Origin of the sequence: Nitrobacter sp. 62-23, assembly GCF_001897285.1 — a bacterium.
Classification (GTDB): domain Bacteria; phylum Pseudomonadota; class Alphaproteobacteria; order Rhizobiales; family Xanthobacteraceae; genus Nitrobacter.
Genome location: NZ_MKSM01000064.1, coordinates 72372 through 129811, shown reverse-complemented (window position 1 = coordinate 129811; position 57440 = coordinate 72372). Strand labels below are relative to the sequence as shown.

Sequence of the window (57440 nt, the reverse complement as noted above, 5' to 3'; positions counted from 1 at the left end):
CGCGGATCGTCGTTGCGATGTGCCCGTCTCCCATTTCGCGAATGATTTCAGCGTATATCGCACGTCGCGAACACAGCCATGAAACGCGATGATGATTTCCGCGTCCGCCCAGGTCGCATCCGCTCATCGAGGGCGCAGCGCGCCTTGCCCTTCGTCGCTCAGGCGCTCGCCGCCGCACAGAAGGCTGGTGGTTGCATCTCGCGCTCCGGCAAGATCACCTCTAGCCGTGGACCTCACTTCGCCCGCGGCCGTGTGGCCAGCATCCGCGCCAATCGCCTCATCACCAGCCGCACACGCTTCTGCACCGTCAAGGCGCTCGTGGTCCGCAACAAGGGTCAGCGCGGTCCGCTCTCCCGTCACCTCAACTACCTCCGCCGCGATGGCGTCACGCGCGATGGCGAGAAGGCGCGCATGTTCGGTTCCGGGACCGACGACGCGGACGCCAAGGAGTTCTCCGAGCGTTGCAAGGATGACCGTCACCACTTCCGCTTCATCGTGTCCCCCGAGGACGCGACCGACATGGAAGACCTGAAGCGGTTCACGCGCGAACTGATGACCCAAGCTGAAAAGGACCTCGGCACAAAACTCGAGTGGATCGCCGTCGATCACTGGAACACGGACAACCCCCACGTCCATGTCATCGTGCGCGGTCGCGCCGATGATGGCCGCGACCTCGTGATCGACCGCGACTACATCAAGAGCGGGATGCGTGATCGTGCGCAGGATCTCATTACGCAGGAACTCGGTCCGCGCTCCGATCTCGACATCAGCCGCGCGCTGGAGCGGCAGGTCGAGGTCGAGCGCTGGACGCAGCTCGACCGACAGCTTATCCGCGACGCCAACGAACATGGCGTGATTGACGTGGCGCCGTTACCGGACCGCCAGCCCGACGAATACCTGACGCAGAAGGTCGGACGATTGCGCCACCTGGAACACCTCGGCCTCGCCGAGACTATCGGCCCTGGCCAGTGGGTCATCACCAAAAAGGCGGAATCCAACCTGCGCGAACTTGGCCAGCGCAACGACATCATCAAGCGCATGCACCGCGCGCTCAACGAACAAGGCATCGCACGTGGCACGGCCGACTATGTCTTGGCAGGCGAGGCGCATGGCTCCCCGATCATCGGCCGGCTGGTCGAACGCGGCCTCGACAACGAACTGTGGGGAACGGCTTATGCCGTCGTGGACGGCATCGATGGCCGCACGCACCACATCAAGCTGCCGGACATCGACTCGGCCAGCGACAGTGCGCCGGGCTCGATCGTCGAATTGCGATCCTTCGAGGATGCACGCGGCGAGCGGCGCGTGGCGTTGGCGATACGCTCCGATCTGTCGATTGAAGCCCAGACCACGGCGAATGGTGCGACCTGGCTCGATCGCCAGCTCGTGGCCCGCGATCCCGTCGATCTCGGCGGCGGCTTCGGCCTGGAGGTGAAGCAGGCCATGGAGGCCCGCGCGGGGCACCTGATTCAAGAAGGGCTTGCACAGCGTGAGAACGAGCGCCTCGTGTTCAGCCGAAATCTCATCGGCACACTCCGGCAACGCGAGCTGGACGCCCTCGGCGACAAGCTCGCGGCCGAGACGGGCATGCCGTTCCAGAAATCTGCCGCCGGGGAGTTTGTCATCGGCATTTACAGCCGGCGCTTCGCGCTGGCGTCCGGCCGCTTCGCCATGATCGACGATGGCCTGGGCTTCAAGCTCGTGCCCTGGACCCCGTCGATCGACAAGCACATCGGGCAGCACATCTCGGGGGTGGCACGCGCCGACGGTGGCGTCGACTGGTCGTTCGGCCGCAAGCGGGGGCTGGGGTTATGACGCCCGGTGCGCAACGGGTCGCCGGGCTTGCCCTCCGCTGAGAGGAGTTATATATGACTATCGGTAGTCATATTAGGAATGCCGCCATGAAGGAAATCCAGCTCAAGGACGCCAAGGCGACTCTGTCGGCCGTGGTCGATCGCGCCGTGGCAGGTGAGCCGACCGTCATCACCCGGCACGGCCGTAAGGAAGCGGTGCTTGTGTCGTTCGAGGAATGGGAGCGCGTCTCCAAGGTGCCGAGCTTCGCCGACTTGCTGCTCGCGTTCCCCGGCGAGCCTGCTGACATTCCCGAGCGGCGCCGCAAGCCCGCGCGCGCGTTGAGCGATACCGGCCTCTGACTTGTATCTGCTCGACACCAACATCGTCTCGGCCGATGCCCCGGCCAAGCGGCAGGTCGGACCGGACGCCTTCGCCGCCTGGGTGCGCGAGCATGGCGATCAGCTCTACATCTCGACCGTGACCATCGCCGAGATCGAGGCCGGCATTGCCCGCGCCATTCGCATCGGCGCGACGACGAAGGCCGAGCGCCTCCGCAGGTGGCTCGCGGCTGTCGAGCACTTCTACGCCGGCCGTATCTTGGCGTTCGGCATTGAGGATGCTCGCCATGCCGGCGCCATCCTCGATCGTGCGCGGTCACATGATCCCGGCTTCGAAGACATCGCGATTGCCGCCACGGCGACCGCGCGCGGCTTCACCGTCCTGACCGCCAACGAGCGCCATTTCGCGCCGCTCGGCGTGCCGCACCTCAATCCCTTGGAGCAACTGCCGCCGGCCTAGGACGCTGCGCGCCGCCGAAATGACCTGTCAGATATGACGGGGTGCATGTCGGCGCGCTTTGCCCATCATCCTCCGAGCACTAATGGAGGATATGAAATGCCCGAAACTCTCACGACGGCATTCTACGCGATCTGGTTCGGTGACGACGATTACGAGTTCTTCGATACCGAGGGCGAGGCACGCGATGCGGCGGTGCAGATAAACCGCAAGCTACACGAGGGGTACGAAACCGGTGCCGAGGGCCCGGCGCACCCGATTCCGGGAGTAGAAATCGCACCGCTCGACCTCCGTCGCTTGCTCAAGCTGCTCAACGGCGGACCGCGATGCTCCGTGCGCTCGCGCCAAGTGCTCGGAATGATCGAGCCCGACGGAGAAGAGAGTTTTACGTCCGATCGGTCGAAGCGGCCGAAGTTGTTGCGTAGCAATTTCAAATACCGCAGCGCGCAAGTATTTTTTCGATCGCCTACGCTGCTCTACGATGACTGACACCTGCGCAGTTGAAACCTCCACATTCCTGGCTCTTCTTCGGAGGATTGAAACGCGCGGGGAGGTTTGCTCGCTGTGTCCGCCAGCCGCGTCATGTGGAAACAGATCGTCGTCGTGTTCGCGATCGTGCTGCTCGCGGTCTGGATCGCGACGCAGTGGATCGCGTGGCGGCTCGGCTTTCAGGCGCAGCTCGGCTCGCCCTGGTTTTCGCTGGCCGGATTGGCGGTCTATCCGCCGCCCGCCTTCTTCTGGTGGTGGTTCTTCTACGACGCCTACGCGCCGCACATCTTTCTGGAGGGCGCCGGGATTGCCGCTTCGGGCGGCCTCGTCGCGATCGCCGTCGCCATCCTCATGTCGATCTACCGGGCGCGCGAAGCCAAGGATGTGCGCACCTTCGGCTCAGCCCGTTGGGCCGATCCGCATGAGATCAAATCCGCGGGCCTTCTCGGTGACGATGGAGTTGTTCTTGGCCGCCTCGGCCGCAACTATCTGAGACACGACGGCGCGGAGCATGTGCTGTGCTTCGCGCCGACACGTTCCGGCAAAGGCGTCGGCTTGGTGGTGCCGACGCTACTCAGCTGGCCCGGCGCGTCGATTGTTCATGACATCAAGGGAGAGAACTGGGAGCTGACCGCGGGCTTTCGCGCGCGCTTCGGTCGCGTGCTGCTGTTCGATCCGACCAATGCGAACTCGGCCGCCTACAATCCGCTGCTCGAGGTGCGCAAAGGCGAGTGGGAAGTCCGCGACGTTCAGAACGTCGCCGAGGTGCTGGTCGATCCGGAAGGCTCGTTGGAGAAGCGCAATCATTGGGAGAAGACGTCCCATTCGCTGCTGGTCGGTGCGATCCTCCATGTCCTCTATGCCGAGACAGACAAAACGCTCGCCGGCGTCGCGGCCTTTCTGTCCGATCCAGGGCGGCCGATCGAATCGACCCTGTCCGCTATGATGACCACGCCGCATCTCGGCGAGAAGGGGCCGCACCCCGTCATCGCCAGCGCAGCACGCGAACTGCTCAACAAGTCGGACAATGAGCGCTCTGGCGTGCTTTCAACCGCCATGTCGTTCCTCGGTCTCTATCGCGATCCCGTCGTAGCAGCCGTCACGGCCCGTTGCGACTGGCGCATCGCCGACATTGTGGCGGGCGCGAAACCCACAACGCTCTATCTCGTCGTGCCGCCCTCCGACATCAGCAGGACGAAGCCGCTGGTGCGCCTCGTGCTCAACCAGATCGGCCGGCGGTTGACCGAGGATCTTCATGCGAAGGATCGGCAACACCGTCTGTTGTTGATGCTCGATGAATTTCCGGCGCTCGGCAGGCTCGACTTCTTTGAGTCAGCGCTCGCCTTCATGGCGGGCTACGGCATCAAGGCATTTTTGATTGCGCAGTCGCTGAACCAGATCGAGAAAGCCTACGGGCAGAACAATTCCATCCTCGATAACTGCCACGTCAGGGTCAGCTTCGCGACCAACGACGAAAGGACAGCGAAAAGAGTAAGTGATGCGCTTGGCACCGCCACTGAGATGCGCGCCATGCAGAACTATGCCGGCCATCGTCTCGCGCCCTGGCTCGGGCATCTGATGATCTCGCGCTCCGAGACGGCGCGGCCGCTGCTCACCGCAGGCGAGGTGATGCAGCTTCCGCCCGACGACGAGATCGTCATGGTCGCCGGCATTCCGCCTGTCCGCGCCAAGAAGGCGCGCTATTTCGAGGACGCACGGTTCAAGCAACGCCTGCTTGCTGTCCCGCAGAACCCGAAAGCCGGCATGGTGCCGAAGCCCGACGATTGGTCAGCGTTGAAGCCCGTCGCGGCGCTGGCGCCGGCGAGCAAGAACACCGTCGCGCCGCGAGCTGCGCCCGTGACGAATAGCGCGGCCAGGCCGGATGACGATTCCGCCAATTCCGGTCTTCGCCGCGAACCTGGGCTTGAGCGGCATAAGGATATTGCGCCGGATACGGTGAGGCCTTCTGCCAACGAGTTTGATCCCGATGCCGAGGAGCCCGAGCGTGAGGTTGTCGCGAACCGCGTGCTCACCCGCGACATGCGGCTGATGGCGCGGCGGATCGCGATGGACCCCGGCGACGGCATGGAGCTGTAAGTCGTGTCGCAGCCTCCCAAAGCCGGGCGGCCCGGCAAGAAGAGGCGGCTGTCCGTCTATCTCGATCCGGACATCTCACTGCGCCTCGACGACCACGCCGATCGCCGTGAGCAGTCGCGCTCCATGATTGCTGAGGCGGCTATCGTCTCCTTCCTGTCGCCCGACGCCGAAGAGCGTCGGGAAGCCGCGATCGTCAAGCGTCTCGATCGGATCGATCGCATCATTCAACGGCTTGAGCGCGACATCGGCATCACCAATGAGGCACTCGCCATCTTCATTCGCTCCTGGCTGACGTCGACCGCGTCCTTGCCGGAAACCGCCCAGGGCGCCGCCCGCGCAAAGGGTGGCGAGCGCTATGACAAATTCCTCGAAGCGCTCGGCCGGCGCCTCGCCAAGGGGCCACGCTTGCGACAAGAAGTGCCGGAAGATATTCGCGACGAGGCAGGAAAGCTCGGCTTATAGGCTGCAATCGATCTGCAGTTATCTTGTCCGGCGTTGCGGACTATTTCCGGTCCCTCGGTAAGCCGGATTGACGCCAGCATTTTCTCGACTTGCGGCCAGGCGCGTGACGCGCTGGCTGTCAGATGCAAGGGACAGCCCGAACAGTGCCGAGCCTCGTAGCCAGCCCGCGTTCAGGATGATGCTGAAGCAGGTTAAGGTCGGGGACGAGGTGCAGTCGAAGCCGAACGAACGGCCTCCAGCATCACCGTCGTCAAAATGCAGGAAGGAAAGTCGAGAAAGTTTTTCTTTCTTTACGGTGTCGTCCGTTTGCCTGGTGAAGCTGCTCGTGTCGGCCCACTAATCCAGCAGAGAAAAGAGAAAAAGGCTTGCGATGATGCTTCATGGAAAATCGGCGCTGATCACGGGCGGCTCGAGCGGGATCGGTCTCGCCAGCGCGCGCATGCTGCGCGACAACGGCGCGCGTATCGCCATCCTGGGCAGTTCCCAGAACAATCTCGACCACGCCTTGGCTGAGCTTGGCGGCGATGTGCTGGCGATCCAAGGTAATGTCGCGTCGCTCGATGATTTGACGCGGATGCGGGAAGTGCTGAAGAGCGAATTCGGAACGCTCGACATCCTGTTCGCCAATGCCGGCGTGGCGTTCGGCACACCGATCGCGACGACCGACGATGCCAGCTACGCCAGGATGATGGACGTCAATGTGAAAGGTGTCTTCTTTACGGTTCAGGCGATCCTGCCACTTATGCGCGAAGGCGGTTCCATCGTTCTCAACAGCTCATCGCTCAACCAGATGGGCGCGCCGGGTCGCACGATCCTGTCGGCGTCCAAGGCGGCCGTTCGGTCTTTTGCCCGAACCATGTCGGCCGAGCTACTCGACCGAAAGATCCGCGTCAATACGGTCAGCCCCGGCACGATCGAAACACCGATTCATCGCGGTAAGGATCAGAGCGAGGAGGAGTTCCGCAGCTACGTCGAGCGTGTCGGCAAGCAGGTGCCGCTCGGGCGCATGGGTCGGCCGGAAGAGATCGCGGCGGCAGTCCTGTTCCTCGCGAGCGACGCATCGAGCTACATGCTGGGCGCCGAGATCGTAGTCGACGGCGGCAGAGCGGAGTTGTGAGCCATGCTGCTCAACGATGATCTTTCCGGGCGTACCCTTGTTCACGCCGCGGCGCTGGCTTGGGCGCCGAGTCCGGCAAAGGGCGTCAAGCGGCGGATGCTGTTTCGCATTGGTGATGAGGTGGCGCGTGCCACCTCGATCGTGCGCTATGCGCCGGGCAGCCACTTCGCGCGCCACGGCCATCCCGGCGGCGAAGAGTTCCTCGTGCTGGAGGGGACGTTGCAGGACGAGACCGGCGACTTTCCGGTCGGCACCTATGTCCGCAATCCGCCGGGGACCGGACATGCCCCCGGCAGCGAGACCGGATGCACCATCTTCGTCAAGCTGTGGCAGTTCAGGGCCGACGATCGCGAGCGGGTCGTCCGCCTTCCCGGCAAAGGCGCAGTGGCCGGCCTGCGTCCAGGCGTGGCGTCGTCGATGATCTTGTTCGAGGGGGCCGGCGAGCGCGTGATGATGGAAGAATGGCAGCCCGGCGCGGACATCGAGCTGTCCAACCCGGAAGGGCTTGAGCTGTTGGTTCTGGTGGGTGGCTTTATGGATGGAGCCGAGCCGCTGAATCGCTGGAGCTGGTTACGCCTGCCGGCCGGCGAGTCGCTACGCGCGACGGTCGGGCCTGAAGGCGCGCGCGTCTGGTTCAAGTCCGCACCGCTGCTCCACGAGAGCGCGTGCGCTTTCGAGGACACCTCTCGATCTGAGCAGGCCAACAAATGAACGATGCGGAGAGCTTCATCAGCTCGGTCTTTCGGCCGCACCGCGCTGACGAAAGCATAACCGCCGGATGTATAGCCGCCCTTCCTTGGCGAAGAGGCGCTGACTTTTGCCTCTTTCACCCAGTGCGCTCCCATCTTCGGGCGGCCGGCATCTCTTTTGTAGCAATGGGAAAGTTATGCTCATGATGCAGGACTGGAATCCCCGTCGCGACGGGTTGACGGAGCGGGTCGGTGACTATGGCAAGCAACGCCCGGTGGTGCAGTCGATCCTGCTTTATCGAAGTAGGTTTCCGCTGTCGGTCGCACTCATCGGCTCCGGGTTTGCAGGTATGCTTATAGCGCTGCAGTCGCGGGTCAACGGCGGGTTGGGCAGGGAGCTCGGCAATGGATACGTGGCTGCTGCCCTCTCTTTCGGTGCCGGCCTCCTCGTGATGTGCGTCGCTATGCTGATGTCTCGGCAGGGCCGGAGCGGCCTCGCGACGCTGCGCACAGAGCTGACTGTACATCGTCTTCCCGTGTGGGCGCTCTTCGGTGGGGCGGCCGGAGCGTTCTTCGTGCTGGGGCAGGGGCTCATTGCGCCGCTCACCGGATTGGCGCTCTTCACGGTCGGCATCATCGCGGGCCAGGTCGTTGCGGGCCTGATCCTCGATAGTCTCGGACTGGGGCTAGGTGGACGGATCAACCCAACAGCTCTCCGACTAGTGGGAACAGCCCTTGTGGTCGTTGCGGTAGTCGTCTCAGTAAGCGCTGACGTCCAGGCGCTGCGTGCGATGTGGCTTGTGGCATTCCCCATTCTGGCCGGTGCGGGCCTCGCCTGGCAGTCGATGGTGAACGGTCTTCTGCGAGCCTCGGCCCGAAGCGTGATCGCCGCTACCTTTGTGAGTTTCGTCGTCGGCACCGCGGTGCTCGTGGTGGCTGCGTTCATCTCCGTCGCCGTATCCGGGTGGCCCGCCGAGTGGCCGAGTTCGCCCCTGTACTACATTGGAGGATTCGTCGGAACGGTATTCATCGCGATCGCGGCGACGCTTGTGCGGACGGTGGGCGTTCTGCTTCTGAGCATGTCGAACGTGGTGGGTCAGCTCGTCGCGGCAGTAGCCTTCGAAGCGGTCCTTCCGCTTCACGGAGGGCTAACGCCAGGTATGCTCGCCGGATCCTTGATCGCTCTGCTCGCGGTCGTGATTGCGGCGCTCCCGTCGCGTTTGCTGCGAGACGGAAATTCACGTCACCCTCACTGACCGCGAAGGTTGGGCCGGAGGACGCGCGCGTCTGGTTCAAGTCCGCGCCGCTGCTCCACGACGATGTGTGCGCCTCGAGAATGAACCCCAAGCCGGGAGGACGGATGATCGGAGTGGATATCTTCATCAAAGCTGCGCTGATCGGAGCCGGCGGCACTGTTGTCCTCGACCTGTGGGCGCTGATCATGGCGCGGGTGCTCAAGATGCCCGCGACCAACTGGCCGATGGTCGGCCGCTGGATCGGCAACATGCCGCGTGGCCAGTTCGTCCAGGAAAACATGGCCGCGGCCCGGCCGGTGAAGGGCGAGGCCACGATCGGCTGGATCGCTCACTACGCTATCGGCATTGGTTACGGCCTGCTCCTGCTCGCTATCTGGGGGCGGCCGTGGATCGTTCGGCCGACACTCCTGCCGCCGATGACCCTCGCCTGGGCGCTCCTCGTCGCGCCCTACTTCATAATGATGCCGGGCATGGGTTCAGGCATCGCCGGCTCCAAGACGCCCAAGCCCAATGTGGCGCGGCTCAAGAGCGTCGTGGGCCATTCGATTTTCGGGCTCGGCATGTATGCGACCGCCGTAGCGCTGGCGAGCGCCTGGCCGGAGTGACGACGCCTGCCGGGTCGGACTCACGGCGGCCTTAACCGACTCGAGGTTGCCAGTCTGTTACAGGCGTCGGCCGTCGATTTCGCCCTGATCGAGGCCTGCGGCCGCCTTGGCGGCCGCTCTTCACAACCGACGAGGCCGGAGCACAGTGCGACGATGGCTTTGATCTTGGTCCGTCCTGGTATTCGCCGCATATGCAGCCCACCATCGGTGAGCTGGTCAGGGAGCTAAGCCTTCCCGCGTTCGGCCAGAACAGCGAAGGCGACGTGGGATTCGAGCGCACATCGCGGCGAAGGGTCGTGTGCTATCAGGGGTCGGGCAGGAACAGCAGTCGACACGCCTGGTGGGCGGAACCGCCACGCTGGTGCGTGCGCTCGCACGCGATTTGCCGCCGGAGAAGATTTTGCTAGGCGTATGCGTGACCGCGGCGACCCTGGCGGAGAACTGGGTCGCGCTGACGATCGCGCGCACCGATCGAACGTCGAAACGCTCACCGCCGCCCAGGTCATTGCCGCACTGCGTCTCGATCGGGGTGGGCTTTCCATCTTCTCGCTTCCGCGCGAATGTTGAGCGGTGGAAATTGCACGGATGATCAAATTTCACCTCCTTTAGCGTTGTATCCGCGTAGATCAGGCTTACGAACGCGCGACGCGAATGCGTGCCTTTGGATATCTTGTAGACCGGGGGATCAGTGTAAGTCGGGATCGCGGCGGTGTCGATTTGACCTTTATGCATCTGGGAATCCGACCCGTATGGTGATGTCAAAACTTGCCATCACTATGCTGTTGGAACGCCGGATTTAGAAGTTTGGGGCTAAAAGTCTGATCTATCCGAAACAGCCAACCCGGTTTGGTCGGGATCGTCTGTACTGATTCTTAGCAGCCAATCGTGGAAGGCGTTCACCTCGTAGCGCCGCAACGATTTGGGTGCGGCAACAACATAATAGGCCCATTTCACCGGCCAACGATGTTCTGGTAACAGATGGATCAGACGTCCGCTTTCGATCTCCTGCGTAACGTAGCGCTTGCGAACGAGTGCAACACCTTGCGCTGCAACCACAGCGTGGATTACAGCGGCCGTGGAATTGATCTTGAGGCCGCGATCCGTGGGCGCATGGTTCAGGCCCAAGCGAGCCAGCCATTCCTGCCATGTCGGGAAGTCACCACCCGGATGCGGGGTAGCGTCATGGATCAGGGTCTGCGCGGCGATCCAGCCTGCTGTGACCTCGCTGTCGGTCGGCAGTAGCTGGTGGTGACAGACGGCGATGATTTCTTCGTCCATGAGGCGGGTGGCTTTCAAGCCTTTCCATGATCCTAGGCCACAGCGTATGCCGATGTCGGCTTCGCCTTGCGTAAGATCGATGACGCGATCCGATACGTCGAGTCGAACATCGATCGCTGGATAGGTGGTCGTGAAGTCATCGAGCCGGCACAAAAGCCAGTTGGCCACCAACGCCTGAGAAGCTGTGACCACCACAACCGACCGCGCCTTGCGTCCCTGCAGTTTCTTCAATCCGGATTCCAGTCGGTCGAGGCCCTGCGCGATGTCCTCCAACGCCTCTTGCGCCTCTTCCACCGGCGTCAGGCGCTCAGCGCCGGAGCGTGTCCGCCGGAACAGGGGATAGCCCACCCAGTCCTCCAGCGAGCGCACGAGCTGACCGACAGCGGCGGGTGTGACGTCGAGTTCGGACGCGGCGCCGACAAAGCTGCCGTGCCGGGCGGACGCCTCCAAAGCTTGAAGGGATTTCAACCGGGTCAGAAATCTCATGTCGCCAATATAGCTGGCGCGAGCCAGACGAGAAAGTTTTTCTTTCTTTACGGTGTCGTCCGTTTGCCTGGTGAAGTTGCTCGTGTCGGGCCACTAACTCGGGCCAAGAAAGAGAAAAAGGCTTGCAATTATGCTGTACGGAAAAACGGCGCTGATCACGGGCGGATCGAGCCCACAGCGGAAGATGTGGCACACATCGGCCGTAGCGGTGCGCGCAGAGGCAGATCCTCGAGGGCATGTTGCTAGTCGCTTTGATGCGAACCGGCGAGTTCCGCAAGGCGCTAGATCATCGCCGCCCTCAGCCCTTCACAACACGATACGTGTTTACGCTGTCAAATCGAGGCTTAAATGACAATTTCCCAAGTCATCGAGAAGGGATCGATGACACCGGTGCTTCGTTTCGAGCGCAGCAATGTCGTGAGACTCGCGATCGCGCAGGCACTGGGCGGTGCGAATTCCGCCGTCATATACGCCACCGGTGCGGTAGTGGGGGATATGCTGGCACCCGCCAAAGCGCTGGCAACGCTTCCGATCTCGATTTTTGTGGTCGGAATGGCCGCTTCCACATTGCCTGCCGGAGTGATCACCCAATGTTTTGGCCGGCGCACGACTTTCATGATCGGGACGGGATGCGGGGTCCTCGCCGGATTGGTCGGTTCCCTGGCGATCCTGTATGCCTCTTTCTGGTTGTTCTGTGCGTCAGCCTTTCTCGGAGGCATTTACGCTGCTGTTGTGTTGTCCTTTCGTTTCGCGGCCACCGATAGCGCCGCGCCGGAACGACGGCCGCGCGCGTTGTCGGCGGTGATGGCGGGCGGAGTCTTTGCGGGCGTGATCGGACCACAGGTCGTCACGTACACGATGGACCAGTGGCAACCCTATCTGTTCGTCGTCACCTACCTGGCACAGGCAGCGTTCGCCGCACTTTCGTTACTGGTGCTCATCGGTGTTCGACTGCCGATGCCGACCGCGGCGGATACCGAGGGAAGTCGTCCTCTCTCGGTTATTGCGCGGCAGCAGCGCTTTATCGGCGCGGTCGTCTGCGGTGTCGTGTCCTATCTACTGATGAACTTTCTTATGACGGCTGCGCCGCTTGCGATGAAGTTCTGCAATCTCTCGCAGGAATCCGCCAATCTTGGGATGCAATGGCACGTGATAGCCATGTATGCCCCGAGCTTCTGGACGGGTAGGCTGATCATCCGGTTCGGCGCGCCGAAGGTGGTGGCCACGGGCATGGTGCTCATTGCCGCGTCGGCGGCGATAGGTCTCCTCGGCATCGAAGTCGCGCACTTCTGGGCAACTCTGGTCCTTCTGGGTGCCGGTTGGAATTTCGGTTTCGTGGGCGCTTCTGCAATGGTGCTTGAATGCCACCGACCGGAAGAGAAGGCACGCGTCCAGTCGCTGAACGATTTTATCGTGTTCGGCGCGATGGCGTTCGGCTCGTTTGTATCGGGAGGACTTCTCTCGGAGTACGGCTGGAACACAATCTTGTGGATCTCGTTCCTGCCTCTCATCTTTGCTGTCGGGGCATTGGTGTTGGCGTTTCCTCGTCCCATCCACGCAGATGCGGCGAGCTGATGTGGAGAAACCAAAGCAACACTCGAAAGAATAAAAGAAGGATACCGGGCGTCGCTTGCTGGCTACTCCTGGAATGACTTCAAGCTCAGCGGTTCGAGGCATTCGCTGCGGAACGTCAAACTAGCCGCGTACTTCCTGACCGCGCTCCGTGGCGCTTTTCTTTAGCGTGATTGCCTGTAGTTCTCGTTGTGGCGACAACATCGGAGTTTCAGAATGCCCTCAGTAACCAGCCTACTCCACGAGCGCTTCGGTTCCGATACCGATAGTCCAGAGAGCGGGGAGTGTGTCCAATCCGTTCATCAACAGTTGGCGAGACGCGGTTCCGTCCGAAAGTTTCGGCCGGACGCAGTTCCGGATCGAACCTTGAGGCGGCTTTGCGCATTGGCGTTGTGTGCACCCACCAAGAGCGACCTCCAACAACGTGACATCGTTATTGTTGATGAACCCTCGTTGAGAGCCCAGATTTTAGGGCCCCTCGCTGAGGGACCTCTCGGTCAGAGGTGGCTCGTGGACGTACCGAACCTACTCATCTTCTGTGGCAACAATCGGCGACAACGTCGTATCCATGCGCTGCGCGACAGGCCGTTCGCAAACGACCATCTGGACGCTTTCTTCAATGCCGCTGTAGATGCAGGCATCGCACTGTCTGCATTCGTCATCGCAGCCGAGGCTGATGGTTTGGGAGTCTGTCCGATCAGCGCCATTCGAAACGAACCGATTGCGGTGTCCCGGCTATTGAGGCTACCCGACCACGTGTTTCCAGTGGCCGGTCTTGCGGTAGGGTACCCAGCCGAGGAACCGAAACGGAGCATGCGGCTTCCACTTTCAGTGACAGTGCACCGCAATGCGTATTCTGAAACCGGGCTGGATGAAGCTATCAGCGCATATGACTTGCGGCGTGAGATGGCGCAACCCTATTCGACACAACGCTCTTGGAAGGAGTTCGGAATGGCAAAAAGTTATGGCTGGTCCGAAGACAAGGCGCGGCAATATGCGCGCGCGGAACGCGCCGACTTTGGGCAATTTGTTCGCCAGATCGGCTTCAAGTTGGATTGATCGCATCCGACTTGAATGCCAGCCGCCTCGGGGGCTGAGTGCCGCTCGCTAGACTCGGCCACACTGCCAGAGACAGGGCAGCGCAGGCCCCCGAAGCTTCCGAAAACTGCCCTCTTGCTGATGAGAAGAGTTGTGGCGTTGCGGAGCTTTGCGGTGGAGAGGCGCAGCGGCTGAGGATAGCCCAAATTAAAGAGCCGCTATTCGAGATTTGATGTTCAGGCTTCAATCAATTGGCTGGGGTTGCCTATTCTTAAGGTTCTTGATGTGACTAGAAGTGAAGTTGCTATTGTGGGTGGCGGCCTGGCCGGTCTCTATGCTGCGCGTCTGTTACATAAGGCAGGTGTCAATTTTATTTTGTTGGAAGCCCGCGACCGACTTGGTGGCCGAATCCTCTCGGTCAATGCGTCGGGCCGATCCAGCGAAGATGGATTCGACCTCGGTCCATCCTGGTACTGGCCACAAATGCAGCCTGCGATGGGAGCGCTGGTCGAAGAGCTTGGGCTTCCGACCTTTAACCAGAACAGCGACGGAGACGTGGTTTTTGAGCGGATGTCCCGCGAAACCCCTCAGCGCTATCGGGGAACTGGCGCAGATCAGCAGTCTATACGTTTGGTCGGCGGCACGGCAGCCTTGGTGCGTGCGCTCGCGCTTGAGTTGCCATCCGAGAAGCTTTTGCTCGGCATGCGCGTGACGGCGATGACCCTGGTCAGCGGCGGTGTCGAACTGACGATCTCGCGTGCTAATGGAGCAACCAGAAAGTATGTAGCCCAAAGAGCGATCGCCGCGTTGCCGCCCCGGCTGCTTGAGGCAACTGTGGTATTCACACCGGGCCAAGAAGCGGCGACAGCGCAGCTCTGGCGCGAAACAGCCACATGGATGGCGCCCCACGCCAAGTTCTTTGCACTTTACGACCGTCCGTTCTGGCGCGATTCAGACCTGTCAGGCACGGCGCAGAGCATGGTGGGACCGATGGTCGAAATGCACGATGCGACCACCGCGTCCGGCAGCGCCGCGCTTTTTGGGTTCCTCGGGGTTGGAGCCGAACAGCGTGCGGCCCTTGGCGAAGAGGAACTGACGCGGGCTTGTCTCGCCCAGTTGGCTCGCATTTTTGGATCGGAGGCATCTGTGCCCCGCGCGACGCTGCTCAAGGATTGGGCTTCCGATCCTCTGACCGCGACGGCGGCGGATCGTGGTTCGGGCGGTCATCTCGTGCCCGGTGGCGCCGTTTGGGTGTCCCGGCCATGGCAAGAACGGCTTGCTTTGGCTGGCAGTGAGACCAGTCCGTCCGAGCCTGGCTATTTGGCCGGTGCCGTGGAGGCGGCGAAGCGAGCCGCCGCAGAAATTCTCTCGAAGCTGCAGGTCAATGACCAGCATGGATAAGCCATCTGCCGACGCGGTGATATGCATGTCTCGCCGGATCGACCATGTGGTGGTGGCCGTCCACGACCTTGATGCCGCAGGAGCCTTCTATCAAAGACTTGGCTTTCAGGTCGGTGGACGCAACCACCATCCCTGGGGTACCGAAAACCGGCTGATCCAGTTCAATAACGCGTTCATCGAATTGATAGCTGTCGGTTCCTTCCCAATCATAAGGCTAGGCGGTTCAGCTTCGGTGCATTCGTCCGCGACTATCTTCGTCGCCGCGAGGGTTTGGCGATGCTGGCGCTGGATAGCCAGAATGCGAAAGCCGACGCGGCGCTGTTTGCCCACGAAGGAATCGGACGATTCGAACCGTTCTTCTTCGAACGAAAAGCCCGGCGTCCTGATGGAAGTGAAACCCATGTTGCGTTCACGCTTGCCTTTGCCAGCAGCGATAATGCTCCGGAATGCGGCTTCTTTGTTTGTCAACAGCACCTCCCGGAACATTTCTGGAATCCGGAATTCCAATCCCATCATAATGGAGCGCTAAACATTGCTGCCGTCGGCATGACCGCTGGGTATCCCGAGATGTATCAAAAATTCCTCGCCGCCTTCTGCGGATCGAAAGCGGCGCGCGATCCAGATGCGAACTTATCGATTAAGTTATGCAGTGGACGACTGAAAATCCTCGCTGATGCCACCCGAGAGCCAGAGTTGCGGCTGAACTCCATCACGATCACCTTGCCGGACGTCAATTTGCAAGCTCAATTGCTGAACGACACAGGAGTCCATTTTCAGATTGCGAAGAACGCTCTGATTGTTCCGCGCGAAGAAGCCTTTGGACTTGATTTGCGGTTCGAGCACGATGTTGCTTTCCCTTGAGCTGATATGGCTCAGAATCTGTCTGTCAATGCGCGCGTACTTTACATTGAAATAACCAGGTGCTGGTGCTGCCAGCCGGATGCGTCGGAGCCAAGAAGCAGCATTAGGCTTGACGCAGAACTTCGGCCCGAAGGCCTTTGGTGTCGGTTCGATTCTTCAAAAGGAGTCGTGCGCCGATGCGCTCGAGCGCAAGCTGGGAGATCGTCAGACCCAGGCCACTGCCCACGGCACTCTTGAATTGGCCACGAAAGAAGCGGGTGCCAACTTGGGACAATTCATTCTCGGGAATGCCGGGGCCCTCATCCTCGACGACGATGTCGTTCGGTGACGAGCCCAGCCTCCAGCGCACGTTGCCGGAAGGCATATGTTGGATCGCATTCTCATGCAGATTGCGAATAGCCAATTCCAGGCATTCGCGATTGACCACCCACGTCAGCGTGGCCAGCCGTTCATCAACCGACACCGTGACGGCGTCAGGCCTTGCCGTGGCCGCTGCGATTTCGTCAATCAAGCCACCGATCGCTATGGTCTCGGAACCTTGATCTTCAACACCGGCGTCAAGTCGCGCGATTGCGAGCAATTGACGAACCAACCGTGACGTCCGATCGACTGAAACGAGAATCTGCCGAAGGGCACGCTTCATGACCAGTGGATCGTCGGCCGCGATCGCAACCTGGGCTTGAGCTTTGAGGCCTGCCAGAGGCGTGCGTAGTTCGTGTGCCGCAAATGCTGTCAGATCGCGTTCGTGACGCCGGGCCAGGTCCATTTTTGCAAACAATTGGTTGAGTGCGTCGGTAAGGGGCCGAACCTCGGAAGGCGTTGATGTCACATTGACGGGGCTCATATCGTCCACCTTCCGATGAGCGAGATCGTGCGTGATCCACGTCAACGGGCGAAACCCACGATTCAGGCTGAGCCAGATAAGGATGCCGAGCAGGGGGATAATGAGCAGGGCGGGCCAAAGCAGACCTTTAACCAGATCGCCAACCAGGCGTTCTCGAAATCCGAGCCGGTCTCCCACAAGAACGCGAACCCCCTTGCTTGCGTCCTCGACGGCATAGACGCGCCATGCCTCACCATTGATTTCGTGATCGGAAAATCCTGATTTGCGATCAGTCAGGACGCCCTCCGGAGCACCGCTGGACTTGGCGATCAATTGTCCATCGAGCGACCAGATCTGACAGGAGAGTTGCCGTTCGTAACCTGACAAAGGAATCGGATTGAATGTTTTCGGATTCGTGTCATCCACAGGCGAACGGTCAAGACCTTCCGCCAGTGATGCCACCATTCGGGCTGCTTCCTGCAATCGCGTATCGAGAACATGTTCTAATTCACGCTGACTGCTGATGTAGATCCATGAAACGGCCGCAAGCCAAATCAGGCCGGTCGCACTGATCAGAATGATGAACAGGCGGAGACGAAGTGACGTCATCAGACGGCCCTCATCCGATAACCGAGACCGCGGACGGTTTCGATGGCCTCGCGGCCGATCTTGTTGCGCAGGTGATGGATGTGCACTTCCACGGCATTGCTCTCGACATCGTCATCCCAGCCGTACAGCCTCTCCTCGAGGTCGCTCCTTGACCTGACCACTCTGGGACGTTCCATCAGTGCCGCGAGCACCGCAAATTCGCGCCGCGACAGTTGGACAAGCCTTCCATCGACCGTAACGGAGGCTTCAGTCGGATCGACGCGGATGGCGCCATGAACGAGAAAAGCATCAGCACGTCCCTCGCTGCGGCGAGTGATGGCCCGAAGACGCGCGGCGAGTTCATCCAGATCGAACGGTTTGACGAGGTAATCATCGGCCCCAGCGTCAAGGCCGGATACGCGGTCGGAGATTTCGTCGCGAGCGGTCAGGAGCAATACCGGAATCGTCTCCTTGCGTGCTCGCATTTCGGAAAGCACGTCGATACCACTGCCGTCGGGTAACATGATGTCGAGGACGATTGCGGCGAAGCGCGTTGTGCTTACCGCGGCAAGAGCGTCCGCGCAGGTCCCTACGCAGTCCACGCTCGCGCCGCCGAGCGCGAGACCGACGCGTACGGCGTCAGCAATGATCGGATCGTCCTCGACAACGAGAATTCGCATCGAAATGGTCTCCGGAGGCAAGGTCGACGCCTTGGCTTAAGGCTGCCTTAAGGTGGGAGAGACGGTTGGGAGGCGGGTTTGTTGGAAGATTCGCCGGATCATGCTCTCTCGATTGTTACCTGCCGCGCTGTTCGCTGTCTTGTCCTCGATCTCGCTCGGGGTGATCAACCCCGCCGTCGCCTCGGAGACGGGCCGACCGCCGTTCACGTTGAAGGCTGGGCGCGGGGACGATGGAAGCCTGCTTCTCACGTGGAACATCGGCGATGGTAATTACCTCTACCGTGACAAAATCAAGGTCGTCGCGTCGAACGTGGATATTCCGGTCTCGACCCCAAGGGGAAAGGTCAAGGACGACGTCAATTTCGGTTCAGTCGAAGTGTACCACCGGACGCTTCAGGCCGCGGTCGAAGGAAGCGCATTGAAAAGAGTCGACGAGGTTCGTGTCACGTTTCAGGGATGTTCGGAGCGCGGCATCTGTTTTCCTCCCATGACCAGGATCGTCGATCTTGCGACGTTGCAGGTGAAGGCGGGAAGCAGTGCCGCCAGACCGACGGAGTCCGGGTCCGTCATAACAGCGTGGGAGCCTCCTCCCTCGAACGGGCCTGTAACACCGCAATCGCCAGGCCTTTCGGATTTTTTCGACCAGCCAGCAGGTTGGAGGATGCTGATCATCAGCTTTCTTGGCTTCGGGTTGCTGCTTGCTTTTACGCCGTGCGTATTGCCGATGGTGCCGATCCTCGCCGGCATGCTGTCGCGGTCCCGTGAACCTCTTTCCGCGATTCGTGGCTTCGCTTTATCGACGACCTACGCCGTGGCCATGGCATTGGCCTACGCAGGGCTTGGCGTCGTAGCGGCCTGGTCCGGGCAAAACCTCCAGATCGTCCTGCAGACGCCGTACGCACTTGTATCCATGGCGGCGATCTATGTGGCGCTCGCTTTGTCGAGCTTTGGACTCTTCGAATTGCGTATCCCGGTACTAACGCCGAATCGTGTGTCAAATGCTCCGCGCACTGCGCTCGGGTCGTTTGTTGGAGCGGCGATCCTTGGATTTACATCCGCGCTCATCGTTGGTCCATGCGTGACCCCACCTCTTGCGGCGGCTCTTCTTTATGTGGGTCAGACCGGGGACGTTGCGCGAGGCGCCGCCGCGCTCTTTGCGCTGGGATTGGGCATGGGTCTCCCGCTCATCGTCGTGGGAACCTTCGGCTCCGGCATCCTGCCACGTTCGGGCGCCTGGCTGTTGGCAAGCCGTCAATTGTTCGGAGTCCTTTTCCTTGGCGTAGCAGCTTTTCTCATCGGTCGCATCGTGCCGCCGGCCTTGTCTCTGGCGATCTGGGCGGCGCTTCTAATTGGTGCCGGGGTTTTCCTCGGGGCGTTCGATTCGTTACGGCAACGCGCAGGTGCGGTTGTTCGCCTGAGAAAGGCAAGCGGCATTCTGGCTGTCGTCTATGGCGCGACCCTTTTGGTTGGCGCCGCCGCCGGTGCGGACGATCCTTTGCGTCCCCTCGCGTTTGCAAACGGTGGATCGAACAATCAGCGCGTCATGCCCGTGACGACAATCAACTCGCCAGCGGCACTGGACGAGGCAATACGCGACGCGCGCGATCAGGGCCGCGTCGCGATGATCGATTTCGCCGCAGAATGGTGCACGGCATGCAAGACCTTCGAAAGGAATGTCCTTGCCGATCCGGATATTCAGCGAAAGCTCCATGGCGTCACGATCATCCGTGCGGATGTTACCGCGATCAACACGGATACGGTCGAGCTGATGCGCCGCTATGGCGTCGTGGGACCGCCGACCTTGGTGTTCGTGAGCCCTCGCAATAGCGAAGAAATCAAATCGGCGCGTTCGGTCGGAGAAACCTCCGTCGCGGAATTCGGTCGAAAGATCGATCTCGCGATCCGTTGAAATTCTAACCACACAGCTTCCGGAGACAAATCATGCCCATTTCCCGCAGAGACGCGCTTGTCATTGGCGCCGTTGGATTGCTGCCTATCCTCGCAAACGTCGTTGTGACGCAGCAAACGTGGGCGGCCCAGGAAATCGACGTCAATGGAATTCTGCACGATCCGGAGGCGCCAGAGTCCGGAAACTCGAAAGGCGATCTCACGATCGTGGCGTTCTTTGATTACAATTGTCCGTTCTGCAAAAAGGCGGAGCCAGATCTTGAGAAGGTTGTGAAAGAGGACGGAAAAATACGCCTGGTGTACAAGGACTGGCCGATCCTGACCGAGGCGTCGGTCTACGGAGCCCAAATTGCCTTGGGTGCGAAGTACCAGGGGAGGTATCAGGCGGCTCACGACGCGCTGATGAGGATTCCAGGATCGAAAGTCGACAAGGCGGGAATGACCAAAGCAGTCCAGGCCGCTGGGGTCGATATGGAACGGCTGGAGGCCGATATCCACGCGAACGCGGAGGCAATCAGCGGGTTGCTTCACCGCACGCACGCCCAGGCGGAATCGATGGGGTTGATGGGGACACCGGTCTACTTGATCGGGCAGTTCAAGGTGGCGGCAGCCCTTGATGCGGCGAAATTCCGCGAGGTTGTGTCGCAGGCGCGGGAACGGCAGGCCGGGCGCTAGGGGATGTCCGGTATGGATGTGAAGTGCTGCCGCGTTGCATTAGCGGTGACGTTGCTGGCTTTGTTGACGGGTTGCGTGACGGCAACGGGGCCATCGGCTGCTCCCTCGGCGCTCGTTCCGGTCAATGTCGAAGCTCGCTACGGCAATTCTCCAAACGAGAAATTCGATGTGGCGGCAATTGATCCAGCCGACTTGCGCCCTGAGTACGTCCGCCAACTCGTCGATTTTAAAGGGAGTGAATCGCCCGGAACGATCGTCGTCGATCCACGCAATCGTTTCCTGTATCTCGTGATGGAAAATGGCGAGGCGCTGCGATACGGGGTCGGCGTGGGCAAGGCGGGACTCGAGTTCACCGGGAAGGCCAACGTCGGGCGCAAAGCGGCTTGGCCGCACTGGACGCCGACGCCCAACATGATTCATCGTGAGCCTGATCGATACGCGAAATGGGCAAGCGGAATGGAAGGCGGTGCTGCCAATCCGCTTGGTGCGCGCGCTCTCTATCTCTACAAGGATAGCAAGGATACGCTTTTCCGGATTCACGGCACCAACGAGCCGAAAACGATCGGTCATGCCGTATCGTCCGGCTGTATCCGGATGCTAAATCAAGATGTGATCGACTTGTATAGCCGGGTGCCCATAGGGGCAAACGTTGTGGTTCGCTGAGGGAAGCTATACGGATGATCGTCCGGCACGCGTCGTGTTCGGATGCAGGTACCTGAAAACCGACCACCATCTTTGGATTGGCGCCGTGAGCGGCCGCACCGGTGCGGCGGCTCGTGCGCAAGGAATCTAGCCAATTCAAGAACACATATCTCGTAGCTCTTCTCTCAAGCGCGGCCCATAGAATAAAATTCGACGTTCGGGCGCATGCTCGTGACGTTCGCCAAACGGTTCGACAGACCGAAGAAGGCTGCGATGGCCGCGATGTCCCAGGCGTCCTCCTCGTCGAAGCCATGGGTCTTGAGCGTCTCAATATCAGCATCTCGGACCAGTTGCGCGGACTGGCTGACCTTCATCGCGAAATCGAGCATCGCCTTCTGCCGATCTGTGATGTCGGCCTTGCGGTAATTGACCGCGACCTGGTCGGCGATCAGCGGGTCCTTGGCGCGGATGCGCAGGATCGCGCCATGCGCGACGACGCAATACTGGCACTGGTTCACGTTGGAGGTCGCCACGACAATCATCTCGCGCTCGGCTTTGCTGAGATTGCCGGGCTTGTCCATCAGTGCATCATGATAGGCAAAGAAGGCGCGAAACTCTTCGGGACGGTGGGCCAGCACCAAGAACACGTTGGGAATGAAGCCGGACTTCTCCTGCACCGCCTCGATGCGTTCACGTATGTCAGCAGGCATGTCGGCAAGGCTGGGGACAGGGAAGCGGCTGACGGGACGGTCGTCGGTCGACATTGAATCCTCCTTGAAATCTGCAGCCGTACAATCAACGAAGTCGCGCGAAATTCGCCGCTCCGCGCACGACGCCTTCACTCTCTAGGCGGAGATCGGGCCTCGCCATGTCCAACAAGACCTGTTTCGGATCCCCGGCATTGAAGACGGCCTCGATGCTGCGAACACACAGCGCCACTGATTCATGAGCCAGGCTGTAATAGATCTGTTTCGCCTGGCGCCGCGTCGTGACGAGTTCGGCTTTACGGAGTTCCGCGAGTTGCTGGCTGAGCGCAGGCTGTCCGATCCTGGTTGCCACATCGATTTCCGTCACGGACTTTTCGCCTTCCCGCAGGAGCGAAAGGATCATCAGGCGCTGAGGCTGAGCGAACTTGCGCAATTTGTCCGCTGCAGAATCTGCTTGCTCACGCGATTGCCATAACGCCCTCATGCGGCGCTCCGGCAGAACCAGTTGGTATCCTTTTGCGTTTTTTCATCGGCGGGCAGGAGTAACGGCCTTCCGGGCTGCCAGTTGGCCGGCGCCAACTTCTGGCCCGACATGGTTGCCTGCAGCGCCGCCACCATCCGCACCATTTCGTCGATCGAGCGGCCGATCGTTAGCGGATAGTGGGTAATCGCGCGAATGACACCTTCGGGATCTATGAAATAGGTTGCCCGCACACTCGCGCTGTTCTCGGCCGTTTCGTCAATCATGCCGTAGGCACGGCCTACCATCATCGACGGGTCCTCGATCACTGGAAATGGAATCTCCACCGCGAACAGCTCTGTGATCGTCCGGGTCCAGGCCAGGTGCGAATAGAGGCTATCAACCGAAAGGCCCAACAAGGCGCAGTCCAGCGCGGCGAAGTGGTCTTGCGCTTTGGCCAGCGCAACAAACTCCGTCGTGCATACGGGCGTAAAATCTGCCGGGTGCGAGAAGAACACCAGCCATCGGCCTCTGTAGTCGGAAAGCCGGATCGGGCCCTTCGTGGATCGGGCTTCGAAGTCGGGGGCGGCGTCCCCCATCCGCAAGGGGGAAGTGGGGCGAGGCGTCACGTCGTTCATCAGAAGGTCCATCTTGGGGTCACACATGATGATCCTGGCAGTGCATACAATTACATAAGTTTATAATTATAGAAATGGTTATATAGCTGCACATTTGTACACATCAATGATTTTCCGCTTGACTCAATCAATTTCACACATACATAGTTATATATATAATATTATGTAAGTGATCGGCGGGTCGATATCGTGACCGCCGTCCGCCACAGCAAAACCTATGGCTCTCCGATGGATTTGATGACGTTGATCAGCAGGGGCGGAAAAACTCGGCAGGGTCTGCGGACGTTCCTCGGCACGATGATCGGGAAGCGGTCGAAGACCCAGGGAGTCTCACCATGAGCTATCCGATCGATCTCGCGGTTAAGCCCGAGGTTACGCCGTTCTTCGATCCCGAGACCAACACCATCAGCTATGTCGTCAAGGATCCGTCCTCGTCGTCCTGCGCGGTGATCGATTCTGTCATGGACATCGACTACGCGGCTGGCCGTATCAGCTACACATCGGCAGATCGGATCATCGCCTATATCCGTGATAACAGGTTGCAAGTCGATTGGCTCATCGAAACCCACGCACACGCCGATCATCTTTCGGCTGCGCCGTACATCCAACGACAGCTTGGCGGTAAACTCGGAATCGGTGAGCACATTTTGACCGTGCAGGAGACCTTCGGAAAAATCTTCAACGAAGGCACCGAGTTCAAGCGCGACGGCAGTCAATTCGATCGACTATTCAAGGATGGCGATACTTATTCGATCGGCAATATCACCGCGATTGTCATGCATACCCCGGGACATACGCCGGCCTGCACGACCCACGTCGTCGGAGACGCGGCCTTCACCGGCGACACATTGTTCATGCCTGATGGAGGTACCGCGCGGGCTGATTTTCCAGGCGGCGACGCCCGCACACTCTATCGCTCCGTTCGGAAGCTCCTTGAGACATTGCCGCCAGAAACCCGGTTGTTTCTATGCCACGACTACGGACCCAATGGTCGCGACATTCGCTGGGAAACGACTGTCCGCGAAGAGCGCATGCACAACATCCATGTTCGCGATGGTGTGAGCGAAGATAGCTTCGTGCAAATGCGCGAAGCCCGCGACAAGACCCTCTCGATGCCGCGCCTCATCGTGCCGTCGCTTCAGGTCAACACGCGCGCGGGACACCTGCCTGAACCGGACGAAAGTGGAAAGACCTTTCTGAAGGTGCCGATCAACACACTCTAAATGCAGGACAACAAGCCCGATAGGAGAGGGAAGGAAAACGCATGGATGTGAAGAAATTATCCGATGAGCTGAGCGTGTCGGCGCAGATTATGCCGCAGGATATGATCGCGCTGAAGGAGGCCGGTTTCCGTTCCATCATCTGCAACCGACCAGACGGTGAGGCCGCCGATCAACCATCGGCTCGGGAATTGGAAGTGGCAGCGTCCGCCCGCGGACTTGAGTTCGTCCATCTGCCGGTTGTTTCCGGCAAGATGTCTGATGACGATGCCGTGAAATTTGGACAGATATCGAAGAGCCTGCCGAAACCGACCTTGGCATTCTGTCGTACCGGAACACGATCCACGTCGCTGTGGTGTTTGGCCAACGCATCCACGAAACCCCTTCCGGCACTTCTCGGAGCGGCCAAAGCAGCCGGTTACGATATGTCCGGCATCGCGCGGAGGATTGCCAACGGCGGCAAGACCCCAGGGCACCTGGCAGACGCAAGCTATGACGTCGTTGTCGTCGGCGGCGGTGCCGCTGGTATTGCCTGCGCATCGAGTCTTCTGGCGCGCGCGCCAGACCTTGACATCGCTATCATCGATCCCGCCGACATTCACTATTACCAACCCGGATGGACTATGGTCGGCGCCGGTATCTTTGACGCAACGACTACCGTCCATACGATGGCGTCGGTCGTACCCTCTGACGTGACCTGGATCAAAGCTGCCGTCACCGCGTTCGAGCCGAGTGAGAATGCCGTCATTCTGGAAGGCTGCCGCGTTGTAAAGTACGACCGTCTCGTCGTCTGCCCCGGCCTGAAGCTCGATTGGGCAAAGGTTGATGGACTGACCGAAACACTCGGCCGCAACGGTGTGACCTCCAACTATCGCTTCGATCTTGCACCCTATACCTGGAAACTCGTCCGTTCACTGAAATCAGGAAATGCGGTCTTTACGCAGCCGTCGATGCCGATCAAGTGCGCGGGCGCACCGCAGAAGGCGATGTATCTGTCGGCCGATCATTGGCATCGCCATGGCCATCTCCGCGACATCGACGTCGGATTCTATAACGCGGGCGGCGTGCTGTTCGGCGTTGCTGATTACGTGCCTGCCTTGATGGAATACGTAAAGAAGTATGATGCGAAGCTGAATTTCCAACATAATCTCGTCGCTATCGATGGTCCCGGAAAGAAGGCGTACTTCACCAAGACCTCTTCTGATCGTCCGGCAGAGACCGTCGAAGTGCAATTCGACATGATCCACGTGACACCGCCTCAGTGCGCGCCAGACTTTATCCGTGTAAGTCCATTGGCGGACGCAGCCGGATGGGTCGACGTGGACCAGGGAACCCTGCGGCACAAGACATACGCCAATATCTGGTCTCTGGGCGATGTATGCTCGGCCCCGAACGCGAAGACTGCCGCAGCGGCCCGCAAGCAGGCCCCGATCGTTGCCGAGAATATATGCGTCGATTTGGGGCTTCGAGCGAAGCAGGCGGTGTATGACGGTTATGGATCGTGTCCGTTAACCGTCGAGCGCGGCAAAATTGTCCTCGCCGAGTTCGGATATGGCGGAAAGCTTCTGCCGAGTTTCCCTGCCTTCATCCTGAATGGTAAGAAGCCGACCCGAGCGGCCTGGTGGCTGAAGGAGAGAATCCTGCCGCCGATCTATTGGCATGCGATGCTCAAGGGTAAAGAGTGGATGGCCGCTCCCGACGTGCGCTAAGGGCGAGCGCGTCTATGATCCATGACATACTCGCAGCCGGATCCGGGACCCTGGTGGGGATCGTTCTCGGGCTGATCGGCGGGGGAGGTTCTATCCTCGCCGTCCCGCTTCTCGTCTACGGGGTAGGCGTACAATCAACGCACGTGGCCATTGGGACTAGCGCGGTGGCTGTTGCACTGAGTGCGCTATCGAGCCTGGTCGTTCATGCCCGCGCCGGCAATGTGCATTGGCCTTGCGCGCTGGTGTTCGCAGCTTGCGGCATTGTCGGCGCCAGTCTGGGCTCGACGATCGGCAAGTCGTTCGATGGTCAGCGGCTGCTCTTCCTGTTCGGATTGCTGATGATCGCAATCGCACTCTTGACGCTCAGAAAGCCGAAGGGCGAGATCAAGGAATTCGTTCCATTGACGAAGGAAAGTGTGGCGGCAGTTGCTCCGCGTCTGGCGGCTTTCGGAGGTGGGGCAGGGCTGTTTGCAGGATTCTTCGGTATCGGCGGTGGCTTCCTGGTCGTGCCGGGCCTTGTTGCCGGGGCGAGAATGCCCTTGCTGGCTGCAATCGGATCCTCCCTGGTATCAGTCTTCGCCTTCGGACTGGCGACGGCCACGAACTACGCGCTTTCCGGATTAATCGACTGGCGGTTGGTCGTCATGTTTGTGTTGGGCGGCATCGCCGGCAGTCTTTTCGGCGGCCGGCTCGCTGCGCGGCTGGCGAGGCAGAAGCGAACCTTGTCTATTGTGTTCGCCGTGATAGTCGCGGGCGTTGGCGTCTACGTGGTCGTCCGCGGCCTCGTCGGCTGAGGGCTCGATCAAAATTGCGGTAATTTCGAGTTCGCCAAGGTGGGATTGAGACGGTCCGTGCCTACTCCGAGGTCGACCGAGACTGACGATCATCAGGCGGGCGACCGACGAGACGGGATGCCGTTCTCCACCTGGCGGGATAGACTGCCTTGAGGAGACCGATCCGCTCGACACCGAGACCGAACCCCGCGAAGAACAGCGGGAAGATGCACCCAGATGCCCGCGACGATCAGTCCCTTGCGTCCCCAGCGATCACTTAGCGGTCCGGTCGCTATCTGCAGCGTCGTCCGCTGTCTCAAGCGGACGGGCATTGGGCGTATCCATGAAGGGTTCTTGGCCTTCTATACTACACAGAGCTTCTCGCCTTCGACATCGACGGCGTCGGCGAGGTCGGGATCGTCGGCTGCGTCGTCAGAACACCCTTCGCCGTCCTGGTCGCCGAGCAGTTCTTCGCGCCTGGCTGCCGGCTGCTCGTTGGCATTACCTCGACCGGCCAGATCAATCCCATCGGACCGACTCGCTACTTCGGCCTGATCGACCGCGCGCTGCGCGATGAGGGGACGAGTTATCACGATCTGCCGGGTGGGCGGCCAGCTGTGAACGCATCTTCATGAATAACGATCACTATGATGGCAGAGTTGCATTCTTTCCTCCGTTGCGTGGGCCGCCGCCGCCCCCTTAAGACTGCCTTAAGCAGGGGAGCGCTTAAGGACTTTATCGTCCAAGAAGATCACGAATCTGCTTTGAAACAATCGCGCCATCAGTATCTGATTTAGGTCGCTTCTATCATCCCTGTGAACCTTAAAGTGGGACCGAAGGTAAAGGGATAGAACGACGATACGGCGCGTGTGGCTCCAGGAGGAAGCTTTTGGACCTGCGCCATCTTCGCTACATCGTCGCCAGCGCTCGCAACGGGAGCTTCAGTGCGGCTGCGCACGAGTTCAATGTCAGACAGCCGATCATCAGCAAGCGTATCAAGGAGGCTGAGGAAGAGCTTGGCGTCAGCCTTTTTGAGCGCTCGACGTCAGGTGCGCGGCTCACGCGAGTTGGCGAAGCATTCGTTGACCAGGCACGCCGTCTTGTAGATGGTTTCGAGCAGCTCTGCGAGCGCACGAAAGCTTGCGGCGCCGGGACGTGCGGGCATCTTGTCGTCGGCTTTTACAAGTCCCTCTCGACTGGTGCTTTGGTCGCACTCGTGCGCGCCTTCCGGCGGCGCCATCCGGATATCGACGTCGAGTTGCTCGAGGCGCCCTTTATCGAGATTATTGCTGGTCTTTATTCCGGAAGGGTGGACTTGGCCGTTGTCCTCGGCGACGCGGGCAGGTGCCCAATCTTCGAGTCGATCGCACTCTGGTCGGAGCATCTCGTCGTCGCGCTGCCGGTCGATCATCCGCTCGCGGAAAAGACGCTTATCTATTGGCCGGAGCTGAAGGACGAACGCTTTCTCGTCAGCCATCACGATCCAGGTCCCGATATCCGCATGATCCTCGTTCAGCATCTCGCCGCGCCGTCGGACCATCCGCAGATCGTCACGCGCTATCTGAGCCGAGAGAGCATTCTGAGCGAAGTGGCTGGCGGAGAGGGCATCAGCCTTCAGTGCGAATCCGCCGCTGGACTGACCAGCCTTGGCGTCGTGTTTCGCCCTCTTCATGACGGCAACGGTGCCACGCGACTTGGCTACATCGCCTGTTGGAAGCCGGACAATGCAAACCCAGTTCTGACGACGTTTCTTGAAGCTCTAAGATCGCGTAACTAGTTGTTGCGCGGAGTGTTGCGTTTGATTTGGTCTGTGACGTCCGAGGGACGGAAAAATACGTCGGCCCGCCAGACCGAGTATTTCAAGTATTTTTTCGACCCTCTACGACGAACTACGGCGCACTACGAACTTTCAAATAAATCCTGTTGCCCGACCGTAAGTTTTGCCTTTCTTGATTGTCCCCGTCGCCATCCAACCGTCTCGCGGATGGCCAGAGTGGGGCACGATGCCGGGTCATCATCACAGCAACGAAGGACTGTCGCGTGGTGCGCGCATGCTGCGCACAGCGCTCGGCCCCGCGATCGCCCGCTACCTCGAAGACCCCGCCGTCGTCGAAGTGATGTTGAATCCCGATGGCCGGCTCTGGGTCGACCGGCTGCGCGAAGGTCTTGTCGCCACCGACGACGTGCTGATCCCGGCCGATGGCGAGCGCATCGTGCGACTGGTCGCGCATCATGTCGGCGCCGAGGTGCATCCCGGCTCACCGCGCGTCTCGGCCGAGCTGCCCGAGACTGGCGAACGCTTCGAGGGCCTGTTGCCCCCAGTGGTGATGGCGCCCACCTTTGCGATCCGCAAGCCGGCGGTCGCCGTGTTCACGCTCGCCGATTACGTCGCGGCCGGCATCATGACGCAGAGCCAGGCCGACGTGCTGCGGCTCGCGGTCGAACGGCACAAGAACATCCTCGTTGCCGGCGGCACCTCGACCGGGAAGACGACCTTGACGAACGCCTTGCTGGCGGAAGTGGCGAAAACCTCCGACCGCGTTGTGCTGATCGAGGATACGCGCGAGCTGCAATGCGCCGCGCCGAACCTGGTCGCGCTGCGGACGAAGGATGGTGTCGCGTCGCTCTCCGATCTGGTGAAGTCGTCGCTGCGCTTGCGTCCCGATCGCATTCCGGTCGGCGAGGTGCGTGGCAGCGAAGCACTCGATCTCCTCAAAGCCTGGGGCACCGGGCATCCCGGTGGGGTCGGCACCATCCATGCCAACACGGCGCTCGGCGCGTTGCGCCGCCTGGAGCAGCTCGTGCAGGAGGCCGTCGTCACGGTCCCCCGTGCCCTGATCGCCGAGACCATCGACGTCATTGCCGTTCTCTCCGGTCGCGGCACTGAGCGCCGCCTCGCCGAGATCGCCCATGTCAATGGGCTCGATCCGGCCACCGGCGACTACCGCACGCTCAACGCGCTGCTCCCATCCCGTCTTCAACACCCGTCGAATGGAGATCCTGAATGATCCCGTCTGTTCTTCTTCGCTTGCGCAGCCACCTGGCCGAGGCGACTGCATTAGCCACGGTGACGCTGCTGATGGCGGCGCCGGCCCATGCCTCCGGCTCCTCCATGCCGTGGGAAGAACCGCTTCAGAAGATCCTCGAATCTATCGAGGGGCCGGTCGCCAAGATCGTGGCGGTCATTATCATCATCACGACCGGCCTCACGCTAGCCTTCGGCGACACGAGCGGAGGTTTCCGCCGGCTGGTGCAGATCGTCTTCGGCCTGTCGATCGCCTTCGCAGCCTCTTCCTTCTTCCTGTCCTTCTTTTCGTTCGGCGGCGGAGCGCTGGTGTGATGGAGGAGGATGTCCGAGGCTTCTTCGCGCCGGTGCATCGCGCGCTGACCGAACCGATCCTGCTTGGTGGTGCGCCGCGCACGGTTGCCATCGCCAACGGAACGCTTGCCGGCGCGGTCGGCTTCGGCCTGCGCCTGTGGATCGCCGGCCTCGTCATCTGGGCGATCGGGCATTTCGCCGCCGTCTGGGCCGCAAAGCGCGACGCGCAATTCGTCGACGTCGGCCGCCGACATTTGCGTTATCCGGCGCACATGGACGTGTGAGGTCAAGCCGATGCTGAACCTCGCCGAATACCGCAGGAAGAACGCGCAGCTTGCCGACTTCCTGCCCTGGGCGGCATTGGTCGCGCCAGGCGTTGTCCTCAACAAGGACGGATCGTTCCAACGGACGGCACGCTTCCGCGGTCCCGATCTCGACAGCGCCACGCCGGCCGAGCTGGTCAGCACTACGGCGCGCCTCAACAACGCGCTGCGCCGTCTCGGCTCCGGCTGGGCGATCTTCGTCGAGGCGCAGCGTCATCCCGCCACCGACTATCCGGAAAGCCTGTTTCCGGAGCCGGCTTCCGCACTGGTGGAGGTCGAACGACGCGAGCAGTTCGAGGACTCAGACGTCCTGTTCGAGTCGAGCTACTTCATCACTTATCTCTGGTTGCCGCCGGCCGAGGAAGCCTCGCGTATGGAAGCCTGGCTCTACGAGGGCCGCGAGCACGGCGGCGTTGATCCCTGGGAGCTGCTCAAGAGTTTCGTTGATCGCACTGACCGCGTGCTCAACCTGGTCGAAGGCTTCGTGCCGGAAGCCGATTGGCTTGATGACGGCGAGACCCTGACCTACCTGCATTCGACGGTCTCGACCAAGCGCCATCGAGTGCGCATGCCCGAGACGCCGATGCACCTCGACGCGCTGCTGGCCGATCAGCCGCTCGCAGGCGGGCTGGAGCCGCGGCTTGGCGACTTCCATCTGCGCACGGTTACGGTCATCGGATTCCCGACCACGACATTCCCTGGAATCCTCGACGACCTCAATCGGCTCGCCTTTGTCTACCGTTGGTCGACGCGCGCCATCATGCTCGACAAGCTAGAGGCCACACGTCTCGTCACGAAGATCAGGCGGCAATGGTTCGCCAAGCGCAAGAGCGTCGCCGCAATCCTCAAGGAGGTGATGACGAACGAGCAGTCGGTATTGATGGACACCGACGCCGCCAACAAGGCGGCCGACGCCGATGCTGCCTTGCAGGATCTCGGCTCCGATCAGGTCGGAGAGGTCTACGTTACAGCCACAGTGACGGTTTGGGGCGCCGATCACGCCATCGCCGACGAGAGATTGCGCCTGGTTGAGAAGGTTATCCAGTCCCGCGACTTCACCTGCATCGTCGAAGGCGTCAACGCCATCGAAGCTTGGCTCGGCTCCATCCCCGGCCAGACCTACGCCAACGTCCGCCAGCCGCCGATCTCGACTCTCAACCTTGCGCACATGATGCCGCTGTCGGCGGTCTGGGCCGGCCCGGCGAAGGATGAGCATCTCGCCGCCCCGCCGCTGTTCTACGCCAAGACCGAAGGCGCGACGCCGTTCCGTTTCGCCCTCCATGTCGGAGACGTCGGCCACACCATGATCGTGGGACCGACTGGGGCGGGGAAGTCGGTGCTGCTCGCGCTGATGGCGCTCCAGTTCCGCCGCTATCGCAATTCTCAAGTCTTCGTCTTCGACTTCGGCGGCAGCATTCGCGCCGCGACGCTGGCGATGGGCGGCGATTGGCAGGATCTAGGCGGCTCGCTCACCGAGGATGCGGAATCAACTTCCGCTCAGCTCCAGCCGCTAGCCCTCATCCATCATGTTTCTGAGCGGGCCTGGGTTGCCGACTGGCTGGTCGACATTCTCCTGCGTGAAGGCGTCACGATCACCCCGGAGGTAAAGGAATATATCTGGGCCGCACTGACCTCGCTCGCCTCGGCGCCGGTTGAGGAGCGCACCATCACCGGGCTGACGGTGCTGCTGCAGTCTTCAGTGCTGAAGCAGGCGCTGCGGCCATACTGCATCGGCGGTGCGCATGGCCGGTTGCTTGATGCCGAGCATGAGCTTCTTGGCACGGCGAACGTCCAAGCCTTCGAGACCGAGGGACTTGTCGGCACCAAGGCTGCGCCGGCCGTTCTCTCATATCTGTTTCATCGCATTGAGGCCCGCTTCGATGGGCGACCGAGCCTGCTCGTCATCGACGAGGGCTGGCGTGCGCTCGATGATGGTGGCTTTGCCGACAAGATCAAGGAATGGCTCAAAACGCTGCGAAAAAAGAATGTCAGCGTCGTCTTCTCCTCGCAGTCGCTTACCGACATCGAGGCGTCACCGATTGCGCCCGTGCTGGTCGAGAGCTGCCCGACGCGGATCTTCCTCGCCAACGAACGCGCGATCGAGCCGCAGATCACCGCCGTCTATGAGCGCTTTGGACTCAATATCCGCCAGATCGAGATCATCGCGCGGGCGACTCCGAAACGCGACTACTACTGCCAATCGCGACGCGGCAACCGGCTGTTCGAGCTTGGTCTTGGAGCGGTCGCGCTGGCGCTCTGTGCGTCATCCGACAAAGCCGCGCACGCCCTGATCGATGAGCTGCTGCGCGACGGCGCGCGGCCGTATTTCCTCGAAGCCTGGCTCTACGCCAATGACCTCGCCTGGGCTGCCGACCTCGTTCCGAACCTCACCAATATCGACCCGTCCACGGGAGCGGCTGGGTCCGGTGTCGTCAACCCAACCGGACCGGAGATTTCATCATGACGAAGATGTTTCGCCACGCCCGCCTACGCCGTGCTCTCGCCGCCGGCGCGCTTGCCTTCGGCGTTGCATATGTCGCCGCGCCGGCCTCGGCGCTGATCGTGTTCGATCCGTCCAACTACGCGCAGAATGTCCTGACCGCCGCGCGTGCGCTTCAGCAGATCAATAATCAGATCGCCTCGCTCGCCAATCAGGCGCAGATGCTCACCAATCAGGCGAAGCAGCTTGCCAATCTGCCGACCTCGGTTCTCTCCCAGATCGAGGGCAACTTCGCCGAGATGAAGCGGTTGATGGGCGAGGCGGAGGGGCTTGCCTATAACGTCAGCAATATCGAGGCGCAGTTCTCATCGACCTACCAGAATTTTGCGGTCGGCAAGTCCGACGCGCAACTCATCGCCTCCGCGCGCGACCGCTGGCAGCAATCGCTGTCCGCTTATGAGCACTCGCTGAAGGCCGGTGCTGTCGCCGTACAGAATCTCGATAGTACGCGCGCGCAGACCAGCACCCTGGTCGACTCCAGCCAGTCGGCCGTCGGCATGCTCCAGGCGACCCAGGCGGGCAACCAGCTTCTCGGCGTCCAGACAAGCCAGCTTGCCGATCTCACCGCGATGCTGGCGGCACAGGGGCGGGCCGATGCTCTCGAAAACTCCCGCAAGGCCGCGGCGCATGAGCAGGCGCGCGAGCAGTTAAGCCGCTTCCTGACGGCAAGCAAATACAGCCCCACACCCGTCCGCATGTTCCACGACTGAGGCCGTTAGCATGCATGTGAAGCTAGCAGCCCGCATCATCGCCGTCGTCGCATTTGGCGCCGTCATGATCGCGTGCACCATCGCGCTGCGCCCGAATGAACCAGAGCAGTCGCCGGAGCAAACCGTTGAGTCCCGAAGCGAGGAGCCCGCATCCAGCGAATTGCTTCGCTGCCGCGAGATCGGCGCAGCCGCGCTCGACGATGCAGGTTGCAAGAAGGCATGGGCCGACAGCCGCCGTCATTTCCTTGACGGTAATGCAGGACCCGCGCGGCCATGAACACCGGCGTCATCGACCGGTTTCTGGAAACCTTCACGCGCTACATCGACTCAGGCTTCGGTCTGCTCGGCGGCGAGATCGGATTCCTCACATCTACGCTGATCGTGATCGACATCACGCTGGCGGGCCTGTTCTGGGCCTGGAGCGCCGATGAAAACGTGCTTCAGCGTCTCATCAAGAAGACGCTCTATATCGGCTTCTTCGCGGTCATCATCGGCAACTTCAACAAGCTCGCCGGCATCGTCTTCCAGTCCTTCAGCGGCCTCGGCCTGAAGGCCGGCGGATCGTCGCTCACTACCGAGACCTTGCTCCAGCCCGGCCGCGTCGCACAGGTCGGCATCGACGCCGGCAATCCCATCCTCAAGGCGGCCGGCGACCTGATGGGCTACGTCTCCTTCTTCGAGAACTTTGTGCAGATCATGGTGCTCATGATCGCCTGGGCGATCGTGCTCATCGCCTTCTTCATCCTCGCCGTCCAGATCTTCGTCACGCTGATCGAGTTCAAGCTGACCACGCTCGCGGGCTTTGTGCTGATCCCGTTCGCGCTGTTCAACAAGACCGCTTTCCTCGCCGAGAAGGTGCTGGGCAACATCGTTGCCTCCGGCGTCAAGATATTGGTGCTCGCCGTCATCGTCGGCATCGGCTCCGGCCTGTTCAGCGAGCTCACGTCTGGCTTCTCTGGTACGCCGACCATCACCGATGCGCTCGCGCTTGTGCTCGGCGCATTGTCGCTCATGGGGCTATCGATCTTCGGCCCCGGCATCGCCACCGGCCTCGTCTCCGGCGCACCGCAGCTTGGCGCCGGCGCTGCCGTCGGCACAGGCCTGGCCGTCGCCGGCATCGGTGCGGCCGGCGTCATGGGAGCACGCGCTGGCCTCGGCGGTGCGGCAGGCGCGATTGGCGGCGGTGGGCGGATGACCACCGCGGCCGCGCGGGGCGGCGCATATCTTGCTGGCAGCACGTCGGGCGTCTACGGCGTCGGCGCATCCGGCCAGAGCGGCATGGGCGCGGTGGCTGGCGGTCTCGGCGGTGTCGCGAAGGCCGAAGCATCCGCTGCGATAAAGCCCGTGCGGCAGGCCGCGTCCCGCGCCGCCGCATCCCTCCAATCGAGTTACGCCGCCGGCCGCGCCGCCACCACGGGCGGACAGTCTCCCGCAGGAGCGTCCGCAGGCGCTTCGACCGCCCAAACCGCTGCCGCGTCCAGCGCGCCGCCGGCCTGGGCCGCGCGCATGAAGCGCGGCCAGACCATGAGCCACGGCGCCACCACCGCCGCCCATGCCATGCGCTCCGGCGATCACGTTGGCGGCTCAATGTCCGTTTCTCTCGATCAGGATGACCGCAAATGAATCTCTTCCGGCGACCCTCCGTGCGCTACGCGCGCACCCCCGAACCCGAAACCCCGTATCTCAAAGCCGCACAAGTCTGGGACGAGCGCATCGGCAGCGCGCGCGTTCAGGCAAAGAACTGGCGATTGATGGCGTTCGGTTCTCTTGCGCTCGCCGGCGGCTTCGCGACCGCGCTGGTTTGGCAATCGACGCAAGGCACCGTCGTTCCCTGGGTGGTGCAGGTCGACAAGTTCGGCGAAGCGCAGGCGGTGGCCTCCGCCATCGCGGACTCCAAGCCGACCGATCCGCAGATCGCCTGGCATCTCGCGCGCTTCATCGAACAGGTGCGGAGCATTCCGGCCGATCCCGTCATCGTGCGGCAGAACTGGTTGCGTGCCTATGACTACGCGACCGATCGCGGCGCCATCGCATTGAACGATTACGCGCGCGGCAACGATCCCTTCACCAAGGTCGGCAAGCAACAGGTCTCCGTCGAGATTTCGAGCGTCATTCGCGCCTCGCCGGACTCCTTTCGCATCGCCTGGCTGGAGCGCCGCTACGAGAACGGCCAGCTCGCCGGCACCGAACGCTGGACCGCCATCCTGACCGTCGTGATTCAGCAGCCGCGCACGGCCGACAAGCTGCGCTCCAATCCGCTCGGGGTGTTCGTCAACGCAATCAATTGGTCGAAGGAGATGGGGTGATGGGGGACAATATAGAGAATGCTGCTCGCCGAGGCTGGCGTCAGTCGTCGGCGCTGGTCGCCGTGATGCTGGCGACGACGGCGCTGGCCGGCTGCGCCAACAAGTTCATTCCGCCGGATATTGAGTATGACGACGCGGCGCCCGCTGTGCTGACGCCCGATCCGGACGGACCCGTGAAGGTCGTCGAGCTGCCGAAGCCGCTCCCGCTGCCGGGCCAGTTGAAACCCGTTAACGCAGGGAAAACGAAGTCCGAGCCGGCCGATCCCCAAGCCCGCATCGTGCAGGCCAATGAGGCGGCGCGGATGCAGCCGGTGCGCAACGGCTTCATCAACGCCGTGCAGGTCTATCCGTTCGTTGTCGGCGCGCTCTATCAGGTCTATGCCGCGCCCGGCCAGGTGACGGACATCGCGCTTCAGCCGGGCGAGCAGCTTGTCGGGGCTGGCCCCGTGGCCGCCGGCGACACTGTGCGTTGGATCGTCGGCGATACGCTCAGCGGCACCGGCCAGACCGCTCAGGTCCACATCCTCGTCAAGCCGACGCGGCCGGATCTTCAGACCAACCTCGTCATCAACACCAACCTGCGCACCTATCACATGGAGCTGCGCTCGACCGAGAAGACCTACATGGCTTCCGTGTCGTGGCAGTATCCGCAGGACCAGTTGATCGCGCTGCGCCGCCAGAATGCACAGGCCGCGCTGATGCAGCCGGTCGCGTCCGGCGTCGACATCTCGAAGTTGAACTTTCGCTACCAGATCGAGGGCGACAGCGCGCCGTGGCGGCCGCTGCGCGCCTTCGACGACGGCAACAAGGTCTATATCGAGTTTCCGTCGGGTATCGGGCAGGGCGAGATGCCGCCGCTGTTCGTCATCGGCCCGTCCGGCAACTCCGAACTGGTCAACTATCGCGCCCGTCAGAACTATTACGTCGTCGATCGGCTGTTTGCCGCCGCGGAACTCAGGCTTGGCGACAAAGACAATGAGAAGCGCGTGCGGATCGTGCGCACCGACGGCCGGCCGGGGCACAGTGCGAGGTTGTTTTGATGACCGGCGCACCGACTCCGTCTCCCGGCGATATCCGCGCCGAACTGCGCTTGCGGCCCGAGCAGCCGCGCGTCACGCGCCTGTCGCGCAAGGTGCTCATCACGCTCGGCGGCGTCAGCGCTGTCGCCATCATGGCCGCGCTGTTTTGGGCGCTCGATGCCAACCGCCGCGCTAGCCAATCGCCGACCGAACTCTACAACACCGAGAACCGCCCGCCCGCGGATGGGCTCGCCGGCCTGCCAAAGGATTACACCGGCATCCCGAAACTTGGCCCGGCACTGCCGGGCGACCTGGGCCGACCGATCCTCCACGCGCAGGACGAGGGCAAACCTGTCATCGCGCCGGACATAAGAACGCCGCGCGCCGATCCGACGGAGCAGCGCCGTCTTGCCGAGATCGAAGCCGCGCGCGTCGCAAAGGTGTTCACCGACAGCCGCGGTGTGCAAGCGTCGGTCACACCAACGGCCGCTGCCGTCGGCCGTATCGATCCAACAACGGGCCTCACGCTACCGGCCGAGACACCACCGCTCGATCCGGGCGCCGCGCAGAACATGCAGGATCGCAAGCTCGCCTTCGTCAACGCCGCCGTCGATCGGCGCACCGTCACGCCCGACCGCGTGCAGGAGAAGGCGTCGCCCTATGTCGTGCAGGCCGGCACTGTCATTCCCGCCGCGCTGATTACCGGAATCAAATCCGATTTGCCCGGAACGATCACCGCGCAGGTGACGGAGCAGGTGTACGACACCCCGACCGGCAAGCAGCTCCTAATCCCACAGGGCGCAAGGCTGATCGGCCAGTACGACAGCCAGGTCGCATTCGGGCAGTCGCGCGTGCTGCTGGTCTGGAATCGCATCATCATGCCGAACGGCACGTCGATCGTGCTGGAGCGGCAGCCGGGCGCCGACGCCGAAGGCTATTCCGGCCTCGAGGATGACGTCGATTATCATTGGGGCCAGCTCTTCCGCGCTGCGATCCTCTCGACCTTGCTCGGTGTTGGCACCGAGATCGGGGCCAGCAACAATGAGAACGAGATCGCCCGCGCGATCCGCCAGAGCAGCCAGGACACCGCTTCCGATGTCGGCCGCCAGATCATCCGCCGCCAGCTCAACATTCAGCCGACCCTCACGATCCGGCCGGGCTTCCCCGTCCGCGTGATCGTCAATCGAGACTTGATATTGCAGCCCTACGGGGCGGCGAAGGAGCCGTCATGACCAAGCTCAGACTCTCGGCTCTTCTCGATGACAAGCCGGTCAAGATCACCGTCGAGCTGCCGGCCGCCGTCCACCGTGATCTCGTCGCCTACGCTGAGATCCTGGCTCGGACCGCCGGCGAAACCGCACCTCCCGATCCCGTTAAGCTGGTCGCCCCGATGCTTCAGCGCTTCATGGCGACAGACAAGGCGTTCCGGAAGGCGAGGGGGCAATTGCCTTCGTCCAGGCCCTGAAAAAGACGGCTAATTTCAAGTCGGTAGGGCCCCGGTCCGGGTCGAGCTGACCCGGTCGGACGGGCCGCTAATTCCCCAGTCTTCTTGGGACAAAATATGGCGTCCTGGGCCGCATTCCGTTAGTGTTTTGTTCGCCTTTACGCCATTTTAGGCCCTTATACGGCATCTTGATTCCCAGCCCACTGACGAAAGGAGGCGAGCATGTCGACCAAGCACCTTCTCGCCCTCCTCAATTCGCACATCGAGGGCGACGACGATCAGTTCCTTTCCATCGCGCTCCAGCTCGCAGCCCAAGAGGCCCGTCAAGGCCGAGCGGAAGAGGCGGAGAAACTGAAGCGTCTCGTCCAGAAGGCCCGCGATCAACGACGGTCAGGCAAGCCCGCAGCGGGGCAGACCCCCATTCCGCTGGCCCGGCCCCGAGGCGAACTGCAGGGGCTGGTCGAAAGCACCTATCCAAAAATCAACTTAGCCAGCATGGTTCTGGCCGATGACGTTCGCGCCCGTTTGAGCCGGGTCGTCCGCCAGCAGCAGGAACGTGCAACGTTGCGCGAGCACGGCCAAGCGCCGACGACGCATATGCTTCTCGTTGGACCGCCAGGTACCGGCAAGACGATGACTGCGTCCGCGCTCGCGGGCGAACTGCGGCTTCCGTTGTTCACCGTGCGACTGGAATCCCTGTTCAGTCGCTTTTTCGGCGAGACGGCTGGCAAATTACGGCTACTCTTCGACCAGATCGCACAGACACGCGGCGTCTATCTTCTGGACGAGTTCGACGCGATCGGTGCGCGGCGCGGCGAGCCCAACGATGTCGGCGAAATCCGCCGGGTCCTCAATTCGGTTCTCGCTTTCATGGAAGAGCCGAATTCGACCGACAGCCTCGTCTTAGCCGCCACCAACCACGTCGAGATCCTAGACCAGGCACTGGCGAGGCGATTCGATGAAGTGATCGAATACACATTGCCCGACGTGGCCGCGGCGCGCGCGATCGTCGAGAGCCGGCTCGCCAAGTTCAAGATCGCCTCGAAATCGTGGACAACACTGGAATCCTCACTTGAAGGACTGAGTCAGGGTGAACTGGTGCGTGCCGCCGATGCGGTCGTCAAAGACGCAATTCTCGAAGGCGCCGCGAAAGTGTCGGCAGAGGCGTTGCGCGACGCGCTCCATAACCGACAGACCCTCAAGGGAAAGTTCCGCCGCCAGTCCGGTCGTTAGGGAGGCTCCGCTGACCGGAGGCGAAGGAACAACTCATCGACAAGTAGGGTCTCATGGCGGAGCCTGACGATTACGGCGCAAAAAATCGCGCACACATTTCAATCAACGCCTTTCGCGAAACGGCGGCTTACACGTTCCCGGTCCGCAATCAGGAACGCAAACCGCTGCGCGAGGACTATGCCGCGCATGCGGCAACGATTCTCGATCAGCTTGCTGTGGCGTTGGGGGATCTGCCAGCACCGGGTGCCGATGCGCGACTTCCCGTCCCTGGCTTGAGGCGCGGTACGATCGTTGAAGTGACCACCGTTCCGCCGGCGGAGGGGTCGCGAACGAAAGCCATCAAGGTGCCGTCCACTCTTGAGTTCCCAACACAGGATGTTGTCGTGTTGCGCTCCGAGCGGAACGACGACAGGACGGAAAGCGCGCTCCTTTTCGTACCGGATGACGCGCGTGAGTTTCTGCGAACACGGATCACGGACTACGGCCGCGACCCGGGCAATCAGCGTCGGCCACACGTCGATCGCTTCGAGGCCGTCGAAACCGTCCGTATGACCGAAGCCCGTTCGCTCTTCAGCGCCGATGTCGATCTGGCTGCACCCGATCTCGTCTGGTGGGAGCTTTGGGTTCGCCAACCGATTGTAATCGGGGATCGGCTTGCTGAACTGGCACGCGGCGCTAATCTCGATGTTCACGCCGACCGACTTGTCTTTCCCGATACCACAGTGCTGTTTGTCCATGCTGCGGCCGCCGCGCTCGTTGCCTTTGCGGCGCGCGTACCTGGTGCGGTCACCGAGATCAGACGAGCGACGGGCACCATCGAGCCGTTCCTTGAACGCGGCGCGACCGGATTGGGGCAACACGACTGGGTGGCGGAGCTTGCCAGTCGCGTGACGTCGCCGGCCGGGGACGTGCCGGCGATATGCGCCCTCGATACCGGCGTGAATGCAGCTCATCCGTTGATCGCACCTGGCCTGGCGGGTGCCTGGGCCTACGACACAGCGTGGAGCGTGGATGATCATCATCCGGATGGTGGCCACGGAACGCCGCTGGCCGGCCTCGTGCTCTATGGCGATCTTGAGCCGCTGATGAACGACGCGCAGCCCGTAGCGCTCACTCACGCCGCCGAGTCCATGAAGCTGCTTCCGCCAAATGGCTTTCCGCCGACAACGCCGCCGAGCTACGGCGTCGTGACGCAAGGTGCAGTCGCCCTGGTCGAGATCGCCCGTCCGAATGTGCGCCGTAGCTTCTGCATCGCCACCACGGCCACCGATTTTCCGCCCGATCGTCCGTCCACATGGAGCGGAGCGCTCGATCAAGTTGCGGCCGGGTCGATGCCCGGTGATCCGGCCAATGGCGTCCCTGCATCGGAGCGTCCGAAACGTTTGGTGCTGACGGCCACCGGCAACGTCTCCGGCGGAATGATGGTGGATGTGGTACTGTCCCAGTCACTCGAAGATCCGGCGCAGAGCTGGAACGCGCTGACCATCGGAGGCTTTACGCGGAAAGAGCAGCCTCCCGCACCGCCGCCAGACCTTGAGCCGGTTGTTCCTGCCAACCATCGCAGCCCCTTCAGCCGTGGCTCGCAGTTGCTTCCCGACGACCTTGCACCGATTAAGCCGGAAGTGCTGTTCGAGGCCGGCAACATGCTCTCCGATACTTCGGGTTTTTGCGGCTGGGGACCGTCGGTCTCGCTGCTGGCGCCGGGATCCGACGTCGTGGCGGAGCCGCTGGTCCCGTTCTGGGCGACGAGTGCGGCCATCGGAATGGCCGGCAATTTCATGGGCAGGCTGCAGGCCGCACTGCCGACGCATTGGCCCGAGACGCATCGCGCCCTCACGATCGACTCGGCGCAATGGCCGCAACCGATCCGGAGAAAATTCATTGGGCGTGGCGCGAGCTGGAAGAGCGGATCGAAGGCCGAGAAACAGCAAATCTTGCGCGAGGTCGGTTTCGGCGTGCCAGACATCGAGCGCGCGATCCTTTCAGCAAGTAATGACGTCACGCTCGTCGCTGAAGCCGAGATCCAACCTTTCGCGTTCAGCGCGGATGGTCGGAGCGGCGTCTTCAATGAGATGCATTTTTACGACCTTCCGTGGCCGCAAACAGTGCTGGAGGGAATTGAGAACGAGAGCGTCATGATGAAGGTGACGCTTTCATATTTCATTGAGCCGAACCTGACCGGCAAGGCTGCGACACGACCCGATACTTATCGCTCATTCGGACTTCGCTTCGCCATGAAGAAGCGAACAGAAACAGACGCGCATTTCAAGAGCCGCATCTCCGCGAGCCAGGCCAAGGACGGGACCGAGTCGGAGGGCGAGAAAAGCTACTGGTTGCTCGGCCCCAAGGCGATTCAGGCGGGTTCGCTTCACTGCGATCTATGGCGAGGGCCAGCGATCGAGCTCGCCGGGCATGATGCTATTGCGGTGTATCCTGTTGGGGGATGGTGGAAATCGCACGTCGGCCAAAAACGGGTGACCGACAAGGCGCGCTATTCCTTGCTCATCTCGATTTCGGCACCCGGTCAAGCCGTCGATCTCTATTCAGAGATCGCAACCCAAGTCGAGGTGAAGGAACTGCAAGTTTCCATCAGCTAAGCTAGCCGAGTGAACCCGCCATTCGCTAAGGAGACATATTCGCCGAGCATCTTTAGCGCCATTTCGTCTACTGTATTGAAGTCCGCCAGCATCTGGGCGTGGAAAACTAATGGCTTGGCATTCTCCTGGAAGGAATGCTGTATCCACGGCCGAAATCGACCGAGCCGAAGCTGCTCAGCCGATAGCCGATCGTACTCCTTGAAATCGCCATTCCGTCCAGCTTCGGCCATTTTTGCCTCGAAGTCGCGGTAAGCGGCTTCATCTTTCTCCTCGATCACGTACGGGGGGATGTAGAGCGGAATTCGATGAGCGAGGGCGTGCCTCAATCCTGTGAGATAACGGAACCAATCGTCAAGCGTCTTGAGATAGTCCTGCAATTCCTGTGAGAGCGTGCCGCGGACTGCCGTATTGTCAGGCCCCAAGCCAACGTAACCGTCTCGAATTGGCGTACCGTCGGCACGCTTCTGTCCATTCTCCGCCATCCAAATCCACGCAAGATTATCGATTGCTCCAAACACGTTGAAAATGAAGCTTTGAATATTAATCGTTGCGTCGGTCAGTTCATCGCGCGAGGGCAGTTCAGTTCGGTCCGGCGGGATCGCTTCGAAAACGTTGGTGATGCACCGAGCCATAACTTTCAAACGCCGCGGAAATCCTTGTTGGGCGAATTCCCGCGCACGTCGGTTCTTCAACTCTAGTAGAATGTATTTTTCGAGCAGCGCATTGAGCTTTCCGCCGAACGCGGCGTAGCCGTCGGCAAGCTGCTTCAAGGCGTCGTCGGAAAAGTACATGGAGCGCGCCCCTTCGTCTGACATCTTAAAGCAACTTGACTGTGTTCGCTCCGGTCCGGGAAAACTCCCTTTCTACCGCCTCACGCGTTAGCCAGTCGTCAGGATTGAACCAGCCGACGTTGCCGAAAATCTGAAAGAAGGGCAAGGCAACCCGACGCAGCGCTTCAAAGTAGCTGTCTCGTAACAGCGCCCAGTCTAAGACGATGTTCTTTGGGAAGCGATCGTCAGCCAAAGTCCCGCCGCCTGCGACATGACGAAAATGGTCCCATGCTAGCATTCGGCCCTTTAGGCCACGCCACTCCATTCGGATCACCACCTGAGTCACCCCCGAGATCTCCAGCCCGACGAGGCGGGCATGAGCGAGGAGCGAATGTATTGTAATCAAGATCCACATCGGTGTCAGGTGCGGTGGTGCCTCATCGCCTGCGCGTCGCCAATCATCTCGGTAAGACTCAACACTCACGCAAATTCCACGTTCATAGATTCGCCAGTAGTCGAACGCGCTCGAGATCAGGCTGGTATTCTCAACCCGCATTCCCTCCAGATACGTTACCTCCTCGCCCGCCAGTGTCGACGTACGAACCTGCGGTGCGCGCTCCGCGACGTTTAGAGGCAGAAAAGAACTCCACCCAAAATTCGCATAGCGGTGCATTTCGATCGAAACACGCTCGTTCAGTGCGCGCGGATTAGGAATTTCGATGAGAGCTCCATCGCTCCCGACAAGTGCGTAGCCGAGACTCGAGTAGTTGGTGCCAGCTCGCAGAATGTCATCCCGGTATTCTGGATCAACCCTCTCTGCCAGAAGTCGTGTCTGCGCCGTGAAATCCTGCGCTGTGTCATCGAGCGCCGCCCGCAGGAGGCCAATAGCCTGTTCTCCCGGCTTCGATTGTCGAGCAAGCGACTGGCGCAACACACTGCCGAGAAGATCACTCCGATGAGAGAGGCAGCGATCGAGTAGCGCGTTCCAGTCGTCCGGGCTGCGGATGGGCGTGCTCTCTGGTCCCGGCGCGCGGATATAGATCGTTCCCTGGGTCACGCCAATCGAGCGATGCCGGATATCCTGCGGTCCATCAGCTATCGCAACGACCGGGCGCGCGCCATGTGGCGGAACCACAACGACCGGATACGTCACACCTTCATGCACGACGTGTTCGACGAGCAACTGTATCCGTGGATCGAGATATTTCTTAACGATACCGGTGATCGCATCTTGGCTGAACAGGCTAAGCTCCAGCTCGGTCTTTCCAAGAGGCATTCTTGTCTTGTCATCCACGCCAAAAATCAAATAGCCGCCGCCATGATTAGCTAGGGCGGCTATGTGACGGGCAAGCTTTGCGCGAGCCTCACCGTCCCCCGTGTCCATCCACGCCTTGAACTCAATGCCAAGGTTCTCGCTCGTCCCCGCTAATAGATCCGATAAGTCAACAGAAGCCATAGTTCCCTCGAGGCAATAGAGTGGCCGCGCCGCGTCAATGCAATTGTCAAATCGTTTTAAGCATGTCCGTGATCGATCGGCATGGCATCCGCCACTACGTATCGCACCGGCCCGTTCACCATCTATATGGCTGGCGGGCAGGGCGACCGCCAGAGTGGTTTAGCGAACGCTTTCAGGCCGAGTATCACTGCGAACGGCTCTTCGAGGAGCGCACCGACGCGTTGTGGAATGGGGGTGACACGTGTGCCTCAGAAGGCGCCCAGAATCAGCCTATATCCATTAACCGGACGGCGGCTTGGAGATCAGAGCTAGCGCTCGCTGGAGGTCCTCAGTAACGAGTCGCGAAATTTCCTCCAGTCGCGCCAAGCCCGGCGTCCGCTGCTGCATGAAAGGATCATCCCACGCGAGATCCAAACGACAATCCGGCGTCGACAAGATCTGGGCCGTGCCGAAGCTGCGGAGCCGCGACGCTGCTTGGGCGCCGGCTACGTGGACGTCGGACTGGAATCCTGCCCTGAACAATGTCACGAATTCTTTTAGATCTTCTCGTTGTAGGGGCTTCGTCTTTAAGGAAAAGCGCTTGTCCGAGCGAAGGTCGTAGACCCAGATCTGCTCGGCAGGACGATCTATTTCGACCTTGCGCGGTTTGTCAAAGAATATGACGTTTGATTTGACGCCTTGAGCATAGAACAGGCCCGATGGAAGACGAAGCAAAGCATGAATTCGGCACGATTCAAGGAGGCGTCGCCGAACAGCGGATGCGGCTCCGGTTTCGAAGAGGACATTGTCAGGAACGACAACAGCCGCTCGTCCGCCCGGCTTAAGCACAGCAAAGATGTGCTGCAAGAAGTTCAGTTGCTTGTTGGCCGTCTGAACCCAAAAATCGGGGCGGACAATCGTAAGCGTATCGTCGTTTCTCGGTCCGCGGCGCTCTTGGGCATAAGTCACACTTCCTTTAGTACCGAAGGGCGGATTGGTTAGGACGATATTGGCCTGGGCTTTCGGAGGCTCTTTCAAACTGTCTTCGCACGCCACCGGCAGTTCGTTGTCGTCGTTACCGCCTACACCGTGAAGCAGAAGGTTCATCGTAGCGAGCCGTGCAACCTCCTCGACGAGTTCAACGCCGCGGATGGATTTGGTGGCTAGTTTAGTTCGTTGGCTACGCGTCATCCGCGGATTCTCGCGTTGCAGGTAATCGTGTGCAGCTAGAAGGAAACCCGCAGTTCCACATGCTGGATCGCAGATAACTTCACCGAGTTGTGGGTTCACGCACTCTACAATGGCTTCGATCAGCGGACGTGGCGTGAAATATTGGCCGGCACCGCTTTTTGTGTCACGTGCGTTCTTCTCAAGGAGCCCCTCATAAGCATCGCCCTTCACATCGGTTGATAGCCCGGTCCACTCGGTCTGCCCGATCAAGTCAACGATTAGAAGGCGTAGTTTTGCTGGATCGCGAATTTTGTTCTTCGCATTTCCGAAGATGAGACCGAGCATGCCGCCGTGCTTGCCAAGAGCGACCAAAATGCGGGCGTATTGGCGATGCATCGCCTCCGCGTCGAGGCCGTCCAACGAGCGCCATCCATATTTCTTCGGAACAAGCCCACCCTCTTGCTCGTCTGCCATTTTCAGAAACAGTAGATATGTCAGCTGTTCAACGTAGTCCGGATAAGAGAGGCCATCGTCCCGTAGAACGTTGCAGTATTGCCAGAGCTTGCGGATGAGGGCAGCTGCACTCTCCGTACCTGTGCGGCTGTCTGTCATTGCGGTAACCTCAGTACAACGTCCCGAACCCACCACACATGCTTGAACGACTCGACATATACTCGGGCCGCAGACGAATACTCTTCGCGCTGATTCATAAAGCCATGCAGGTCGCGAATGGAATCCTTGAAAGCCTCACTGGCCACGGGCATGCCGTTGAAGTCGGGAGGAGCCTCACGCTGGCCTCTTTCAACGGTACGCTCGATGAGGTTGTACAGTGTCAAGCGGGCTTCTACGAACTTGGGCCAATTGAGATGCAGACCTAGACGGCTCGCGTCGATCTTGGCTTCGGCGATGGGATTGTTTCTGTATTCCGGAGAGAGGTCGATTTCACCATTTGGCTTGAACGAAAGGAGGATCGGGTCGCCCGGATGGGTAGGATCGAGCAACGCCGGACATTCGAGATTCAAATTGTCTACGGGCGCTAGCGCTCGTACTCCTGCCGGAAGGAGCGGGAAATGATCGGCTTTGCCGCCGGCGACTCTCGCGCCCCGCGCGCGCCGCGGTCGGTTCGCACGTTGACAGCTGAGGCGCATATTTCGCCAATCGAACGCAAGCCAATAGTAACCTGGGTGTCCTCGATCCTCCTTCACCGCGAGCTTCGGCCGGAAGTGATCGATATCGTTGTCCGCACCTGGAGTCTTGCATTCGGTGTACCAGCATTTGCCGAATGAGACCGTTTCGAACGCCTCGCGGAGCGCTGTCCAGCGCGCCTGATGGTTGTTGATTAGTGCGGCACGGCGCTTCGGATCCGCTTCAGCCATGACTGTCTGTTGAGCGGCCTGTAGGTCCGCTAACAGTTCACGGATATGGGGAAGAATCGCCTCGAGATTAATGAAACGCATCTTGCTCAATGCGCCCCATTCTCACGTCGAAGATCGGCGACGATCCGCGCTGCGAGTTGCGCGCGTTGCTCACGTTGCTCCGCAGTCAATTCAACGGCGTGCCGCCAGGCTGGATCCTCGTGTTCAGTCCATGCCTTGAGAAATTGATGGTAGAGCGGATCTCTAATCGTTTGATCAAAGCCGCGTCCCCGCAAATCCTCCTTTAGGAGTCGCATTTCCTCCTCTTCCTCAGGTGTGAGCTCGGACTTCATCGCAAGGATACGTTGGCGATCCAGGTCAGCCTGTGTCTTTGGGTCAAGCGTTGATCGCAGTCGAAAGAGATCGCTGGTCAGAATAGCCGCGACGCCCATTCCGCGGGGATCTTGGTCGGGAAGCTCGGCAATGGCCCGCCCTTGGCTGTCTCGCCGAAAAATCTGTACTTGCGCTCTTTCCAAGCCTGCGAAGACCAGCGGATCATGTGTCGACATGACGATATGGCAACTGTCCCGGCCGCGAATGAAGCGGTCCAAGAAAGCCAGATACTGTGTGCTCCAAGCCGGGTTAAGATGAGTGTCGGGCTCGTCCAGTAGGAAAAGGGCTTCGTCGCGAGCTGTGAATTTCAGTAGGCCAAGAACGAGCAAAAGTTGCTGCTCTCCTTCGCTGAGATCGCGATAAGTGACTTCGCCACCGCCGGCGGCGGGCGTCATACGAACGCGCGTTCGCACTTCGCCCAATACTTTGGAGAGGTGCATACTCTCAAGCGCGGTAAAGAATGCGTACTGATTGCCATAGGATTTGTAGACTTCGGCGAGTGCTTCAGGTTGGGCCAGGAAAAGATAGAGGCTCTCGACCGCCGGGTTTTTCGTGAGGTCAACGGCGATGCGCCGATCCATCCGGATCGGCAACATAGCTCTTTCGTAGAGACGGCTGAGGAATTCTTGGACCTCCCCGACGGCGTTCCAGAAACGTGGATCACCGCCCTTGCGGTTCCAGGGGGGACGCTTAAGCGCGAACAGAACGCTATCGAGGCCATCGATCTGGAGATGGTCGCGCAAGAATGATCGGTCGTCGTCCGACGCGGTCGTCATTTCCATGAAGAACGCGATGAGTGCGAATTGACCGTGAAGAGTTTGCGCGTAAAAGAGGCGTCGTAGGCTGTTAGGATCAGCTAACTTCTTGCCGCGTTGGGCAGGGGCTTTAATGATCCAGCTGTAGTACCGCTCCCGATGCTTCTCATATATCGAGGCAAGCCTGTCACTCGGTCCAGAGTAATAGCCAAACACGAAGGCTGGCCGATAGAGGGGACGACCGTCCGGATCTTCCGCCATGAAGCGCTTGCGCGGTAGTTCACGGTACTCTTGTTCTGAATGTTCCTTCGACCAGAATAGTGGATATTGATCTGCCTGGGCGCGAATTTCGATATCGTGATCGCGGCAGCGATATTTGAGATGGTATGCAAACGGCGCTTCCTGATCCAAATCGAGGTTCCGGAAGATCAGCGACAGGGCCTCGATCAGATTCGATTTACCCGCGCCGTTCTCACCAACCAGCACGGTGCAAGAAGAGCTCTCGTCAAAATCGACGCGCAAATCTCGGAGATTTTTGAATTCTCCGATGGTGACCTCGTCAAGGCGCATTAATCGCCTCCAACTCGGCATTTTCTATAACGTCGTCTGTCTTACGAATGGTTTTCCCAAGCTGCGTCCTCAGTGCGAGATAGAAGAGTTCGACGTGCTCGGGCTGATCTCTGTCGAAGCCAGCTTGGCTAAAAAGCTCTGGTAGCGATAGCGGGCGACCGGCGCCTCGTAGGACCGCAGCCAAGTCCGAGCTTAAAAGAGGCTTCTGCTTCGGCGCTGCTCGCTTGATGGACACAGGAGTTTCTCCGCTTTCAACATCGGCTGGTCGGAATTCGGTCGCGTCTCGCGGAGGTGGCCCAAGCCGCTCCAGGAGGGCTGTGGCCGGCTCGTCCGTGGGATCTTGAGGCGTCAGCTCACCGCCCACCGCGGCGGCGAGCAGCTCTTTCTCCATCTCAGGCAAGCGCCGGAGCGACGTATTGACCGCCTCGATCTGAAGCGCGGCGCTGTCCAATCTATTGCGAGTTTCGGCTACAATGCGCGCTTGCTCCTCGGGAGGCGGTAATGGGAACGGAAGTGTTGCAAAGCGCGAGGCCCCGAGGTGTTGTATACCGACACCGCGAGCTGCCTGGGCAAAAACGCCGGATGCACCGTAGTGCCGAAACACCAACAAGGCGTACTCCGGCGCCACTGAATGCGGCCTGAAGCGGATGACCGTATTTTGATAGCAGCACCCGTCGACTTCTCCCTTCCATAGCGCTGCCCGGCCGACCTGCGCTCCGCTTCCAGAGGCTTCCGTCAGGAGCACATCGTTGACCTTCAAGGCAAAAGTTTCCCGTTCCGCTGGCGTGAAGTCCATTTCCAGCAGGTCGGTGAGATCTAGGCCGTGAGGCGTGATATTCGCGGCACGTACATATTTTGTCGCGTGCCGGCCGGTGTGCTTGCCAGGCGAGCGCTGACGGCCTACCGCGACGTCGCCCAAATCACCTACGCTCACCCACTTCCAACTGGAGGGCAGCGGTCCCGAGGCGGCTTCAGGATCGCTCACACTGTGATCGTCTTGGTCGGGCAGACTGGGTGGCGCTGCTTTCCGTCGCGGCCGCCGCGAGGAAATATTTAGTTGCTGCGTCGGTCTCGCTTGCTCTTGACTCCCGACTGTCGACGATCTTTGCGGTACGAGTTCGCCGGCAATAGCCGCCGCCATAGTCTCACGAACCTGCTCGTTGAGGTGGGCGAGGGCGGATTGCAGTCGATTTCTCGCCTCGCGTATCTCCGCACGCCGCTGTTGGGTTATTTCCGCGATCCGTCTCTGCTCATTAAGGGGCGGCAATGGGAAGGTGAGCTCGGCGAAGCGAGCGGCACCTAAATGCTGTATGCCCACGCCGCGTGCGACGCGCGCGAATACGCCTGACGCGCTAAAATGCTGAAATGCCACCATCGCATATGCGGGCAGAACGAGGTGTGGCCTGAACCTAATGACCGTGTTCTGATAACAACAGTCTTCGATTTCGCCTTGCCAGAGTCCGGCGCGTCCGACCTGAGCGGCGCTCCCCGACGCTTCGGTCAGCAGAACGTCGCCGATGTGAAGCGTAAAGGTCGCACGCTCCGCGGGGGTGAAATCCATCTCCAGCAGATCTTTGAGATCGATGCCTTCGGGAGTGATGTTCGCAGCGCGCACGTACTTGGTCATGTTTCGACCAGTGTGCTTGTCGGGCGAGCGTTGACGGCCAAGACGGATGGATCCCGCTTGATCGACGCGGACCATCAGCCATCCGGTTGGCACTTCGCTGGCTTTCGGCACTGATCCTTGTCCATTCTTCCCAAAGGGGTTCTATCCGCAGCAACGAAGCACACGGGGCGCAGGTGAACCCGCAGGCATGTCATAGCGGAAGCCCCTTGCCACGTCCGGCTCGTAGCCGTACATTAATCGCTCTATAAGGATGAAGGCAATGGCCCGCCGGACTGCCAGAGCGAAAAGGCTATCGCCGACACGGAGTAAGCGGCTCGAGGCGCGGATTTCGGCGGAGCAGAAGGATCTGTTTCTACGTGCGGCCGAGTTGCAAGGCCGCACGCTGACGGACTTCGTGATCGGGAGCGTTCACGAGGCCGCTGTCCGCACTATTGAAGACATGCGGATGATTCGGCTTACGGCGGAGGAAAGTCGTGCATTTGCCGAGGCGGTCCTCCAGCCGCGGGAGCCACCGGCGCGGCTCAAGGCGGCTGCGCAACGCCATATTCGAAACCTGGATCACTAAGCTGTTCGACCGCAACCTTCTCCGTATCGATCCACTCAGCGGCATCCACGATCGCTCAGGGTTTGATAGTCGCGTTGAGCCGCTCGATCGTTACCTTAAGGCTCATTCTGGTCACGATGATCGGACACGCCTAGCGTCCTGCTTCGTGCTGTCTCAAGGGGAGCAAAAAGCCATTGGGTTTTATACGCTCGAGGCGACCTGGATTTCTCTAGTGGATCTCCCCTTGCCGATCGCCAAAAAGATTCCGAGCTATCCAGTGGCGCCTGCAGTCTTGATGGCGCGGTTTGCCGTTGACAACAAGATGCGTGGATGCGGCTTGGGGAGGTTCATGTTGATGGATGCGTTTAGCCGCGTGCTGAGCAGCCAAAAAAACATTTATGCTTTGATAGTCGAGGCCAACGACGAGGCCGCAGTAAGCTTTTACAAGGCACACTGTTTCTTGCGCCTTGCGGTGTCCGGTCGGCGGCTTTTTCTGCCTTTCGCGGAGATTGCCAAGCTGTTCACATAAAACGCCTCGATCCGTTAGTTGGTGAAAAGTCTCCCATCTTGGGACGCCATGTCTGCGGCGAGCGCCGATCGAGCGTGATACAAGCGTTGACGGTCTTTCTCTCTGGCTGTTTCGCGGCAGTGATGCTGGTGTGAGATTGCAGAAACCGACCGATCGATAGCGATAGTTGTCGAAGCCGCGCAAAATTTGAATCGGCAAATTTCTCTTTGAAATCAAAAGCGAAAAATTTTGACGGACTGGCAGTCGGATTTAGGCCATCAAAGAGATTTTTTTGCGCTTAAAATTCAGTGAGTTATGATGGCTAGAAACCATCGAGTGGGAGTGATTCAGGTCTCCCGGTGCCTATCGCGATCTTTCGCGAGCTGCGACATAAACAACTGATTTTCAACAGTTATTCTGATTGTATCGTTCGCGATCGTTTGACCGCGAGCGCTTCCCACTAACGATGTGGGTGACGGGCTCAGAATTTTGTCTGACGCGCTTATGACGGACACCGTCAAGCTCCTTCAGTCAAGCGATCGCGGGTAAATCGATATAAGATACTGATAATTGCCTCAGGCCGAGCAGCGGTCCTGGGCGCGGATCGTTGATCTCGCACACCGGGACTTGCCACAGCTTGCCGTGTCGCACCTGACGCCCGTCATCCGCGTCACCGACCTCGAGGCCGCGAACACGCAGACGCAAGAGGTGTTCGCAACAGAGGGTGCTGTAATCGCGGCCGCGGCGACGCCGCTCCAGTGGCTTCGGCCATCCGATCATGATCCTGATCGAATGCCGATCGGAGAGGTGATTGCGATTGAGCCCGGTGATGCCCCAGAGACCGAGTTGCCTGTCGGCGCCGGGCGCGTGCGAGGCCTTGTTCTTCACAAGCTCATGGAGGAGTTGTTCACCGGCGAACTGGTCGAGGAAAGATCGGATATCGCCGCGCGCGCACGGCTGCTGATGACGCAGCTGATCATTGACGCTGACGAGGATGCGCAGCTCCCGGACCCCGAGGAGATCGCTGCGACCATCGAGCGGACTCTCGCGCTCCCCGAAATCGCCAGACTGAGGCCGAGCCTTGTCCCCGAATGGCCAATTTATGCGATCCTTTCGGCCTCGTCCGAGCCGGCGGCGCTGGCTGGCCGGATCGATGCGATCGGGCTGCAAGACAATCAGCCCGTCGTTGTGGTGGATTGGAAGAGCGACGTATCGCCAAGCGAGCAGGATGTGCGCGGGCACTCGGCCCAGGTGGCGAACTATCTTCATGCGACCGGAGTGCCGCGGGGCGCCATTGTTTACATGACGACGGGCGTCATTCGATGGGTCACGGCAAGCACGCCGCAGGGGGATGCGTGACGAGCCCCGGTTATGAGAATCCAGATCCGGCCCGCGCGGTTCGGAACAAGACCGATGTCCCTGCAGGAGATGCGGTCCTGTTGGGGCAGCTATTTGCCTGCACTGAGCAAGGCGGCGCGCTCGTTGCCGAAGCGACCGACGGTCGACTGCTGCATATTGACGGGGTTCCTTCCGGCCTGGCCTGCAATTGCATCTGCCCTGGTTGTGGCAGGCAGATGGTCGCAAAGAAGGGGAGCGTGCAGGCGCATCATTTCGCGCACTATGCCCAGCAGGATGGCCGCACATGCGTGTCGGCGGGCGAGACCGCTCTCCACAAGTTTGCCAAACGGGTTCTCAACGATCGCTTGGAAATAGCCTTGCCGGCGATGATCGTGAAAGGGCAGGGCGACCAGGAGGTCGTTGTGCAGGCCGAGCGGCGAACCTTCGATCGCGCCATTCTGGAAAAGAAAGAGGGGCAGATTGTCCCCGATGTCGTCTTACTGCTTCGCGATCGACGTCTGATTGTTGAATTTAAGGTGACGCACGCCTGCGGCGAAAAGAAGATTGCGCGCATTCGGGAAATGGATGTCGGCGCGATCGAGATCGATCTTTCAAACTACCGCGATCACAGGCTGAACGACATTGGCGATCAGATCCTCTATGACGCGCCGAGGGGCTGGCTCCACAATCCACGCGAACGTGAAGCTCGGGAGAAGCTGCAGGACCGAGCAAGAGAACGCGCCGAAGAGAGGCAAAAGCAGGTAGGTCGTCTTCAGCGGCCTTTATCGCCACCGAACGCCCTCCCGGAAGAGCGGCAATGGCGCCTGTGAAACAGCCGCCAGGAGAGACGGATTGGGCGATTTGATCAATCTTCCGATTGAGGGCGCCGGCTGTTTCACCGTGCCGGTGGCGGAGTGGCAGGCCGCGGTTCTGCTGAGGTTGATGTCTGGCGAGGATAAAGTCTTCCGGACTCGCAACGGGACGGCGACGCTTCGCCAGCACGGATGGGTTGACCGGACGTTTGCGGATATATCGGATGAGCTTGCTTCGGCCGTAAAGGAAACCGGAGTGCCATTCAACTCGCCGCCAAAGGCAGTCGAAGCTTACCTTCAACAACTTGAACAACGCGGGCTCGTGATCTCCGGCGCGACGGAGACGTGGCGTATGTCGGAGACACTGCGTCGAAGGATCGAAGAGGCGCGCGAACTCCGAGAACGTCCCCATCGACGTAAGTCGGACATGTGCGATCTGGTCGGCGATATTGTTTCCCGCATTCCCCAGGAGGAAACGGCATCCTTCACCTTTGAGAACTGGTGGAAGCTCGCGCTTCCGGGACGCGGTTACTCGCCATTCGAAGCCGCGCAGTTCAACGAACGGGACTGGCAGACGTTCAGGCATGAACTCGTCAATATTCCGACCCAGATACGGTTCTCCCCGCGAGAAACACTGGATTTGATGGGGCTGCCCTATCAGGGCGTATTGGGCCGAGCAGTCGAACAGAAGCGTCTTGAGGAACAGGAGCGCGAGCGTGCGAAGCTGGCCAAGTTGGAGGCTGATAAAGCAGCTCGTTTGGCGAACCTACGCGACCGGGCCAGCAAGAATATCGGCAGCGAAGCCGAAATCTGGATCAGCATCTCAAATGCAGTGACAGGAGGGCGATCGCCTCTGGACGCCGCCGCAAGTGGGGAAAGTGGATATGAGGATGCGCTTCGCGCGCTCGACAGGCGTATAGACGAAATCGCGACGCTGCAACGGGCGGCAGACCGAAAGGCCAAGGCTGTCACAGCGCTCGAAGCAGTCGCCTATACGCGGTATTACGATCCCACCCGCGCCGCCTTGTGGATGCGTAGTAAGCGGCGAGAATTGGGTGGCAAGTCGCCGGAGGAATTCACCACCGATGACGCTACGCGGCAGCGATGCGTGGATCTGTTGCCGACGAAACGTTCACATCGATAACCGCCGCGGTGAGCCTGGATATGTTTCTGATGACATGGCTTGGCGCTGCGACGTGTAGAGCAATTGCATTTTACCAGTCGCGTTTCGTTTTAAAAAAAGGGGGACAATAGGTGGCATCTGTCGCACGATATGTCGTTGACCGGTCGCCGGACCAGGTTCGGCTCGCTTTCAAGAGCGTGCTCGAAATCTGCAAGGAAAAGAACATCACCAGCGTGACATTGGTGATCCCGCAGAAGGGCGGCTTCGATCGGACCATCGTGGCCGAATTCCTCGGGGCTAACATCGTAAAGGCGCTCGTCAAGGGGCAACCCGTTCTGGTGGCCCAGGGCGTTCAGATGAAGTTGGAGAGCGCGCAGACCTTCCGGGGAAGTTCATCAGTTGGGCTTTTGATCGGCGCCCATATCTCGGACAAGGACATGAACAAGCTGGACGATGCGATCGGAGCGCAGGCGATCGTCTATCTTCCTTGGAACGACACCGAGGGCAAAGACTGGCAGGCGACCTGGGGAGCCCAGATCGTAGGAGCGACCACTGCGCCGGCGCCGGCCGACAGCCTGACCGAGCCCGTGGAAGAGGCGCTGCAAAGCCTGACCGACACCATCAATCTGGGTACAGGTCTCGGTCATCCCTCAGACAAGAAGCACGCAGAGCGTACAATCTCGCGGCTGCGTCAGGAGGGGCATTCGTTTGATCCCGTTGAAGTCCGCCGGTGGGCTCAGCGGAACGGCTGGTCCTCAAGCGCGGCCGCCGACCTGGAAAAGATAACGCGCAAACCGACCTGACAACGATGCCGTTGGAGGGAAGAGCTAGATAGCAGGGCGAGAGGGCAACACTGGTAAAGGCGAAGGTGGCCGGTCACGCTTGACGAAACTTACAATTCATGGGAGTTATTAACTCTCACTTTCTGGGAGTTTCGAATCGTGGCTCGTCCGGGACGTTCTGCCGCCAATGTCTTCACATCAAGGGAGGTCGCCATTGCGGCCGACCTCACCGCGCGCAATTTCGCTTTGCTGGCTGACCAGAATCTGGCGCCCGAGCCGTCCAACGACGGGTTGGGGAAGGCCGGTCATCGCACCTATGATAGCGCAGGACTTGCGCACGCCGCGTTGATCGGGGCCCTGAATCTGGCCGGATTTGAACTGTTGGTCTCGGCCCGGCTCGCGGCGGCCTTTGCGGGTGATTACGGCGCAAGCTACGGCAGATTGCCGTCCAACCTGAACGCTTTCGTTCGTGGCGAGATGAATCCCAACAAGGGCCTGCCCTGGGGTGCAATGCCGAAAGATCTCACGATCGATTTCGAACAGGATTATTGGTTGCACCATCTGCTGCGTAATCGATCGGAGGTCTACAAGCGGGGGATCGCCATTCGGGGCGATTGCATCATCGAGATTGCGGATCATGCCTTTGTGCTGACGACGACACTGGGACTCGAGAAGATCAAGATCTTCTCGCCGGTTTCGCGCGAGGGACTACCTGCAAATCCCGACTATCGGATCGTGGGCCGGGGCGCCTCCGCGCAGATTGTCCCGATCCACCAGGAGGTCGACAGTCTCGATTTTCAGATCGATCCGAAGTCGGCAGAAAAAATGCGGCGCCTCGAACAGGAATATATCAGTGGACGCACCGACGCTGTGACCTTGGTGCGGGTCAATCTCTCGCTTGCAATCCGCAACGCCTTTGATCGGGTGCAAGACGATCGCGAGTCCAAAGCTGCTGCCTAGTGCGGCGCAGCAAGCGAGAGAGATAACCGTTATGTCGCTGACTGCCACGGAGCTGTCCCATCAGGAGAAGTTGAAGTCTGCGCTGCAGGCGGAAACGAGCGCGCGCAAGCTCGAAGAACTCGCCGCCGGGCTTTTGGGACGGCTGCTGGGCATTTCGATAGCGGTGGCGAAGTCCGGATTTCAACATGGAGGTGACGCGGGGACTGCCGGGCAGCAGGGGCGCCGGCTCCGGCTGGAGTGCAAGAAATACAGCGATGATACCCGGTTGAGCGACCGTGAGCTGCTTGGCGAAATCGATCATGCGCTGGCGCGGGACGAAGCGCTGGAAGCGTGGATATTGATAGCGACCCGCAGCGTTCCGGAACAACTCGCGCAAGATCTCGTCCAGAAAGGCGAACGGCTGGGTGTTCCCGTCCTCATCATCGACTGGAAGGATCATGAGCTGGCGCCGCTCGCCGCGCTGTGCGCGTCGGATCCCGATCGCGTCGAAGCCGAATTCTCGAAGGCGGCGGCGGATGAGGCGCGTGCGCTCCAGCCCGCGACGGGAGATGCGATAAGTGCGCTGCGTCGAAATTTACAGGTCTGGTGCCTCGGCTTCGAGAGCTTGCGATTGCAATCGCATCGCAAACTTGAGGAGATCTGGACGTCACAGCGAACGTCAAATGCGGCACTGGGCCAGGATGCGGCGGGAGGCGCACAGCCCAAGAAAGTACGGCGGCAAGCTGTCCATAGCGCGCTAGATGATTGGTGGAGCGGCGCTGCACGCGATGATGCTCCCGTCGCCGTCATCGGTTGGGACGGTGTCGGCAAAACCTGGGCTGCACTCGACTGGCTGATAGCAAGCATGGCCGAGCAGCCGATCGTGCTGACGGTTCCATCTTCCGCGCTTGCTGGTTTGACAGAGGTCTCGGAAGCAGCCCTTAAGCGGTTCTTGTCTGAACGCATCTGTGATCTGACCGGCATTCGTGATGCCGAGCACTGGCTTCGTCGGCTCGATTATCTGCTCAGGCGGCCCAAGGAGGAGGGGCCGGTTCTCACGATCCTGCTCGATGGTCTCAATCAGGAACCTTCGATCCCCTGGCTG

The 57440-nt window shown here is 60.6% G+C and carries 55 protein-coding genes and 1 pseudogene (1 of these 56 only partly in view); 43 read left to right on the top strand and 13 right to left on the bottom strand.

Annotation, left to right across the window (positions count from 1 at the left end; translation table 11 throughout):
- From BGO16_RS05835 to BGO16_RS05785, 11 genes are all read left to right on the top strand, one after another.
- Nucleotides 1–82, top strand: the 3' end of a protein-coding gene (locus tag BGO16_RS05835; protein ID WP_292617638.1) for a hypothetical protein. It extends 164 nt beyond the left edge of the window; the window shows 82 of its 246 coding nt (coding positions 165–246); its start codon lies off the left edge, out of view; the stop codon is at nucleotides 80–82.
- Complete coding sequence (locus BGO16_RS05830) at nucleotides 79–1815, top strand: VirD2 family relaxase/mobilization nuclease (RefSeq protein ID WP_292617637.1); 1737 nt, start codon at nucleotides 79–81, stop codon at nucleotides 1813–1815. The genes BGO16_RS05835 and BGO16_RS05830 overlap by 4 nt, the downstream gene beginning before the upstream one ends.
- Nucleotides 1816–1901: 86 nt before the next feature.
- Nucleotides 1902–2153: a type II toxin-antitoxin system Phd/YefM family antitoxin gene (locus tag BGO16_RS05825; RefSeq protein ID WP_292617701.1), complete on the top strand. Its 252-nt coding sequence runs from the start codon at nucleotides 1902–1904 to the stop codon at nucleotides 2151–2153.
- 1 nt (nucleotide 2154) lies between these two features.
- Nucleotides 2155–2592, top strand: coding sequence for a PIN domain-containing protein (locus tag BGO16_RS05820; RefSeq protein WP_292617636.1), 438 nt, complete (start codon nucleotides 2155–2157; stop codon nucleotides 2590–2592).
- Between the two features lie 45 nt (nucleotides 2593–2637).
- Nucleotides 2638–3078, top strand: a complete 441-nt coding sequence (locus BGO16_RS05815; protein ID WP_292617635.1) for a hypothetical protein — start codon at nucleotides 2638–2640, stop codon at nucleotides 3076–3078.
- A 75-nt stretch (nucleotides 3079–3153) separates the two neighbouring features.
- Complete coding sequence (locus tag BGO16_RS05810) at nucleotides 3154–5175, top strand: conjugal transfer protein TraG (RefSeq protein ID WP_292617634.1); 2022 nt, start codon at nucleotides 3154–3156, stop codon at nucleotides 5173–5175.
- Nucleotides 5176–5178: 3 nt separating this feature from the next.
- Nucleotides 5179–5637: a CopG family transcriptional regulator gene (locus BGO16_RS05805; protein ID WP_292617633.1), complete on the top strand. Its 459-nt coding sequence runs from the start codon at nucleotides 5179–5181 to the stop codon at nucleotides 5635–5637.
- 373 nt (nucleotides 5638–6010) lie between these two features.
- Complete coding sequence (locus BGO16_RS05800; RefSeq protein ID WP_292617700.1) at nucleotides 6011–6754, top strand: SDR family oxidoreductase; 744 nt, start codon at nucleotides 6011–6013, stop codon at nucleotides 6752–6754.
- Nucleotides 6755–6757: 3 nt separating this feature from the next.
- Nucleotides 6758–7465 carry a cupin domain-containing protein gene (locus BGO16_RS05795; protein ID WP_292617632.1) on the top strand — a complete coding sequence of 236 codons (708 nt, stop codon included), beginning with the start codon at nucleotides 6758–6760 and terminating at the stop codon, nucleotides 7463–7465.
- A gap of 181 nt (nucleotides 7466–7646) precedes the next feature.
- A complete protein-coding gene (locus tag BGO16_RS05790; protein WP_292617631.1) occupies nucleotides 7647–8699 on the top strand; it encodes a DMT family transporter in 1053 nt (350 codons plus the stop codon).
- Nucleotides 8700–8803: 104 nt separating this feature from the next.
- Nucleotides 8804–9304, top strand: a complete 501-nt coding sequence (locus BGO16_RS05785; RefSeq protein WP_292617630.1) for a DUF2938 domain-containing protein — start codon at nucleotides 8804–8806, stop codon at nucleotides 9302–9304.
- A gap of 810 nt (nucleotides 9305–10114) precedes the next feature.
- Here BGO16_RS05785 and BGO16_RS05780 read toward each other — a convergent pair.
- On the bottom strand, nucleotides 10115–11068 hold the full coding sequence (locus tag BGO16_RS05780; RefSeq protein WP_292617629.1) for a LysR substrate-binding domain-containing protein: 954 nt from the start codon (nucleotides 11066–11068) through the stop codon (nucleotides 10115–10117).
- A 381-nt stretch (nucleotides 11069–11449) separates the two neighbouring features.
- Here BGO16_RS05780 and BGO16_RS05775 point away from each other — a divergent pair, with 381 nt between their 5' ends.
- The 5 genes and pseudogenes from BGO16_RS05775 (at nucleotide 11450) to BGO16_RS05760 (ending at nucleotide 15940) form a co-directional block, all read left to right on the top strand.
- Nucleotides 11450–12643, top strand: a complete 1194-nt coding sequence (locus BGO16_RS05775; RefSeq protein WP_292617699.1) for an MFS transporter — start codon at nucleotides 11450–11452, stop codon at nucleotides 12641–12643.
- 213 nt (nucleotides 12644–12856) lie between these two features.
- On the top strand, nucleotides 12857–13699 hold the full coding sequence (locus BGO16_RS05770; protein WP_292617628.1) for a nitroreductase family protein: 843 nt from the start codon (nucleotides 12857–12859) through the stop codon (nucleotides 13697–13699).
- Between the two features lie 264 nt (nucleotides 13700–13963).
- Nucleotides 13964–15079, top strand: a complete 1116-nt coding sequence (locus BGO16_RS05765) for an FAD-dependent oxidoreductase (RefSeq protein ID WP_292617627.1) — start codon at nucleotides 13964–13966, stop codon at nucleotides 15077–15079.
- Nucleotides 15063–15212 (top strand): annotated as a pseudogene (locus tag BGO16_RS18105) (VOC family protein); the annotation flags it as partial. The gene BGO16_RS05765 and the pseudogene BGO16_RS18105, both read left to right, overlap by 17 nt.
- A 143-nt stretch (nucleotides 15213–15355) precedes the next feature.
- Nucleotides 15356–15940 carry a VOC family protein gene (locus BGO16_RS05760; RefSeq protein WP_292617626.1) on the top strand — a complete coding sequence of 195 codons (585 nt, stop codon included), beginning with the start codon at nucleotides 15356–15358 and terminating at the stop codon, nucleotides 15938–15940.
- A 103-nt stretch (nucleotides 15941–16043) separates the two neighbouring features.
- On the opposite strand, the gene BGO16_RS05755 is transcribed toward BGO16_RS05760, so the two are convergent.
- Nucleotides 16044–17372, bottom strand: coding sequence for a sensor histidine kinase N-terminal domain-containing protein (locus BGO16_RS05755; RefSeq protein WP_292617625.1), 1329 nt, complete (start codon nucleotides 17370–17372; stop codon nucleotides 16044–16046).
- Complete coding sequence (locus BGO16_RS05750) at nucleotides 17372–18031, bottom strand: response regulator (RefSeq protein WP_292617624.1); 660 nt, start codon at nucleotides 18029–18031, stop codon at nucleotides 17372–17374. The genes BGO16_RS05755 and BGO16_RS05750 overlap by 1 nt, the downstream gene beginning before the upstream one ends.
- A gap of 100 nt (nucleotides 18032–18131) precedes the next feature.
- Here BGO16_RS05750 and dsbD point away from each other — a divergent pair, with 100 nt between their 5' ends.
- From dsbD to BGO16_RS05735, 3 genes are read left to right on the top strand one after another with little or no spacing between them, the layout of a single operon-like run.
- Nucleotides 18132–19940 carry a protein-disulfide reductase DsbD gene (gene dsbD / locus BGO16_RS05745; protein ID WP_292617623.1) on the top strand — a complete coding sequence of 603 codons (1809 nt, stop codon included), beginning with the start codon at nucleotides 18132–18134 and terminating at the stop codon, nucleotides 19938–19940.
- Between the two features lie 38 nt (nucleotides 19941–19978).
- Complete coding sequence (locus BGO16_RS05740) at nucleotides 19979–20614, top strand: DsbA family protein (RefSeq protein WP_292617698.1); 636 nt, start codon at nucleotides 19979–19981, stop codon at nucleotides 20612–20614.
- Nucleotides 20615–20626: 12 nt separating this feature from the next.
- Entirely contained in the window at nucleotides 20627–21277 is a 651-nt protein-coding gene (locus BGO16_RS05735) for a L,D-transpeptidase (RefSeq protein ID WP_292617622.1), read from the top strand.
- 164 nt (nucleotides 21278–21441) lie between these two features.
- On the opposite strand, the gene BGO16_RS05730 is transcribed toward BGO16_RS05735, so the two are convergent.
- Genes BGO16_RS05730 through BGO16_RS05720 form a run of 3 tightly spaced genes read right to left on the bottom strand, consistent with a single transcriptional unit; the run spans nucleotide 21442 to nucleotide 23073 of the window.
- Complete coding sequence (locus BGO16_RS05730; protein ID WP_292617621.1) at nucleotides 21442–22020, bottom strand: peroxidase-related enzyme; 579 nt, start codon at nucleotides 22018–22020, stop codon at nucleotides 21442–21444.
- 31 nt (nucleotides 22021–22051) lie between these two features.
- On the bottom strand, nucleotides 22052–22447 hold the full coding sequence (locus BGO16_RS05725) for a metalloregulator ArsR/SmtB family transcription factor (RefSeq protein ID WP_292617620.1): 396 nt from the start codon (nucleotides 22445–22447) through the stop codon (nucleotides 22052–22054).
- Nucleotides 22444–23073 (bottom strand): peroxiredoxin, encoded by a 630-nt coding sequence (locus BGO16_RS05720; protein WP_292617619.1) that lies wholly within the window; start codon nucleotides 23071–23073, stop codon nucleotides 22444–22446. Before BGO16_RS05720 ends, BGO16_RS05725 begins: the two co-directional genes overlap by 4 nt.
- A 323-nt stretch (nucleotides 23074–23396) precedes the next feature.
- Here BGO16_RS05720 and BGO16_RS05715 point away from each other — a divergent pair, with 323 nt between their 5' ends.
- From BGO16_RS05715 to BGO16_RS05705, 3 genes are read left to right on the top strand one after another with little or no spacing between them, the layout of a single operon-like run.
- Nucleotides 23397–24284 (top strand): MBL fold metallo-hydrolase, encoded by an 888-nt coding sequence (locus BGO16_RS05715; protein WP_292617618.1) that lies wholly within the window; start codon nucleotides 23397–23399, stop codon nucleotides 24282–24284.
- Between the two features lie 41 nt (nucleotides 24285–24325).
- Complete coding sequence (locus BGO16_RS05710; protein WP_292617617.1) at nucleotides 24326–25990, top strand: bifunctional protein tyrosine phosphatase family protein/NAD(P)/FAD-dependent oxidoreductase; 1665 nt, start codon at nucleotides 24326–24328, stop codon at nucleotides 25988–25990.
- A 14-nt stretch (nucleotides 25991–26004) separates the two neighbouring features.
- The gene (locus BGO16_RS05705; RefSeq protein WP_292617616.1) at nucleotides 26005–26784 is read left to right on the top strand and encodes a sulfite exporter TauE/SafE family protein; all 780 of its coding nucleotides are present in this window, start codon (nucleotides 26005–26007) and stop codon (nucleotides 26782–26784) included.
- A gap of 341 nt (nucleotides 26785–27125) precedes the next feature.
- Here the strand turns inward: BGO16_RS05705 and BGO16_RS18100 are convergent, their stop codons facing one another.
- Nucleotides 27126–27356, bottom strand: a complete 231-nt coding sequence (locus BGO16_RS18100; protein WP_363091522.1) for a hypothetical protein — start codon at nucleotides 27354–27356, stop codon at nucleotides 27126–27128.
- 296 nt (nucleotides 27357–27652) lie between these two features.
- On the opposite strand from BGO16_RS18100, the gene BGO16_RS05695 reads away from it, so the two are divergent.
- From BGO16_RS05695 to BGO16_RS05630, 14 genes are all read left to right on the top strand, one after another.
- Nucleotides 27653–28540, top strand: a complete 888-nt coding sequence (locus BGO16_RS05695; RefSeq protein ID WP_292617615.1) for a LysR family transcriptional regulator — start codon at nucleotides 27653–27655, stop codon at nucleotides 28538–28540.
- 226 nt (nucleotides 28541–28766) lie between these two features.
- Nucleotides 28767–29771, top strand: a complete 1005-nt coding sequence (trbB, locus tag BGO16_RS05690) for a P-type conjugative transfer ATPase TrbB (RefSeq protein WP_292617614.1) — start codon at nucleotides 28767–28769, stop codon at nucleotides 29769–29771.
- Nucleotides 29768–30103, top strand: coding sequence for a TrbC/VirB2 family protein (locus BGO16_RS05685; RefSeq protein ID WP_292617613.1), 336 nt, complete (start codon nucleotides 29768–29770; stop codon nucleotides 30101–30103). Before trbB ends, BGO16_RS05685 begins: the two co-directional genes overlap by 4 nt.
- Complete coding sequence (locus BGO16_RS05680; protein ID WP_292617612.1) at nucleotides 30103–30366, top strand: VirB3 family type IV secretion system protein; 264 nt, start codon at nucleotides 30103–30105, stop codon at nucleotides 30364–30366. The genes BGO16_RS05685 and BGO16_RS05680 overlap by 1 nt, the downstream gene beginning before the upstream one ends.
- 10 nt (nucleotides 30367–30376) lie before the next feature.
- A complete protein-coding gene (gene trbE / locus BGO16_RS05675) occupies nucleotides 30377–32869 on the top strand; it encodes a conjugal transfer protein TrbE (protein WP_292617611.1) in 2493 nt (830 codons plus the stop codon).
- Nucleotides 32866–33615: a P-type conjugative transfer protein TrbJ gene (trbJ, locus tag BGO16_RS05670; protein ID WP_292617610.1), complete on the top strand. Its 750-nt coding sequence runs from the start codon at nucleotides 32866–32868 to the stop codon at nucleotides 33613–33615. Before trbE ends, trbJ begins: the two co-directional genes overlap by 4 nt.
- A 10-nt stretch (nucleotides 33616–33625) precedes the next feature.
- A complete protein-coding gene (trbK-alt, locus tag BGO16_RS05665; RefSeq protein ID WP_292617609.1) occupies nucleotides 33626–33892 on the top strand; it encodes a putative entry exclusion protein TrbK-alt in 267 nt (88 codons plus the stop codon).
- Complete coding sequence (gene trbL / locus BGO16_RS05660) at nucleotides 33889–35238, top strand: P-type conjugative transfer protein TrbL (RefSeq protein WP_292617608.1); 1350 nt, start codon at nucleotides 33889–33891, stop codon at nucleotides 35236–35238. Before trbK-alt ends, trbL begins: the two co-directional genes overlap by 4 nt.
- On the top strand, nucleotides 35235–35921 hold the full coding sequence (gene trbF, locus BGO16_RS05655) for a conjugal transfer protein TrbF (protein ID WP_292617607.1): 687 nt from the start codon (nucleotides 35235–35237) through the stop codon (nucleotides 35919–35921). Before trbL ends, trbF begins: the two co-directional genes overlap by 4 nt.
- Complete coding sequence (gene trbG / locus BGO16_RS05650) at nucleotides 35921–36961, top strand: P-type conjugative transfer protein TrbG (RefSeq protein ID WP_292617606.1); 1041 nt, start codon at nucleotides 35921–35923, stop codon at nucleotides 36959–36961. Before trbF ends, trbG begins: the two co-directional genes overlap by 1 nt.
- A complete protein-coding gene (locus BGO16_RS05645) occupies nucleotides 36961–38172 on the top strand; it encodes a TrbI/VirB10 family protein (RefSeq protein ID WP_292617605.1) in 1212 nt (403 codons plus the stop codon). Before trbG ends, BGO16_RS05645 begins: the two co-directional genes overlap by 1 nt.
- Nucleotides 38169–38405, top strand: a complete 237-nt coding sequence (locus BGO16_RS05640) for a DUF2274 domain-containing protein (RefSeq protein ID WP_292617604.1) — start codon at nucleotides 38169–38171, stop codon at nucleotides 38403–38405. Before BGO16_RS05645 ends, BGO16_RS05640 begins: the two co-directional genes overlap by 4 nt.
- 201 nt (nucleotides 38406–38606) lie before the next feature.
- Nucleotides 38607–39617 carry an ATP-binding protein gene (locus tag BGO16_RS05635; RefSeq protein ID WP_292617603.1) on the top strand — a complete coding sequence of 337 codons (1011 nt, stop codon included), beginning with the start codon at nucleotides 38607–38609 and terminating at the stop codon, nucleotides 39615–39617.
- Nucleotides 39618–39670: 53 nt separating this feature from the next.
- A complete protein-coding gene (locus BGO16_RS05630; protein WP_292617602.1) occupies nucleotides 39671–42214 on the top strand; it encodes a S8 family peptidase in 2544 nt (847 codons plus the stop codon).
- Here the strand turns inward: BGO16_RS05630 and BGO16_RS05625 are convergent.
- From BGO16_RS05625 to BGO16_RS05600, 6 genes are all read right to left on the bottom strand, one after another.
- Nucleotides 42211–43005 carry a hypothetical protein gene (locus BGO16_RS05625; RefSeq protein WP_292617601.1) on the bottom strand — a complete coding sequence of 265 codons (795 nt, stop codon included), beginning with the start codon at nucleotides 43003–43005 and terminating at the stop codon, nucleotides 42211–42213. The two genes, BGO16_RS05630 and BGO16_RS05625, sit on opposite strands and share 4 nt — an antisense overlap.
- Before the next feature lie 25 nt (nucleotides 43006–43030).
- Complete coding sequence (locus tag BGO16_RS05620; protein WP_292617600.1) at nucleotides 43031–44440, bottom strand: ATP-binding protein; 1410 nt, start codon at nucleotides 44438–44440, stop codon at nucleotides 43031–43033.
- 279 nt (nucleotides 44441–44719) lie between these two features.
- Nucleotides 44720–46201 (bottom strand): class I SAM-dependent DNA methyltransferase, encoded by a 1482-nt coding sequence (locus tag BGO16_RS05615; RefSeq protein ID WP_292617599.1) that lies wholly within the window; start codon nucleotides 46199–46201, stop codon nucleotides 44720–44722.
- On the bottom strand, nucleotides 46198–47055 hold the full coding sequence (locus tag BGO16_RS05610; RefSeq protein WP_292617598.1) for a hypothetical protein: 858 nt from the start codon (nucleotides 47053–47055) through the stop codon (nucleotides 46198–46200). Before BGO16_RS05610 ends, BGO16_RS05615 begins: the two co-directional genes overlap by 4 nt.
- Nucleotides 47052–48662 carry an AAA family ATPase gene (locus BGO16_RS05605; RefSeq protein ID WP_292617597.1) on the bottom strand — a complete coding sequence of 537 codons (1611 nt, stop codon included), beginning with the start codon at nucleotides 48660–48662 and terminating at the stop codon, nucleotides 47052–47054. The genes BGO16_RS05610 and BGO16_RS05605 overlap by 4 nt, the downstream gene beginning before the upstream one ends.
- Nucleotides 48652–50364 (bottom strand): restriction endonuclease subunit S, encoded by a 1713-nt coding sequence (locus BGO16_RS05600; protein ID WP_292617596.1) that lies wholly within the window; start codon nucleotides 50362–50364, stop codon nucleotides 48652–48654. Before BGO16_RS05600 ends, BGO16_RS05605 begins: the two co-directional genes overlap by 11 nt.
- A 175-nt stretch (nucleotides 50365–50539) precedes the next feature.
- On the opposite strand from BGO16_RS05600, the gene BGO16_RS05595 reads away from it, so the two are divergent.
- The 7 genes from BGO16_RS05595 to BGO16_RS05565 all read left to right on the top strand — a co-directional run bounded on the left by BGO16_RS05595 (nucleotide 50540) and on the right by BGO16_RS05565 (nucleotide 56356).
- Nucleotides 50540–50854 carry a DUF1778 domain-containing protein gene (locus BGO16_RS05595; protein ID WP_292617595.1) on the top strand — a complete coding sequence of 105 codons (315 nt, stop codon included), beginning with the start codon at nucleotides 50540–50542 and terminating at the stop codon, nucleotides 50852–50854.
- Entirely contained in the window at nucleotides 50763–51362 is a 600-nt protein-coding gene (locus BGO16_RS05590; RefSeq protein WP_292617594.1) for a GNAT family N-acetyltransferase, read from the top strand. Before BGO16_RS05595 ends, BGO16_RS05590 begins: the two co-directional genes overlap by 92 nt.
- Before the next feature lie 549 nt (nucleotides 51363–51911).
- Nucleotides 51912–52700 (top strand): PD-(D/E)XK nuclease family protein, encoded by a 789-nt coding sequence (locus BGO16_RS05585; protein WP_292617593.1) that lies wholly within the window; start codon nucleotides 51912–51914, stop codon nucleotides 52698–52700.
- Entirely contained in the window at nucleotides 52664–53509 is an 846-nt protein-coding gene (locus tag BGO16_RS05580; RefSeq protein WP_292617592.1) for a competence protein CoiA family protein, read from the top strand. Before BGO16_RS05585 ends, BGO16_RS05580 begins: the two co-directional genes overlap by 37 nt.
- A 22-nt stretch (nucleotides 53510–53531) precedes the next feature.
- Nucleotides 53532–54635, top strand: a complete 1104-nt coding sequence (locus tag BGO16_RS05575; RefSeq protein ID WP_292617591.1) for a hypothetical protein — start codon at nucleotides 53532–53534, stop codon at nucleotides 54633–54635.
- A gap of 110 nt (nucleotides 54636–54745) precedes the next feature.
- Nucleotides 54746–55417 (top strand): hypothetical protein, encoded by a 672-nt coding sequence (locus BGO16_RS05570; RefSeq protein WP_292617590.1) that lies wholly within the window; start codon nucleotides 54746–54748, stop codon nucleotides 55415–55417.
- Between the two features lie 138 nt (nucleotides 55418–55555).
- The gene (locus BGO16_RS05565) at nucleotides 55556–56356 is read left to right on the top strand and encodes a hypothetical protein (RefSeq protein ID WP_292617589.1); all 801 of its coding nucleotides are present in this window, start codon (nucleotides 55556–55558) and stop codon (nucleotides 56354–56356) included.
- The last annotated feature ends 1084 nt before the right edge of the window (nucleotides 56357–57440 follow it).

Coding starts and splice junctions, on each gene's coding strand:
- BGO16_RS05730 (WP_292617621.1), bottom strand. CDS start 22,020: ATGTCGACCGACGACCGTCCCGTCAGCCGCTTCCCTGTCCCCAGCCTT.
- BGO16_RS05615 (WP_292617599.1), bottom strand. CDS start 46,201: ATGACAGACAGCCGCACAGGTACGGAGAGTGCAGCTGCCCTCATCCGC.
- BGO16_RS05605 (WP_292617597.1), bottom strand. CDS start 48,662: ATGCGCCTTGACGAGGTCACCATCGGAGAATTCAAAAATCTCCGAGAT.
- trbE (WP_292617611.1), top strand. CDS start 30,377: ATGCTGAACCTCGCCGAATACCGCAGGAAGAACGCGCAGCTTGCCGAC.
- BGO16_RS05720 (WP_292617619.1), bottom strand. CDS start 23,073: ATGGACCTTCTGATGAACGACGTGACGCCTCGCCCCACTTCCCCCTTG.
- BGO16_RS05685 (WP_292617613.1), top strand. CDS start 29,768: ATGATCCCGTCTGTTCTTCTTCGCTTGCGCAGCCACCTGGCCGAGGCG.
- BGO16_RS05780 (WP_292617629.1), bottom strand. CDS start 11,068: ATGAGATTTCTGACCCGGTTGAAATCCCTTCAAGCTTTGGAGGCGTCC.
- BGO16_RS05600 (WP_292617596.1), bottom strand. CDS start 50,364: ATGGTCCGCGTCGATCAAGCGGGATCCATCCGTCTTGGCCGTCAACGC.
- trbB (WP_292617614.1), top strand. CDS start 28,767: ATGCCGGGTCATCATCACAGCAACGAAGGACTGTCGCGTGGTGCGCGC.
- BGO16_RS05760 (WP_292617626.1), top strand. CDS start 15,356: ATGCTGGCGCTGGATAGCCAGAATGCGAAAGCCGACGCGGCGCTGTTT.
- BGO16_RS05775 (WP_292617699.1), top strand. CDS start 11,450: ATGACACCGGTGCTTCGTTTCGAGCGCAGCAATGTCGTGAGACTCGCG.
- BGO16_RS05790 (WP_292617631.1), top strand. CDS start 7,647: ATGATGCAGGACTGGAATCCCCGTCGCGACGGGTTGACGGAGCGGGTC.
- BGO16_RS05620 (WP_292617600.1), bottom strand. CDS start 44,440: ATGGCTTCTGTTGACTTATCGGATCTATTAGCGGGGACGAGCGAGAAC.
- BGO16_RS05710 (WP_292617617.1), top strand. CDS start 24,326: ATGGATGTGAAGAAATTATCCGATGAGCTGAGCGTGTCGGCGCAGATT.
- BGO16_RS05825 (WP_292617701.1), top strand. CDS start 1,902: ATGAAGGAAATCCAGCTCAAGGACGCCAAGGCGACTCTGTCGGCCGTG.
- BGO16_RS05635 (WP_292617603.1), top strand. CDS start 38,607: ATGTCGACCAAGCACCTTCTCGCCCTCCTCAATTCGCACATCGAGGGC.
- BGO16_RS05580 (WP_292617592.1), top strand. CDS start 52,664: ATGGGTCACGGCAAGCACGCCGCAGGGGGATGCGTGACGAGCCCCGGT.
- BGO16_RS05815 (WP_292617635.1), top strand. CDS start 2,638: ATGTCGGCGCGCTTTGCCCATCATCCTCCGAGCACTAATGGAGGATAT.
- BGO16_RS05800 (WP_292617700.1), top strand. CDS start 6,011: ATGCTTCATGGAAAATCGGCGCTGATCACGGGCGGCTCGAGCGGGATC.
- BGO16_RS05705 (WP_292617616.1), top strand. CDS start 26,005: ATGATCCATGACATACTCGCAGCCGGATCCGGGACCCTGGTGGGGATC.
- BGO16_RS05625 (WP_292617601.1), bottom strand. CDS start 43,005: ATGTACTTTTCCGACGACGCCTTGAAGCAGCTTGCCGACGGCTACGCC.
- BGO16_RS05785 (WP_292617630.1), top strand. CDS start 8,804: ATGATCGGAGTGGATATCTTCATCAAAGCTGCGCTGATCGGAGCCGGC.
- BGO16_RS05715 (WP_292617618.1), top strand. CDS start 23,397: ATGAGCTATCCGATCGATCTCGCGGTTAAGCCCGAGGTTACGCCGTTC.
- BGO16_RS05630 (WP_292617602.1), top strand. CDS start 39,671: ATGGCGGAGCCTGACGATTACGGCGCAAAAAATCGCGCACACATTTCA.
- trbJ (WP_292617610.1), top strand. CDS start 32,866: ATGACGAAGATGTTTCGCCACGCCCGCCTACGCCGTGCTCTCGCCGCC.
- BGO16_RS05830 (WP_292617637.1), top strand. CDS start 79: ATGAAACGCGATGATGATTTCCGCGTCCGCCCAGGTCGCATCCGCTCA.
- BGO16_RS05680 (WP_292617612.1), top strand. CDS start 30,103: ATGGAGGAGGATGTCCGAGGCTTCTTCGCGCCGGTGCATCGCGCGCTG.
- BGO16_RS05755 (WP_292617625.1), bottom strand. CDS start 17,372: ATGACGTCACTTCGTCTCCGCCTGTTCATCATTCTGATCAGTGCGACC.
- BGO16_RS05640 (WP_292617604.1), top strand. CDS start 38,169: ATGACCAAGCTCAGACTCTCGGCTCTTCTCGATGACAAGCCGGTCAAG.
- trbG (WP_292617606.1), top strand. CDS start 35,921: ATGGGGGACAATATAGAGAATGCTGCTCGCCGAGGCTGGCGTCAGTCG.
- BGO16_RS05770 (WP_292617628.1), top strand. CDS start 12,857: ATGCCCTCAGTAACCAGCCTACTCCACGAGCGCTTCGGTTCCGATACC.
- BGO16_RS05750 (WP_292617624.1), bottom strand. CDS start 18,031: ATGCGAATTCTCGTTGTCGAGGACGATCCGATCATTGCTGACGCCGTA.
- trbL (WP_292617608.1), top strand. CDS start 33,889: ATGAACACCGGCGTCATCGACCGGTTTCTGGAAACCTTCACGCGCTAC.
- BGO16_RS05595 (WP_292617595.1), top strand. CDS start 50,540: ATGAAGGCAATGGCCCGCCGGACTGCCAGAGCGAAAAGGCTATCGCCG.
- BGO16_RS05735 (WP_292617622.1), top strand. CDS start 20,627: ATGGATGTGAAGTGCTGCCGCGTTGCATTAGCGGTGACGTTGCTGGCT.
- BGO16_RS05645 (WP_292617605.1), top strand. CDS start 36,961: ATGACCGGCGCACCGACTCCGTCTCCCGGCGATATCCGCGCCGAACTG.
- trbF (WP_292617607.1), top strand. CDS start 35,235: ATGAATCTCTTCCGGCGACCCTCCGTGCGCTACGCGCGCACCCCCGAA.
- BGO16_RS05795 (WP_292617632.1), top strand. CDS start 6,758: ATGCTGCTCAACGATGATCTTTCCGGGCGTACCCTTGTTCACGCCGCG.
- dsbD (WP_292617623.1), top strand. CDS start 18,132: ATGCTCTCTCGATTGTTACCTGCCGCGCTGTTCGCTGTCTTGTCCTCG.
- trbK-alt (WP_292617609.1), top strand. CDS start 33,626: ATGCATGTGAAGCTAGCAGCCCGCATCATCGCCGTCGTCGCATTTGGC.
- BGO16_RS05725 (WP_292617620.1), bottom strand. CDS start 22,447: ATGAGGGCGTTATGGCAATCGCGTGAGCAAGCAGATTCTGCAGCGGAC.